The sequence below is a fragment of the Acinetobacter lwoffii genome, from assembly GCF_029024105.1.
GTDB lineage: Bacteria > Pseudomonadota > Gammaproteobacteria > Pseudomonadales > Moraxellaceae > Acinetobacter > Acinetobacter lwoffii.
The window spans coordinates 1780763-1838433 of record NZ_CP118963.1 but is presented as its reverse complement, the minus strand read 5'-3'; the positions used below and the strand labels follow the sequence as shown (position 1 = coordinate 1838433).

Genomic DNA, 57671 nt, shown 5'->3' with positions numbered 1-57671 from the left:
GGCTTGGCCTGTTCATAGGACACGGCTTTGGCAGCTTTGGACTTGACCTGATACTCAATATGCAAGGCTTCTTTACCAAAATAATCACGCAATTTGGCTAAGAGCTCATCCAGTGGGGCAACTTTCCAGTTGAGACCCAGATGCAGTTCAGTCGTGGCATACGGATAGTCCAGATACAGAATCACCGGAATATGTGCTGACATATCGACATTACAATAAGGAGTCAGAATCTGCTGCAGGTCACGGCTCAAGCTCTTGCTGAAATGCTCGGCTGTGAGAGTAATCTTGATGCTATTGGCACGTTTCTGACGAATTTCATTCAGGCTAAATGCTTTGGTGAGGCGTCCCATCGGACGGTCAAAGCCTTCACGCTCATAAATTTCACCTTCAATCACCACCACTTTATCGAGCTGGATAATCTCTTTAAAGCGGTTGAAGCGTTCGTGATTGGCTGAAATCTCAATCCGTGCCGTACCATCATCCAGTGTCATCATCATCCGGTTCGGAAAGTTGGCAATATCCACCACCAATCCTGCAAACACGGTGGTCACGCCACGGCGGGTCGGCGTCAGCTCATTGATCTGACTAGGCACAAAGGCTTTTAGTTCATTGCGATACACATCAATCGGGTGGCCGGTTAAATACAGGCCAAGCGTGTCTTTCTCACCTTTCAGGCGAACTTCATCTGCCCAAGGTTTGACTGGCTTAGATGGCTTGCGCTGAACTTCTTCAACTTCGCCAAACAGGTCCATGATGCCGGTTTCACGATTGGAACGTGCCTGTTCCGCAGCTTGAACCGCTTCAGGCAGTTGCGCCATCAGGTCGGCACGGTCAATTCCCAAGCAATCCAGTGCACCTGAACGAATCAGTGCTTCTAGAGTACGCTTATTGATTTTTTTCAGGTCAATACGATGACAGAAATCAAACAAGTCACGGAATGGACCTTCTTGTGCACGCGAGTCAATCACAGACTGCATCGCCGCTTCACCAACGCCTTTAATCGCCCCCAGACCATAGACAATGGTTTGCTCATCGATAGCATGGAATTGATACAGCGACATATTCACTGACGGCGGCAAAACTTCCAGATTGTTCTTGCGACAGTCATCAATCAGGAATACCACGTTGTCGGTGTTCTGCATCTCCGAGGTCAATACCGCAGACAGGAATTCCGCCGGATAATGTGCTTTCAGCCATGCAGTTTGGTAGGCAACCAAAGCATAGGCAGCAGCATGCGATTTGTTAAAACCATAGCCGGCGAACTTTTCCATATAGTCGAAGATATGGTTGGCCGTGGCTTCATCAATGTCTTTTTTCGATGCACCTTCAATAAAAATCTGGCGCTGTTTGACCATTTCTTCCGGTTTTTTCTTACCCATGGCACGACGTAACAAGTCCGCGCCACCAAGGGTATAGCCGGCACAGTACTGTGCAGCCTGCATTACCTGTTCCTGATACACCATAATCCCGTAGGTGGGTTCTAGCACGCCTTCAAGCAATGGATGCAGATATTCAAAATCGCCACCATGCATCCGGTGGATAAAGTCAGGAATCAGATCCATCGGGCCTGGACGGTACAGCGATACGAAGGCAATAATTTCTTCAAACTTGCTCGGGCGTGCCTCTTTCAGCATCTTCTTCATGCCCACGGATTCAAACTGGAATACCGCGGTGGTGTTGGCATTAGCAAAGACCAGATATGCGTCTTTATCTTCAAGCGGGATATAAGCAATATCTAAAGGTTTATCCGCTTTGATGCGTTTATTGATATTTTTAACCGCATCTTCAATCACCGTCAGGTTACGCAAACCCAAGAAGTCAAACTTCACCAGACCTGCAGATTCGACATCGTCTTTATCGAACTGTGCCACGCGTCCGGTACCATCGGCATCACACATGACCGCAGAGAAATCGGTAATTTTGGTTGGCGAGATCACCACACCACCGGCGTGTTTACCGGTGTTTCGGGTAATACCTTCCAGTTTCAGTGCCATTTCCCAGATTTCGGCTGCATCGTCATGGTCTGGATTGGATGGATTGGTGACGATATCTTTAAGCTGGGGTTCAGCTTCTAGTGACTCAAGCAGGCTTAGACCTAAAGGCTTGGTCGGAATCATTTTCGAGATACGATCCGCCAAGCCATAAGATTTACCCAAAACGCGGGCAACATCACGAATCGCACCTTTGGCCGCCATGGTACCGAATGTTGCAATCTGGGAGACCGCATCACGGCCATAGGTACGTGCTACATAGTCAATCACGCGGTCACGGCCTGCGATACAGAAATCGACGTCGAAGTCGGGCATCGAAACACGTTCCGGGTTCAGGAAACGTTCGAACAGCAGTTCATAACGCAGCGGGTCAAGATCGGTAATTTTTAAGCTATAGGCGACCAGTGAACCTGCACCCGAACCACGGCCCGGACCGACCGGAACGCCGTTACTTTTCGACCACTGAATGAAGTCCATCACGATCAGGAAGTAGCCCGGGAATCCCATCGAGTTAATGATGTTAATCTCGTATTCGATACGCTCATCATAAGGCTTGCGGATTTCTGGCCAGTCTTCATCACGTTGTTCAGGCGGATACAGGAAATTCAGGCGTTCTTCCAGACCTTCTTTGGACAAGTGTGCAAAGAAGGTATCAATGGTATGACCTTCAGGAATCGGATAATCAGGCAGGAAGTATTTGCCCAGTTGCAGCGTCACATTACAGCGTTTGGCAATGTGATAGGTGTTCTCAATCGCAGATGGAATATCCGAGAACAGCGCCGTCATTTCTTCAGCAGATTTGAAATATTGTTCAGGTGAATAGGTTTTAGGGCGGCGGTTGTCACCAAGCACATAACCATCTGCAATACATACCCGTGCTTCATGCGCTTCATAATCTTCACGGGTCATGAAATGCACATCATTATGTGCGACCACACCGATATTGTATTTTTTTGCCAGCTTAACGGCTTCCAGAATAAAGTTATCTTCATCCGGACGATTGGTACGGGTCAGGGCAAGATAAACACGATTACCAAATTTTTCGACCCATTCTTCTAGCAGCGGTTCCGCTTTTTGCGGATTTGAACTCATCAGCATTTTGCCGACATCGGAATGCATGCCGAGCAGGGCAATCATGTCCTCAGGCTGATTTAAAATCCATTGTTTTTGAACGCAGGGAATATCCAGTTGCTGGCCACTGATAAAGCCTTCAGATACCAGTTCCGTCAGGTTACGCCAGCCGGTATTGGTCATGGCCAATAAGGTCATGCGATGTTCGGCATCATTCAGGCGAATTTCGGAACCCAGAATCGGCTTGATGCCTTTGCCCAGGCATTTGCCATAGAACTTGACGGCAGCATGCAGGTTAGAAAGATCCGTGAGCGCAAGGGCAGGCATCTGTTCTTCTTCGGCAGCTTTGACCAAGTCAGGTATCCGTACGATGGATTCAGTAATCGAAAATTCTGTATGAATACCAAGATGAACAAAGTGCATAGATGAGTCCCTGCTAAAACCATTGAATAGTTTAACATGGGATTTATTGTTTCAGTTTGAAATTGAGGGGAAATGGCTAACTTTTAGGTCAAGTTTGAATTTGATTTTTTAAGCTGATTATTTAGTTAGTTGTTAGAAGATATTTTCTTTTACTTTTGACGGGACAAAAGTAACAAAACCCCTTTGTTGATCTGATGGCACTTCCATGTGCCACAAATCAACGGGCGACTTCCTGTCGCCGTGGCACGTATCAAATAGTTGCAGGACTTTACTTTGAAATAATGAGAAAGGGATCGTAAGTATTAAAAACAATAAAACCCTCTTTTTAGAGGGCTTTATTCATACATAAAAACTAGCTTAACGAAGTCGGGATAACCAGTCACCGAGGCTTTGTACAATCTGCACTAGAATCAGTAATACAATCACCGTCATGATGACTACAGAGGTATCAAAACGCTGATAACCATAAGAAATCGCTAAGTCACCAATACCACCCGCACCGACAGCACCGGCCATTGCCGTTGCACCAATCAAACTGATGGTAGCAGTAGTCAAGTTTAGAATCAGTGAGCTACGCGCTTCCGGCAGAATAAACTTAAAGATAATTTGCATTGGCGTCGCGCCCATCGCTTGGGCAGATTCGATAATACCTTCATTCACTTCAAGCAAAGATGTTTCAATCAGGCGACCAATGTATGGGCCGACATAAATGGTCAATGGAACAATCGCTGCCCAGGTCCCAATCGATGTGCCGACAATTAACTTGGTCAGTGGAATCACCGCAATCAGCAAGATAATAAATGGCAATGAACGTAGCGCATTCACAATCGGATTGAGACCGTGATAAATCACACGATTCGGCAGAATCCCATTCTGACGGGTCACCAGTAGAGTAATCGCCTGAATAAAGCCCCAGATACAGCCAAACAGCATCGCGAAGAACACCATATGAAAGGTTTCTTGTAGCGCTGTCACGAACTGATCTATCGACAGGGAGCTTTTCCAGAACGGTGCAGTGATCGTCGTCAGCCACTGTACAATCAAATCTCTCATGCCTGTACTCCCGCCTGATCGACTTGTACGCCGTGTTGTTCAAGGAATTTTATTGCTGCTTGAATTTCTTGTGCATCACCCAGTAGCTGAATAAACATCTGGCCAATCACCGTGCCATTAATTTCGGTCATATTGGCAAACAGAATATTTAAACTGATATCAAACTGTTTAATCACCGCTTGAATCACGGTTTCCTGTGCCGAGCTACCAAGGAATTTCAGGCAATAAATACTGTTGTGATTCTGGTTTTCCAGATTATTCAGAATATTGACTGGTAAATGCTGCTGTAATACGGTCTGAATAAAACTCTTGGTCGTCGGGTGCTGGGGCTGACTGAATATTTGTAAGGTACTGCCGGTTTCAATCACATCACCTTTTTCCATCACGGCGACATAATCACACACGGTTTCAATTACATCCATTTCATGGGTAACCATAACAATGGTGATGCCTTGTTCTTCATTAATTTTTTTAAGTAGCTGTAGAACAGATTTGGTGGTTTGTGGATCAAGTGCAGAAGTCGCTTCATCACAGAGTAAAATTTTTGGATGATTGGCAAGGGCACGGGCAATACCAACACGCTGCTTTTGACCGCCAGACAATTCATCTGGAAAAGCATGACGTTTATGTTTCAGGTCAATAAAGTCTAATAATTCTTCGAGGCGCTTTTCCCGTTCTGCCTTGCTCCAGCCTAGGAGTTTCATGGGCATTTCGATATTGGCTGCCACGGTTTTGGTTTGCATTAAATTGAAATGCTGGAAAATCATGCCGATGCTGGCACGTTCTTGACGCAATGCTTTGGCATCCAGTGCGGTAAAATCTGTTCCGTTAATGATAATCCGGCCTGAGCTTGGGCGCTCAAGCAGGTTGATCAGACGGATGAGGGTGCTTTTACCGGCACCACTATAACCGATGATGCCAAAAATACTGCCGGTTGGAATCTGAAGATTAATCTGATTCAAGGCATGCAAGGTTTGACCCTTAAGCTCATACTGTTTTGAAATATCTTTAAATTCAATCATAGTGTCAAAAACTGCATCACGGATAAAAAAACAGGCAAGAAATCGTCCTTGCCTGTTCTAAAAGTCTATTATAGTACTATTTTGATTCAGTTAAATACGTCACAGGTTTGTTTACCGCAACTTTCGTACCACCAAAATGTTCATCAACATATGCTTTTACTGCTGGCGTATGATACAACGCACCCACTTTTTGCAGGACTGGATCGTTTTGACGGTCTGCTGCAACAGCTAATACGTTGACATTCATTTTTGTGCTTTGATCGATTGGCTCATAGTAAATCGCATCTTTCAATACGTTTAAACCACCTTCCATTGCCAGGGTATTGCCCAGCACAATCGCATCAACTTCATCTTTTACACGTACTGCAGTCGCCATTTGAATTGGCTTAATCACGATTTGTTTTGCATTTTCGGTCACATCAGAAGTTGTACCTTTGACATTGTCAAAACCAGCTTTTAATTTAACTAGGCCTGCTGATTGTAAAAGTAATAATGCACGTGATTCGTTTGCGCCGTCGTTAGGAATAGCAATGGTTGCACCAGTTTTAAACTCGTTTAAAGATTTCACTTTGCTTGAGTAAATACCCATTGGCTCTAAATAAGTGGTAGATAGAGGTACAATTTTGGCTGTGTTGGCATCGTTGTAAGCCACCATATAGGCATAAGACTGGAATGCATTCACATCAATTTCTTTGTTGGCTACTGCCGTGTTCATTGACACATAGTCAGTAAAATTTTTCACATCAAGTTTGATACCGGCTGCTTTGGTTTCAGGCAGGGTCGCGATATAACGCCATACGTCTACATCTGAACCGGTCGAAGCCATAGTTACAGTTTGAAGACCATTAGCATCTTTGCTTTGCGCTGCATCAGTGGCAGGCGCTTCTTGTTTACCACACCCAGTTAAAGTCAATACAGAGGCACTTAAGATAACGCCAAGTAACTTTTTCATGAAATTGTCCTAATTCTATTCTTGCCTAAAGTATAAGCATTTTTAAATCGTGTTAAATAAGAGTTTTATTACGATCTAAGTAGGTGGATTGATCATTGCTGAGGAGGGCTTGAGATCGGAAGATGCAAGCGTGCAGCAACAGTTCTGGTGAACTTGATCAAGTCAGAGGCAGCCCAAATCTGATGTACTTAATCTATTTTGGAGAGAGAAAATAGATATTTCATAAGTACATGCCAAGGTTTATGTGCTCTGAAGTTGCGGATATCATAGCAATAAATCTATATTCAATATACTGGATAAAAAAGCTTTACTTATCTCTTTAGGCGAATATAAAAAAAGATCTTTTAAAGAAAATATTAATTAAAACAATATATTATTTATATTGAAAATATAGTTTTAATGGATGTGTTTAAATAGTGATCTTTATAAGATTTTGTAAGATAGAAATATAAAAAATGCATATAGATAAATAGGGTGTGTTGACACTTTTAGCTTAAAAAAATAGCGAAGTAGTAAAATCAAATCGCCAAACCCAATTTTACTATTCGCTATGCCTCGTACCATGCTGACAGATCAACACTGGCAAAAGTTGAAAGTTATTCTGCGTAATTTATCCATTCACCACAACTCAAATTTACGCAATTTTATTGAAGCTATTCTCTATAGAATTAGAACAGGCTGTCCGTGGCGAGATATTCCTTGTTGTTTTGGTCATTCAAACTCTATTTTCAAACGTTTTAATCGTTGGTCAAGCAGCGGTAAGTTACTTAGATTATTCAAATTACTAGCCTCATGCCCCGATATGGAGTGGATTTTTATTGATGGCTCTCATGTACTTGCTCATCAACATTCTGCCGGCATAGCGAATCAATCTATTTCTAAAAGTGTAGGAGGAAACTCCTCAAAAATACATTTGATTGTTGATGCACATGGCAATCCTATTGATTTCATGATTACCGATGGAACCACACATGATGTTAAAGTTGCACCTGATTTAATATCAACATTAGATTTAAAAGAGACAAAAGTGGTATGTGCAGATAAAGGCTATGATTCAGAACCACTGCGTGAACAGATCAGGAAAACAGGGACTAAAGCGAATATACCAAAGAAAACAAATAGCCAATCGAACAATGATCATATGGACTGGTATTTATATAAAATCAGGCATTTAGTTGAAAATATGTTTTGTAGATTAAAGCAATTTAGAGGAATAGCTACTCGATATGACAAGCTCAAAAGAAATTATCAAAGTTCTGTTGCTTTAGCCTGTATATTTTTATGGCTACCTTTATAGGGTTAATTATGAACAGTAAATGTCAACAGACCCTATATAGAATATCTGATTTTTTGGAAAATGAAGAAAATTCGAGTATTAACGAGATAAATCTTTCCTTTCTATTAACTAAGCGAGTCAGTATCTGATCTTGGTTTTCTTAGGTCATGATACTGCAAGCTTGTTTTAACAGAAGGGAATATGCAGATAATCTGAACGCTGTTTTTCATAGAGTACGTGTCTACACAAGATATGATCGGCAGGTACAAGCGGATGGTCAAACTCTCCTACTTTTTCTAAGCTAATGTTTTGCATGACACGTTCTGAGGGCGTGTTGACGCATGCAGTAAAAGAAATGACTTTCTCGAGTCGTAGAGTTCTAAAGGCATATTTCAGTACCGCTTTGGCCCCTTCAGTGGCATAGCCTTGATTCCAGTATTGTGGTAGCAAGCGCCAGCCAATTTCAGGGGCATCAGCAATTTTAAGCTCAGGTGGATGCACGTGTAAGCCAATAGATCCGATAAATTCGCCTGTGGTTTTCAATTCTACGGCAAAGGCTCCCCAACCGCGTTTTTCGATATCTGTGCGGATACGTTCAAGAAAAGCAGTTGCCTCAGTCGCATCGAGATTTTTAGGGAAGTAGCGCATGACCTCTTTATCTGCACACATTTGGATAAATGGAGCTATGTCAGAGTCTTGACATTGGCGCAGGATCAGGCGAGGGGTTTGGATATAGCTAATCATAGATTTCACAAATAAAAACCCGCTATAGCGGGTTATAATAAATTAATTTGCAAGTAATAAGTCTTCAGCTCTTAGATATTGAAAGAATGCATCTAAAATTAGATTATTACGACTAATAATGTCTTCTTCATCAAATTTATTTTTTTGAATCAGTAGAGATATTTCATCAATTTGGCTCGGTTTTGAGTAACTGCCTCTACGTACTTCACCACTATAAATTTTTTGTTTATCTTCAAAACGATAATCAGAAGCCCTAATGTTTATACTTTCCTCAAGTAATATTTTATTCCCTAGCAATTCAAGATGTTCAACTTTCTCAAGTCCTTGTTCCATTTGATAACGTTTTTTAGCAAAGATATGTTCTATATGGAAGCTTTCATTAAGGTTAAGCAATGGTTGGTTTTTCAATGTGAAGGCATACCACGTGAGTATGGAACGAGTAATACTGCGTTGATTTGTGAATTTATAAGTTTCAAATAAGGTTCTAGTATGAGTTTCATCAAATCTATATTTTGAAAATGAGACATCATTGTTGTTGACTAGATTAACCATTTCATCAAAAGCAGGAGTTCTGAGTGCATTAACTCCAGGATTTGTAATAGCATATGTATATATAAATGCAGTAATTTTATTTAGAAATTGGAGAAATAACTCATTATCTAGTAAATTTTTGTGATCCTTAAAATGTAAAAAATAGGTGGAAACCAAATTTTGCCACATACCATTGGGAGCATAATTTAGTATGTAGAGTTTTTTTAGAACTTCATTAGAAAATTTTGAATTATCTTGAATTTTGATACTCTGCCAGAAAGCTGCTAGTTTTTTTAAGTCCAGCATTGTGTTTTCTGAATTAAGATATTGATATTTGTTACGCTCATAAAACTTTCTCAAAGCTTCGGTCGATGTGCTTTTATTACCTTCAAGTGCTCGTAAGTAATACATATAGCGCGTGAATAATTCATCCATTGGTGTAGTTGTGCTATGTGTAAAAATATCATTACAAACTTTTTCAAGGTTTTTCCATTCCTCAATGAAATCATCCTTTTTGCCTAATTTCGTATAGAATTTATAAAATTGAGCTTTAAAAATATCTGCATCGGATAAAGGTAGACCACGATCGTTTAGGGTTGAGAAAATACGTAAAGCAGTATCTTGTGAATCCGCTTCGATAGGTAATAGGATGCAATTTCCTAAAATACGAGCGGGTAAGTAAGCGAAATAGCTTGGAAAGTTTTGTAAAAAACTATCGATTCTCTTTTGAAAAAATTGATAATTTTTTACATATTTATTTTCACTATTTACTTGAATAGAGCCTGTTCTTAGTAGTTTTAAAAATTCTTCTTTATCATCATCGGTAGCTACTTCAGAATCAATTTTTAACTCTGTCTTGATGGCTTCACCAAAAGTATCCGTTTTCCAAATGCATTTCTCAATGCGTTGCCGTGTTGACTTAGAGCTTTGATCTTGCATATTGGTAAATTTGTCAAAAAAAGCTCTTAGAAGTAACATCAAAGTTGTGAGTCGTTGTTGTCCATCAATTACTTCGGATTGATCGTTATCATTTTTATATGTGACAATGGAGCCTAAAAAATATTCATCTTTTCTATCATCAAATTGGTCTGCATTATTGTCTGGAAAAGCAAAATTAAAAATATCATCCCATAAGGTTTGGCATTGCTCTTCATCCCATGCATAAGGTCGCTGATAATCAGGTATTAAAAAATCTGCACGTTTATCTGAAAAAAGTTCGTAAACTGTTTTTTGGTCAACATTAAGTTTAGACATAAGCCCCCCAACCCCTCAATTTTATTGGTGCATAATTTTATGTAATCTATTCATTATCATGCATATTATAGAAAAACCCCGAACGAATCGGGGGTTTTTTAATTAATCTAAATTCAGATTAAGCATTTTCACGCGCAATCGCACGGTAACCAATATCTTTACGATATTGAACGCCGTCGAATGTCACTTTTTCGCAAAGCTCTAACGCTTTTTCTTGTGCTTCACCAATCGTGTTACCAAGCGCAGTTACGCAAAGCACACGACCACCAGCAGTAACGATGTCACCATTTTCATTGGCTTTAGTACCTGCATGGAACACTTTCGCATCAGTCATTTCAGTGTCTAAACCTGAAATTACATCACCATTGCTTGAAGTTTCTGGGTAACCTTTCGACGCTAAAACGATACCAACAGTCTTGCGCTCATCCCATTCAGCTTCAGCAGGTAAGTTACCTGCAATACCAGCTTCAACGAGATCTACCAAAGATGATTTTAAACGCATCATGATCGGTTGAGTTTCAGGGTCACCAAAACGGCAGTTAAACTCGATCACTTTAGGTTGACCTTGTTCATCAATCATCAAGCCTGCGTATAAGAAACCTGTGTAAACATGACCATCTGCTTTCATGCCGTCAACAGTCGGACGCATCACTTCTTTCATGGTTTTTTCAAATACGTCAGCCGTCACAACAGGAGCAGGAGAGTAAGCACCCATACCGCCAGTGTTCGGACCTTGGTCGCCTTCAAAAATACGTTTATGGTCTTGAGAAGTTGCCATCGGCAAGATGTTGTCGCCATCAATCATACAAATGAAAGATGCTTCTTCACCCGCAAGGAATTCTTCGATCACAACACGAGAACCTGCATCACCAAATTTGTTGCCTGCAAGCATGTCGTCAATCGCATCGAATGCTTCTTGATTGGTCATTGCAACGATTACGCCTTTACCTGCAGCAAGACCGTCAGCCTTAATCACGATTGGCGCACCATTTTTCTCAACAAATGCTTTCGCAGCATCTACTTCAGTGAACACATCATAGAATGCTGTTGGAATGTTGTGGCGTTTTAAGAAGTGCTTGGCAAAAGCCTTAGAGCCTTCAAGCTGTGCAGCAAATTGAGTTGGACCCCAAATTTTAACGCCAGCTTCACGGCATGCATTTACAACACCATTTACAAGTGGTGCTTCAGGACCAACAACCACTAAATCAACCGCATTGTTTTTTGCAAAGTCGATAATTGCAGCGTTGTCTAAAATATTTAAGGCAACATTTTCGCATTTATTTTCTGTTGCAGTACCTGCATTACCTGGTGCTACAAATACTTTTGCGACTTTGTCATCTTGCGCGATTTTCCATGCCAATGCATGTTCACGACCGCCATTACCCAAAACTAAAACGTTCATCTTTTATAATCCTGTTTAAAAGAAATCCCCACATCTCCAAAAGGAGAATCCCATTTTTGCAGTACTTGACGTACAAAACCCTCCTTAGAAAAGGAGGGCTAGGGAGGATTTAAAAAATTAAATGAATCTTCATGTGTCTATTAATGACGGAAGTGACGCATACCAGTGAAGACCATTGCAATACCAGCTTCGTCAGCTGCTGCAATTGTTTCTTCATCACGCATAGAACCACCCGGTTGAATAATGCATTTGATACCTGCTTTGGCAGCGTTATCAATACCATCACGGAATGGGAAGAATGCGTCAGATGCCATTACCGCACCTTCAACCACTAAACCAGCATGTTCAGCTTTGATTGCAGCAATACGGGCAGAGTTTACACGGCTCATTTGGCCAGCGCCGACACCAATGGTTTGACGGTTTTTAGCATACACAATCGCGTTAGATTTTACGTATTTCGCCACTTTCCAAGCGAAGATCATGTCATCAATTTCTTGTTCAGTCGGCGCACGTTTGGTCACAACTTTAAGGTCATCTTTAGTGATCATGCCCAAGTCTTGATCTTGAACTAACAAACCGCCGTTTACGCGTTTGTAGTCAAGTTGCGATTGACGCGCATCGATTGCTGGGAGTTCGCCACATACAAGTACACGTACATTTTTCTTCGCACCTGTTACTTCAAGAACGCCTTCAGCAACACTCGGTGCAATGATCACTTCAACGAATTGACGATCAACAATGGCTTGTGCAGTTGCAACGTCTAATTCACGGTTGAATGCAATGATGCCACCGAATGCAGATTCAGGATCTGTTGCATACGCAAGATCATAAGCTGCTTGAATACCGTCTAGAGAAACTGCAACGCCACATGGGTTCGCGTGTTTAACGATCACACAAGCAGGCTTCGCAAATGATTTCACACATTCAAGTGCTGCATCAGTATCTGCGATGTTGTTATAAGAGAGTTCTTTACCTTGAAGCTGTTTCGCTGTTGAAACAGAAGCTTCAGTCGCTGTGTCTTCTACATAGAATGCAGCAGCTTGATGCGGGTTCTCACCGTAACGAAGGTCTTGAACTTTGTTCAATTGAGTATTGAAAGTACGTGCAAATTTGTCTGCCTGACCTTCTTCTTTACCTACGCGAGCGCCTAAGTAAGATGCGATCATGCCGTCATATTGAGCAGTATGTTCAAATGCTTTTACTGCTAGGTCAAAACGAGTTGCATGAGATAAAGCACCCTCAGCTTTAAGCTCGGCAACGACAGTTGCATAGTCAGAAGCATTTACGATGATACCTACAGATGCATGGTTTTTTGCTGCAGCACGAACCATGGTAGGACCACCGATGTCGATGTTTTCGATAGCATCAGCAAGTGAACAGTTTGGTTTGGCTACCGTTGCAGCAAATGGATAAAGGTTTACAACGACTAAATCAATAGCATCAATGTTGTGTTCAGCCATCACAGCTTCGTCTAGACCACGACGAGCCAGGATACCCCCATGAATTTTTGGATGTAGTGTTTTTACACGGCCGTCCATCATCTCTGGAAAACCTGTATGCTCCGAAACTTCAACTACAGCCACATTATTGTCTTTCAACAATTTGTAGGTACCACCTGTAGATAAAATTTCTACCCCTAGAGCAGCAAGTTCTTGTGCAAATTCAACAATACCAGTCTTGTCAGACACAGAGATTAAAGCGCGTTTAATAGTCATGATCTTCGTCACAGTTTTCAAGGAACAGAATAAAACAAAATCAGCAATTTACAGGTTAAAAAAAATGCCTGCGGAAGCCGCAAGCATTTTATCATTTATTCACTCATTAAACCGTGAGCTTTTAACTTTTTACGTAAAGTACCACGGTTGAGTCCGAGGATCTCGGCAGCACGTGTTTGGTTACCACGTGTATATTCTAGAACTACAGATAGAAGAGGTTTCTCCATTTCTGCTAGCACCATGTCGTATACCTGAGATGGTTGCTCGCCCTGCAGTTGTGCAAAATAGTGGCGAACTGCGCGATCTACGTGGATACGTAAAGCAACATCAGATTGTGCAGTAAAAATAGGAGATTTGCTATTCATGCGAATTAATCCGAAAAACAAATATCACTTGGGTAAAGTGATATATAAAAGTGGTCTAGAAATTGAAATGAACTCCATTTTAGATCCTAAAACGGAAGTTCTAAAACTTAGTCATTACATTGAGCCTGTAGCTTGACACATCTCTGCGATTTGGTCGAAAAATAAGCGTAACAATAGTTAAAGTTTTGTTACTGACCAAAATCAAAACAAAAAAATCTGCACGATACGCAATAAATTTTATAGCGCATTAGGCAAGACTGTATTTGTTGTGAAAAAGTCGCGAGGAGTTGCAGCACATAGCTTTCGTGGCGCGTATCATACCATTGTCTAAGCAAAAGTGAGCAAGAAAACTGCATTTTTTTTAACTTTTTTTAATTTTTTAATGCTTTCTCAGCAGATTAGGGGCGAATTATTTCCAAAGTATAGCGATCAAAGCTTTTACGATCGACTGGAAGCTTAAATTTGAATTTAAACGGGCTGTTTTTTGGGATGCGCTGAATATTGACCAGACTTTCAATCAGGTACTCTTCGGAGGACAGGTTATAAGTTGCAATCACTTCACCGCGATGTTCCAGATTGATTCTTAAAATTGGTAAAGCCAGACTACGGTCATGAAAATTAATCAGCTCACCGCTAAACTCAGCTTCATTATTACCGGTTGCCTTGATTTTGACTTTATTAACCTGAATTAGTGTGTAGTATTTTTCCAGATTGGAACAATTAAACACTTCACAAGCACTGTTAAAGGCCAGACTCATGACGTGACTGTTTTTGATGTATTGCGGATTGAACCAGAAAAATTGAAACAGCAGCAGGCTGAACAGCGACAGATTAAGTAAACTCCAGCCTATATAGTACATTGGCCCACGTTTGGTTTGTTTTTCTGCCTGATCTTCCCAATTCATGCTCGGCAGGACTGAAATCGGCTCGGTACTGAAATAATTCAGGTTATTTAAATAGGTTTCCAGGTCAATATTGGAATGTTCAACTTTTTGATCAAAAATCTGTAGCAGGCTATGACGATGGTGCTGCTGATCCGTGTGATAAACACCTGAGTTATTTTGAGCATTAGTTTTGCTGAATTCGCTGGAGTTTGATTGAGCGTGAGACATTGAGGCAGTGACCGAATTCCGGGTTTCGGTCACCAAATGCGATAAGGCATTAAATGAGGTGGTACATTTAGGACAGCAAACCATTCCCTGCGCAACGGTGAGTTGAGCAACTGTGACCTTATAGGTGGTGGAACAGGTAGGGCAATGGGTTCTTTTGTCACTCATGGATTATTTATAGGCTCATTCGTTCTTATGGCGTTTACCCGAGATACGGCACCAGTGCTCATCTCGTTTTTCTACCTCTAATATATCAAAATAATTTGAGTAAATGCTAGTAACATCAGCAACTTGCTCTTCAATAACACCCGCAAGTGCGAACTGTCCCTCAGATTTGATTAAAGTTGCGAACTCGGGAGCCAGCATCATCAGTGGTGCTGCCAGAATATTGGCAACAAATACGTCAGCTTTGGTATTGCCGAGCTCATCTCTAAATTCTTCTGGCAGTCCGACATAAAGTTTGTCCAGTACGCCATTCAGTTCAGCGTTTTGCTGAGTCGCCAGTACAGCTTGTGGGTCGATATCAGTAGCATATGCTTTTTTCGCACCTAATAGCAGTGCAGCTACCGCGAGAATACCTGAGCCACAGCCATAATCGATGACAATTTTATCTTTCACATCAATCTTGCCGAGCCATTGTAAGCACAGGAAAGTTGAAGCGTGGTTGCCTGTTCCGAAAGCCAGACCTGGATCAAGCTTGATGTTTACCGCATCGGCATCAGGTGCTTCCATCCATTCGGGTACGATCCAGTATTTATCAGCAATCTGAATTGGCTCATAGGCATCCATCCAGGTGCGTTCCCAAGCCTGATCTTCAATCAGTTCATGACGGATCGGAGCATCTGGCATTTGTGCACGAATAAAGGTTTCTAGTGCGGTAACATCAATTTCTTCGCCTTCTTCCTGCGCATAAATACCGGTCACAATCACTTTATTCCAGAGTGGTGTTTCACCTGGAAGTGGTTCCAGCAAATCCTGGTTTTCAGCATCATCCAAAGTCACACTCACTGCGCCTAGCGAGCTGAGTAATGTCTCAGTAAAATCAACCTGAGCCTGTTCAACCGTAATATGAATTTGTAACCACTTCACAGAAATAACCTTTATACATTTTTCAAAAAGCTATTGTAACGGAAGTTCAGACTCAACGCTGCTATCTTCTTGATCCATTCCCAAAATAAAAAGGATGCCTGAGGCATCCTTTGAACAGTTCCAGAGCTTATCTAATCCAGATTCGTTAAAGGTGTTTGCGCCGGGAGTGGTGCAAGCCGGTTCAACAGACTGCCAAAAATTGCAGCAAAGATATACATAAAGATAGAATAAACCGCGGCTGGCATCGCCACAGCAGCACTGCCAATCACGGTCAGGGCAATGGTCATGGCGAGGGTGCTGTTATGAATGCCAATTTCAAATGCACTGGCACGGGCTTGAGCGCTATTAATATTCAGTAGTCGCGGAATCAGATAACCAATACTCAGGCTCAGGATGCAGAACAAGGCAGTCGCCAGACCCACCTGGGTCAAGTATTCACCGATATTGCTGCGCTCTTTGATGAGTGTGGCAATAATAATCAGCACCAAAAAGCCAATCGAAAAAATCCGCAGCGGCCGATTCAGTTTTGCGGTCACGCCTGGTGCATAGCGCCGAATCAACATGCCAATTCCCACCGGAATCAGGATGATCGCAAAGACTTGCAGAATCTTGCCGAATTGCAGGCCAACTTGCTGGCTATCCTGCATAAAATGCATGATCGAAAAATTAATAATTAAAGGTAAGGTAATCGCTGCGATGACTGAGTTGATAGCAGTCAAAGTGATATTGAGGGCTAAGTCACCTTTAAACAGATAGCTAAACAGGTTGGCTGTTGCACCCCCGGGCGAAGCCGCCAGGAGCATCAACCCGACTGAGAGTAATGGGGTTAAAGCGAATAGCTTGCAGAGTAAAAAGGCAATGCCAACCAGAATAACCAGTTGGCAGAACAATGCTATAAATACGGCTTTGGGGTGACGAGTGACACGGCTAAAGTCCCGAGGCGTCAGTTCAAGGCCCAGTCCCATCATGATGATTGCAAGTGCCAGCGGCAGTAATATCGTTATAAGGCCAGAATCCATCTGTATGCTCCTTGTCGAAAATTGTTTTAATACTTCTGATTTTCTTTGGAAAAGCATACAGCCTTATAGCAGAATCAGCCAAATAAATTACAAATCTGATAAACGCCCTTTGTTGCTATACACCACTTGCTGGCGGCTAATTAGCACACCGAAAATAGTGGCGAAACTGTACATGAAAATTGTATAAATGCCTGCAGGAATAGCCATCGTGACATTATTTAAGACCGATATCGCAATCGTCAGCGCAATGGCAGTGTTATGAATGCCAATTTCAAAGGTACAGGCGCGTGCCATTTTCTCTGGAATACCCATGAGTAAAGGAATGCAATAGCCAATAAACAGGCTGGAAAAACATAAAATCGCAGTTACTGCACCAATATTGGCAAAGTATTCGACCAAATTCGAACGTTCTCTGAAAATGGCGAATATCAATAGGATGGTTAGAAAACCGATAGAGAGTAAGCGCATGGGCCTGCTGACAGTAATTGACAGGTTTGGAAATTTGGCCCGAAGCAGCATACCCATGATCACGGGAATCAAGGTAATTAAAAACACCTGCACAATCTTTTCAGCTGGAAAAGTCACGTTTGAGTCATGACTCATAAAGTAGTGTAAGGATAGATTGATAATAAAGGGTAGGGTAAAAATAGAAATGATGGTATTAATGGCGGTTAGAGTAATATTCAGTGCCACATCACCTTTATATATGTAGCTAAACAGGTTCGCGGTTGGGCCGCCAGGTGAGGCGGCTAGCAACATCAGACCTACAGCAAGCAAAGCGGGCAAGTCCAAAATCAGACAAATAAAAAAAGCAATGCTGGGTAACAGTACTAACTGCGCAAATAAAGTAATAAAAATGACTTTAGGATAGCGACTTAAGCGCAGGAAATCTTTGATGGTGAGTTCTAGCCCCAGCCCCATCATCATGATTGCCAATGTAATTGGCAAAAAAACGCTAAAAAACCCCGAATCCATGAATTTGCCTTTTTATTATACATTTATAGATATATTTTGAGTTTAGCCTAGATGAATAAATAAGTAATAAAAAACGGGCAAAATGCAGTCACTTTGCCCGTCAAAACTTTTACTTGAAATCTAAACTATTTAGATATATATCGGCTACATACCTGGCTGGCCTTGCATTGGTGAGTCAGGCTGTGCTGGCTGGTTCATCTGATGCTGCATTGGTTGGCTTTGCATCGGTGGCTGCATTGGCTGACTTTGCATCTGAGATTGTCCCTGAGGGCGTGGTGGCATAAAGCCTAATGCACATTTACCTTTGACTTCGGCACCATTAATGGTGGCAGTGGTTGCACCACTGTTGCCGCTACAAGTACTCATGAGTTCGGCTTCATCGCCTTTGATTGAAGCGTTTTTGGATGAAGCGAAAAACTGCGGTTCACAGGTACCATTCCAGATAATGCCGCGATGGGCAAAACTGACTTGTGCACCTTGGGATTTGCCTTTACAAACCTGTTGGTACTTTTGTGTATTATAAATGGTTTCGACCTTATCATTCGCTGATGCAGCAAACGGCGCAAAACATAAACCACATAGAACGGTTGAGAGGAAAATATTCTTATTCATCTTTTATACCTTTGTTTGTAATGTAACCAACATATAGATTAAAAAATGCGCGAGATTAAACAATGCAAATCGAGTAAATTTCTCAGCTTATATGTTTAATTTATATAGTTCCTCTGCAAAGTTAAATTACAGCGCTTTATTGTTATGCGAGTTAAGTGCGATTTATCTCAGGATAAATTCAACTGAATTTGTCTACTTTAGAGTGAAATTTGCTATAATGCTCAGCTATTCTTTTTTATCTCTCAATTACCACTATGCATTATCCTAAAGTATACGATGTCATTGTTATCGGTGGCGGTCACGCCGGTACGGAAGCGGCTCTGGCTGCAGCGCGTATGGGTCGACAGACTTTACTCTTAACTCATAACATTGAGACTTTAGGGCAGATGAGCTGTAACCCGGCCATCGGTGGTATTGGTAAATCGCATTTGGTGCGTGAAATTGATGCCTTGGGCGGTGCGATGGCACTGGCTGCCGATAAAGGCGGTATTCAATTCCGTATTTTGAACTCGCGTAAAGGTGCTGCAGTACGTGCAACACGTGCGCAGGCGGACCGTGTACGTTATAAAGCGGCTATTCGCGAAACATTAGAAAACCAAGCAAACCTTGATATTTTTCAGCAAGCCGCAGATGACCTGATTGTTGAAGGCGATACCGTTAAAGGTGTGGTTACCCAAATGGGTATCCGTTTTGATGCGAAAACTGTGGTGCTGACAGCAGGTACATTCTTAGGTGGTGTCATCCACGTTGGTCTGGAGAAATCTAGCGGTGGTCGTGCGGGTGATCCGCCGTCAATTTCCTTGGCACATCGTTTGCGTGAACTTCAACTTCCAGTGGGTCGTTTAAAAACAGGTACACCACCACGTATTGACGCGCGTTCAGTGGATTTCTCTGTGATGACACCACAGCCGGGTGATTTCCCATCTCCGACCATGTCATTCATGGGGGATGTGTCTATGCATCCTGAGCAGGTAAATTGCTATATCACGCATACCAATGAACGCACGCATGAAATCATTCGTGGCGGTTTAGACCGTTCACCGATGTACACGGGTGTGATCGAAGGTGTTGGACCACGTTATTGCCCATCGATTGAAGATAAGATTCACCGTTTTGCCGATAAAGATTCTCACCAAGTCTTCTTGGAGCCTGAAGGCTTGGATACACATGAGCTTTATCCAAATGGTATTTCGACTTCTTTACCGTTCGACGTTCAGTTTGAACTGGTTCGCTCGATCCGTGGTATGGAAAATGCGCACATTCTTCGTCCGGGCTATGCCATTGAATACGATTACTTCAACCCACAAGCGTTGAAATTTACCCTTGAAACCAAAGCAATTAATAACTTGTATTTCGCCGGTCAAATCAACGGCACAACCGGTTATGAAGAAGCGGGTGCGCAGGGTTTGCTTGCAGGCTTGAACGCTGCACGCCGTGCTTGGGATCAGGAGCAATGGACGCCAAAACGTGATGAAGCATACATGGGTGTTCTGGTCGATGACCTGATCACATTAGGTACCAAAGAACCATACCGTATGTTCACCTCACGTGCCGAATACCGTTTGATGCTGCGTGAAGATAACGCAGATCAGCGTTTAACAGCCATTGGTCGTGAAATGGGTCTGGTGGATGACGCGCGTTGGGCAGTGTACTGTGAGAAAATGGAAGCAGTGGAAAAAGAAACAGGCCGTTTGCAACACTTGTGGGCCGCACCAAATAACCCAATGGGCAAGAAATTCGTTGAGATGACCGGTGCAGACCTGTCTAAAGAATGTTCGGCGATTGATTTGTTGAAACGTCCAAACATTTCATTTGCTCAAATTGCAGAGTTAACCAATTCTGAAGTATCACCATTTGTCGGTGAGCAAATTGAAATTGCAGTGAAATATGCGGGTTATATTAATCGTCAGCATGAAGACGTCGCACAAATGAAACGTCTTGAAGAAACCCGTATTCCTGCGGATTTCGATTATGACATCGTGTCAGGTCTGTCCCGTGAAATTACCCTGAAACTGAAAGATGTTCGTCCTGAAACATTGGCGCAAGCCAGTCGTATTCCAGGTGTAACCCCTGCAGCAGTTCAACTGGTGATGATTACAATTCGTAAGAATGCACAAGCAAAGAAATCTGCTTAAGATTTTGCGCTAAAAAAGCCCGCATTAAGCGGGCTTTTTATCGGCTTGTAGTTTTGTATAAGTTTTGACTATCGTTGAATTAAAAATAACTACTATTAAATTAAGTTATTGATAAATATATATAATAAATATTATCAAGATGTATTAAGTCTATAAATACAATCTTTTAGGTCTAATTTAGATGATATTTACACATGCTGATGTGCTTAAACCCGACTATTGTCGTGCTATTTCTCTATTAAGATTAGGTTAAGAATAATGCAACGGATCGTCAGACTATTAAACGGTTTGTGAATTATTGATGGAGATCAGTCATGGCACAGTCATACAGCGAAAAAGCCCAAAAAATATTAACGATATTCTTATGTTTCTGGGTCGCATTTTTTGAAGGTTTTGACCTTCAAGTTCCCGGGATTGCGGCGAAAGGAATTGCAGCAAGCTTTGGTTTAGATCAAATCCAAATGGGCTATGTATTTAGTCTGGGTGTCTTTGGAATGCTGTTTGGCGCATTCTTTGGCGGACGTATTGCAGATTATCTAGGACAAAAGAAAGTCCTAATGCTTTCTGTGACTATTTTTGGTCTGTTCATGTCGTTGACTGCAATTGCGCCAAGCATCGAAGTTTTATATGCAGCGCGTTTCTTTACTGGTTTGGGTTTAGGTGCGGCAATGCCAACCATGATTTCAGTCGTCGGTGATGAAGCAACGGAAGCCAACCGTGGCAAGCTAAATAGTCTGATGTATTGTGGTTTGCCGGTAGGGGCGATCTTTGTTGCCGGTCTGGCCATGTTGCTTCCGGAGATTCAATGACAAACCTTGTTCCTGATTGGGGGATTAACGCCTTTAGCACTGATTCCATTGATGGCATTTATTCTTAAAGATAAGCCTAAAGTGAATGCGGAAGTACCGGTTTCTGGCGAAGCTGTGCCGGGAATGGCTGAGGTGTTGTTCAAGCAGCGACAGTATAAAAATACAGTGCCTCTTTGGGTTGGCTTCTTTTTTACCTTGATGATCAATTATATTTTGATTAGCTGGTTGCCAAATTTACTTATGGAACAAGGTTTGCAGAAACAGCAGGCATTTTTGGTGATGTTGGTGTTCCAGGTGGGCGCTGTCATTGGAACCCTAAGCCTGGGTTATTTACTGGACCTTTTAAAGCTCTGGCAAATGGCGACTATCATTTATAGTGGCTTGTTTGTTGCCTTGGTATTGCTATTCACCACAACTTCTATTCCGTTATTAATTTTGGCGGGAGTCATGGGGGGTATTTTCTCTACAGGTGGCCAATCTATTCTGTATGGGATCTCACCAATTTTTTATTCAGGCGCAGGTAAAGTCACCGGTGTGGGTAGTGCGATCTCTCTAGGACATTTAGGGGCGATGACTGGACCATTATTAACTGGAAAAATTCTGGCATTAGGTTTGGGAACGACGGGCATTCTTGTGGCAAGTTTGCCAGCAGTGGTCGTATCGGCAGTAGCTGTCACCGCACTATCACGTTATAAGGCTGCTCATAAGTAATTGATCATTGATATCTGTCAATACAAAAAGGGAATCTGAAGATTCCTTTTTTTATCGTCGAGGTTTTTAATTGAATAAAGTCAGTCCATAAAATTTGCTAAAATATACGGATAGTAAACAGATTGATTTTTATATGGCTTATCAACTTATTCCACTCTCGATTCAGGCCACTGATAATATTGCCTGTCCACATTGTCAGCACAACGTGATTGATTGGGCAGAAGAGCAGTATGTGCAACCTTGTGAACATACCCTGTTTATTGCCATGGATATTGGCTTTGAATATATGACGGATGAATTCGAGCACAGCATGCCGCGTTCTGTAGATGATCTGCATGCCAATGATGATCAGGTGAATATGCTGGATGAAATCACCCAAGCGACTTATTCAAATTATCTGATATATAAGTCTGATCTGGGCATAGATGGGTATTTCCGCTATGTGGGTTTTACTGCATAAATCATCATCAATAAAAAAGCGCCAATCGGCGCTTTTTTATATGGAAAGATTAACTTTCTATTTCTTCTTCGATTTCATCATCCGTAGTATCCATGCCCAATTCTTTAAGCTTGCGCGTTAAAGTGTTGCGACCCCAACCTAAAAGTTCTGCGGCATGACGTTTACGGCCACGGGTTTGTTGCAAGGCTGCATTGATCAAGGTGCGTTCAAACATTGGCGTCGCAACATCCAGAAGTTTCATTTCACCATTTTTGAGTTTCTGCATCGCCCATTGACCCAGCAATTCATCCCAGTGATGCGGTGCGATCTGGTTCAGCGTTGGAATTGGCGCACCCGGATCCTGCTGATGAATTGGAATCTGTTTCAGCTCAGGTGGCAAGTCTTCAGGATAGACTTCACGACCTGTGATCATGACAGTCAGCCAGCGACAGGTATTTTCAAGTTGACGCACATTACCTTGCCATGGCAATTTCTGCATATATTCTTGGGTTTCAGGACGTAATATCTTTGGATTGACCCCAAGTTCCTTTCCGGCACGCGCCAGAAAATGCTGCGCCAGCATCGGAATATCTTCACTGCGATGTGCCAGTTTTGGAATATGAATACGAATTACATTCAGTCGATGATACAAGTCTTCACGGAAACGACCATCATGAACCAGTTTTTCCAGATCCTGATGTGTCGCTGCCACGATACGCACATCGACCTTAACCGGAATATGACCGCCAACTCGGTAGAACTCTCCATCGGCTAGGACACGCAATAAACGGGTCTGGGTCTCAAATGGCATATCGCCAATTTCATCTAAAAACAGCGTACCGCCATTTGCCTGTTCAAAACGACCTTGGCGCTGGGTATTAGCACCGGTAAATGCACCTTTCTCATGGCCGAACAGTTCAGTTTCGATCAGGTCTTTTGGAATCGCCGCCATATTGAGGGCAATAAAAGGTTTTGAACTGCGTGGTGAATGACGATGCAGGGCATGAGCTACCAGTTCTTTACCTGTACCAGACTCACCATTAATCAACACGGTAATATGCGATTGTGATAAACGGCCAATGGCACGAAACACTTCCTGCATGGCAGGCGATTCACCAATAATCTCGGTAGATTGAATTGGTGGGGCGGCTTTTGCTGATTCTTGTTGCTGTAGCTTGGTGATATGTAAAATCGCACGATTTACCAGCGCCAGTGCTTCATCAATATCAAAAGGCTTAGGTAAATATTCAAAAGCACCGGTTTGATAACTGGATACAGCCGACTCTAAGTCTGAATGCGCCGTCATAATAATCACAGGCAAGTCAGGATAATTGTGTTTAACCTTGCCCAGGAAGGTAAGACCATCAATTCCTGGCATACGGATATCGGTCAAAATCACATCGGGTGCTTCCAGACTCAGTTGATCCAGTGCAGATTGTGCTTCTTCAAAACTGGTAACGTCCAGACCTTCCTCTTTAAACGTCTTTTCCAGTACCCAGCGCATGGCGCGATCGTCATCAATCACCCATATTTTATTTCGCGACATGATTTGACTCCCAAGGTAAATATAAGCTAAAGACGGTTTTTCCAGCTACCGACTGACACTCGATCATGCCGTTGTGCTGATGAATAATATTTTGAGCAATACTGAGGCCCAGTCCGGTCCCTTTGGCACGGCTGGTGACCAGCGGATAAAACACCGATTCGATAATCTCTTCCGGCACACCTGGGCCATTGTCTTCAATATCAATCCGTACCACAGAGCGGTGAATCACCCCGTTAATAGTAAAAAGACGCTGGATCCGGGTTCTTAAAATCAGTTCCGGTTGATGTTCGACAAAGAATTCCTTGTTTTCGGTCATGGCCTGTACGGCATTGGCGCAAATATTCAAAATGACCTGAATCAATTGGTCACGGTCTGCCAGAACTTCCGGTAAGGACAAGTCGTAATCCCGGATAATCTTGATTTTCTTTTTGGTCTGGTTGGCAATCAGTGAACGTACACGTTCCAAGGGTTCATGGACATTGACCAGTTCATAGCTCGGAAGCTGGCGTGAGCCGAGCATGGTATCGGCCAGATTTCTCAGTCGATCCACTTCGCTAATGATAATGTCGGTAAATTCTTTGTATTGTGGATCATTCAAACTACGTGCCAGTAATTGAGTCGCGCCACGAATGCCACCGAGTGGATTTTTGATTTCATGCGCGACACCGCGAATCAGCTGACGCGCTACCTGATGCTGTTGCAGCAGATTTTCTTCGCGTGAAATTTTTAACATGCGATCGCGAGGATTGAGTTCGATGAGCAGTAGCGGATGATAAGGTTTACCCAGATTTAGCTGAGAAACAGTGTAGTCGACATGAATGTCTTTAAAGTTGACCAGAATAGTGGCTTCGCGGCGTGTATAAGGTTGTCCCGTAGTTAAAGTATTATTCAGGGCTTCTTCGGTATTGAACTCATCTGTCGGGTTTTGCAAAATATTGAGCACAGATGTGCCGCTCGCGCGGAATAAGCTCACATCAAATAAGGCTTCACAGGCAGAATTCAGATAATAAATATTAAGATCGCGGTCTATCAATAAGATACACGTGGTCATATTGTCCACTAAAGCACGATAGTCGATCGGAATAATTTGATCCATTCGCGGGTTTGTTCCTGTATTAAAATGGCGCAATGGCATCTTCATAAAGCAATTTAATCAATTTTAAGTTCTGATTTGATGCAAGATGCACGCCAACTTTTATGACGAGAGATTATTTATTGCGATGAAATGCAGAAATGTGACAGAGCAACACAATTCATCTTAGATATAGCGGATTAAATTGAAGCTGTAAATCTAAAATGATTCATTTTGGTGCATGAGTGGGTATGTTGAATATTTTATGGCAATATTTTAGTGCATGATGCAAAGAGTCAGGTTTTCAACTATTTTTATGATGCGAAAAGACATACAATACGCGCATTCTAGTAGAGCGAAAATTCATGAAGTCCCCCAAAGTCGGTTTTGTATCTTTAGGTTGTCCTAAGGCATTGGTAGATTCTGAACGTATTTTAACCCAGTTAAAGACTGAAGGTTATGACGTCGCTTCGGATTATGACGGTGCTGATTTAGTTGTAGTAAATACCTGTGGTTTCATTGAATCCGCAGTGCAAGAATCGCTAGATGCGATTGGTGAGGCGATGAGCGCGAATGGTCGCGTGATCGTAACAGGTTGTCTAGGTAAAGACGAAGACAAGATTCGCCAAATGCATCCCAATGTCCTGAAAGTGACAGGTGCAGCGGCATATAAAGAAGTTATGGATGCGGTTCATCAATACGTACCTGAGCCGCCAAAACACAATCCATTTATTGATCTGGTTCCAGAGCAAGGCATCCGCCTGACGCCAAAACACTATGCTTATCTGAAAATATCTGAAGGCTGCAACCATCGTTGTACCTTCTGTATTATTCCAAGCATGCGTGGCGATCTGGTTTCACGTCCAGTCGGTTCTGTGCTTGATGAAGCTGCAGCGCTGAAACGTGCCGGTGTAAAAGAAGTACTCGTCATCTCCCAGGATACTTCTGCTTATGGCCTGGACACGAAATACAAGCTGGATTTCTGGAATGGCCAGCCGGTTAAAACCAAATTCTATGACATGTGTGAAGCATTAGGTCAGTTGGGAATCTGGGTGCGTTTGCACTATGTTTACCCGTATCCGCATGTGGATGCTGTGATTGACCTGATGGCACAAGGTAAAATCCTGCCTTATCTGGATATTCCATTCCAGCACGCGAGTCCAAAAATTCTCAAACTGATGAAACGCCCTGCGCACAGTGAAAATACACTGGAGCGTTTGAAAATCTGGCGCGAGAAATGTCCTGATCTGGTGTTGCGTTCAACATTTGTGGTGGGCTTCCCGGGTGAAACTGAAGAAGACTTCCAGATGTTACTGGACTGGCTGAAAGAAGCCCAGCTGGATCGTGTGGGATGTTTTACCTATTCGCCAGTTGAAGGTGCGACAGCAAATGATTTGCCAGATCACGTTCCTGAAGAAATTAAACAAGAGCGTTATGAGCGTTTCATGCAGGTTCAGCAAGAAATCTCGGCAGCCAAACTCCAAAAACGTATCGGTCAGACCATGACTGTGCTGGTAGATGACCTGGAAGATGAATTCCCGGTAGCGGTTGCGCGTTCTTATGCAGATGCACCTGAAATTGATGGTAATGTTTTTGTTGAAGATATCGATAAAAGCGTCATCAAGGCGGGGGATTTACTTGAAGTCGAAATTACTGATGCAGATGAATACGATCTGTATGCAAAACTCATTTCAGTCAAGTCTGCTTAAGATTTTGAATTAAAAAAATTTAAATTGAATACTTTGGAGTTTGATGATGTTGGATTCTAAAAAGCCACGCTTTGGTCGCATCCTGTTAAAGCTTTCTGGTGAGGCGCTGGCAGGCAATAAAGACATGGGGATCGATGCACAAGTGCTCGATCAGATGTCACTTTCTATTGCGCACCTCGTGGGTTTAGGCGTACAAGTAGGTATTGTTGTGGGTGGTGGTAACCTGTATCGCGGTAGCCAGCTACAAAAAGATGGTCTGGTTGGCCGTGTAACTGGCGACCAGATGGGTATGCTGGCAACAGTCATGAACGGTTTGGCACTTCGCGACGCTTTGGTGCGCCGTAATATTAAAACCCGTTTAATGTCTGCATTGCCGATTGGTGCTGTAGTTGAGTCTTACTCAAGCCGTGATGCGATCCGTTACCTGACTCAGGGTGAAGTGTGTGTATTCGTGGCAGGTACAGGTAATCCGTTCTTTACGACAGATACTGCTGCTTGTTTACGTGGTATCGAAATCGAATCAGACTTGATTTTGAAAGCGACCAAAGTTGATGGCGTATATAACAAAGATCCAAGCAAATATGATGATGCGGTTAAATATGACACATTGACTTTTGACCAGGTTCTGGACGAAAAGCTGGGTGTAATGGACTTAACTGCAATCTGTTTATGTCGTGATCACAACGTGCCGCTACAAGTATTCGATATGAATAAATCTGGCGCATTGCTTTCCGTTGTGATGGGTGAAAAAGAAGGGACTCACGTTACCAATTAATGACGTGAGCACCAAAGCACTTTATACTACACGCTAATTTAGTAATAACCTCTTTTCAAGAATTAAGTAAGGAAGATCATATGATTAACGATCTTAAAAAAGACAGCGAAGACCGTATGAACAAAACTCTAGAATCTCTAGAGCATGGTTTTGCAAAAGTTCGTACCGGTCGTGCGCATCCATCAATTTTAAATAACGTGATGGTTTCTTACTATGGTTCAGACGTTCCATTGAACCAGGTGGCAAACGTAGGTGTTGAAGATTCACGTACTTTGTTAATCCAGCCTTTCGAACGTTCAATGGTTTCTGCAATTGATAAAGCGATTCGTGAATCTGACTTGGGTCTGAACCCAATTACAGCAGATGCGATTCGTGTACCGATGGCGGCGTTGACTGAAGAAACGCGTCGTGACATGCAAAAAGTTGCGCGTAATGAAGCAGAAAATGCCAAAGTAGCGATCCGTAACATCCGTCGTGATGTATTGGGCGATATCAAGGCTTTGTTGAAAGAAAAAGAAATTTCTGAAGACGAAGAGCGTCGTGCTGCTGACGAAATCCAGAAAATTACTGACAAATTTGTTGCTGAAGTTGACAAGCGCTTGGCTGCGAAAGAAGCTGAATTGATGAAGGTCTAATTCATCGATGACCGTTGCTGAAGAAAATCCCCGTCTTCCGAAACATGTTGCCATCATCATGGATGGCAACAATCGTTTTGCCAAAAAAAATCAGATGCAGAAAGGTGATGGACACCGTGAAGGAAAAACGGTTCTGGATCCGATTGTTGAACACTGTAAAAAAAGAAATATCCAGGCTTTAACTGTATTTGCCTTTTCCAGTGAAAACTGGAATCGTCCACAGTTTGAAGTTGAATTGCTCATGAAATTGCTGGTTGACACCATTCATGAACAATTACCCCGCATGGAAAAATTCAATATTGCCTTACGCTTTATCGGTGATCGCAGCCGTTTGTCCCCAGAATTACAGGGGCTTATGTTGCATGCCGAAGAAAGGACTGCTAATTTCAATAGTATGACACTCACTATTGCAATCAGTTATGGTGGTATGTGGGATATGGCACAAGCTGCACAGCGAATTGCCAGCGATGTTTTAACAAATAAATTAGATCTTGATGCAATTAATACTGATGTATTTGGTCAATATGTCAGCCTTGGTGATTTACCTGCAGTTGATCTGCTGATTCGTACGGGTGGGGACTTCCGTCTGTCGAATTTCCTGTTGTGGCAGGCAGCCTATGCAGAGCTGTATTTCACTGAGACGCTATGGCCAGAATTTACCGTTGAAGAACTTGATGATGCACTTGCCGTATTTGGCGGGCGTGAACGTCGTTTTGGTAAAACATCAGAACAGATTCATCAGGAAAAACTTGAGAATTAATACATGTTTGAGCGGATTATAACCGCATTGGTGTTGGTAGCAGTTGTACTGAGCTGTATGTTTGCTACTGAATCACATTATCCAATGTTTGTATTGATGGTTCTTGCTGCTGGGGTGGCCGGTTATGAGTGGTTCAAACTCATGCCGCGAAAATTTAAATATGTCATCAAACCTGTTGCTTGGGGATATGGAGTGCTCACTGCAGCACTTTCAGCTTTGGCATTGTATTTTGCCGAAGTTGCCTTATTGTTATGGGTGGCTTCTATAATTACTTGGTTGCTCAGCATTTACTGGGTTAAAACCTATCCTGAATATGATGGCTGGTACAACGCCAGCCTGCACGGAATCGGCGTAGTTCTGATCTCTGCTGCGGTTACTGCAATTTTCTCTGTCTGGCAAAGTTCACCGTGGTGGCTGATGTACCTGTTTTTACTGGTATGGGGCGCAGATAGTGGTGCGTATTTTGTGGGTCGTAAATTTGGCAAGAAAAAGTTGGCGCCGAATGTTAGTCCTAATAAATCTGTGGAAGGGCTGTATGGTGGTATTGTTACTTCAATGCTGATTGTAACGGCAGTTGCCTTACTTTATCTGGATATGACCTGGCCAGAACTGATTTTATTCCTGATTCTCTCTGTGGTTACAGTATTTAGTTCGGTACTGGGTGACCTGTTTGAATCCATGATCAAACGTCGTGCCGGTATTAAGGATTCAGGTCGAATTTTGCCAGGACATGGCGGAGTACTGGATCGTATTGATTCTTTGCTTGCTGCAGCTCCAATCTTTGCAGCAGGTATGGCTGTTTTAAAACTTATTGGTGTAGATTTATAAATGTCACAAGCAGTTTGTATACTGGGTGCTACAGGTTCCATTGGTCAAAGTACTTTAAAAATCTTGCAGCGACATCCTGAAGCATACTCGGTTTTTGCTGTGACCGCGCAAAGTCGTATCGAGGAGCTGGTTGAAATTTGCCGGCAATACCGTCCTAAAGTGGCGGTGGTGCCGGCTGAAAAAGTAGATGAACTCTCAAAACGACTCCAGCAACATCATTTGGCTAATATTGAAATTCTGCAAGATGAAGCCGGTTTAATTGCTGTGGCTGAACACGCTGATGTTGATATTGTGATGGCAGCAATCGTTGGGGCTGCAGGATTATTGCCGACATTGGCTGCTGTGAAAGCGGGTAAACGCGTACTGTTGGCCAATAAAGAAGCTTTGGTGATGTCGGGTGACATCATGATGCAGGCAGCGCGCGATCATGGGGCATTACTGCTTCCCGTTGACTCTGAACATAACGCGATTTTCCAATGTCTGCCACAGCATTATTTTGAGGCAGAGCGTCATGGCAAGCCCAAACTGGGTGTATCCCAGATTCTGCTGACCGCGTCGGGTGGGCCGTTTCTGAACCATAGCATGCAGCAACTTGAAGAGGTCACACCTGCCCAAGCTTGCAAGCATCCTAACTGGTCCATGGGTCAAAAAATTTCAGTCGATTCTGCTACCTTGATGAATAAAGGTTTAGAATTGATCGAAGCCTGCCATTTGTTTGCAGTTCAAGAACAATTTGTTACAGTTGTTGTGCATCCACAGAGTATTATTCACTCCATGGTTCAATACGTTGATGGTTCGACTTTGGCACAAATGGGTAATCCAGATATGGGCACGCCTATTGCACATGCTTTGGCATGGCCTGAGCGTATTAGTACGCATGTGGCGCCACTGGATCTGTTTATGCATTCACAACTTAATTTTCAAGAACCGGATATGCTCCGTTTCCCTGCATTAAAACTGGCCCGTCAGGCCATGCAGAGTGGCGGAATTGCACCTACGATTTTAAATGCGGCCAATGAAATTGCAGTTGCTGCATTTTTAAATCAACAGATCAGATTTACCCAAATTCCTCAGGTAGTTGAGCATGTCCTAAATCAGATGGACAATCAACCTGCACATGATCTGGACGCTATCTTGCAAGCAGATCAAATGGCACGAGGTGTATCACAGCAATACGTTGTGAGTAAAGGAAGTTAAGATATGAATGCCTTGTTTATGATTGCCGCAGCAATTCTCTTACTCGGTCCCTTAATTGCGATTCACGAGTTCGGTCACTATATTGTGGCGCGTAAACTGGGCGTTAAAGTATTGGTCTATTCGATTGGATTTGGGCCAACATTATTAAAATGGACCTCGAAAAAATCCGGAATTCAGTATCAATTGTCTGCCTTGCCTTTGGGTGGCTATGTCAAGATGCTGGATGAACGTGAAGGTAATGTCGCTGAAGAAGACTTACCCAAAGCTTTTAATCGTCAGCATCCGTGGAAAAGAATCGCCATCGTGGCAGCGGGACCATTAATCAACCTGATTTTTGCAGTTCTTCTATTCTGGGTGTTATTTTTACCGGCACAAGAACAGCTCAATACCCGTGTAGGCAAAATTTTACCAAATACGCCTGCTGCAACCGTACAAATGCAGCCGGGCGACAAAATTGTAGCTGTGGATGGTACTCAGGTGGAAACTTGGGAAAAACTCAGTTATGCCTTGGTAGATCGTGTTGGTGAAACTGGCGTAGTTTCTATTCAGGCAGATCGCGCTGGTGAAAACAAACTGTTTCAGTTGCCGATTCAAAACTATTTAAAAGATCAAAGTCAATCGCCGCTAGAAAGCCTGGGGTTCTTGCCTTATCGGCCAGAAATTCCGGCAGTGATCAGCAAGCTGAGTGAAGATGGTGCAGCCATCCGTCAAGGTTTGAAAGAAGGCGACAAGATCCTGGCTATTGACGGCGTTCAGATGAAAGACTGGTTTGATGTGGTGCAGGTGGTACAGGCATCTCCAGAAAAATTACTCAAAATGGATGTTCTACGCGAAAATCAGGTGGTTCAGCTAGAAGTCATGCCGCAAGGCAAACGTGACAATATGGGCAATGTGACCGGTATGCTGGGCGTACAAAGCGATCCGGGTAAACTGAATATTCCTGCAGAATATAAACAGACCATTCATTACTCGCCAGGCGAAGCACTGGTAATGGCGTTTGATAAAACAGCACATTTATCTTCGATGATTCTGAACTCGATTGTCAAAATGGTACGTGGCCTGATTGGCCTGGATAATTTATCAGGTCCAATTACCATCGCCAAAGTGGCAGGACAAAGCGCAGAAATGGGCTGGGAAACTTTTATTTCCTTTATGGCGCTAATGAGTGTAAGTTTAGGAATATTAAATCTACTACCCATTCCAATGCTTGATGGCGGACATCTGGTTTACTATTTTGTTGAATTAATTCGTGGTAAACCTGTTTCCGAACAAATACAATTGGTTGGACTAAAAATTGGTATGGTACTGCTCGGCAGTATGATGCTTCTGGCATTATTTAATGATTTTATGCGTTTATAACAACGTAAATGGAATAAATTAACAGCGGAAAAGACTGGCATGCAGCACACACATTTATTTATGCCTCTGGCACTCGTTAGTGCAATGGCAGTAGCACAACAAGTATATGCAGCAGATGAATTCATTGTACAAGATATAAAATTTGATGGATTAGTACGTTTAACTCCTGACAATGTGTATGGCCTAGTGCCGATTAACAGTGGTGATCGGGTCAATGATCCAGTCATTGCCAATGCAATTCGTAGCATGTATGCATCAGGCCTGTTTGATGACATTAAAGCCGTTCAGCAGGGCAATACCTTGGTTTTCCAAGTTGTTGAACGCCCGGTCATTTCGAAAATCGAATTGAAAGGCAATAAGCTGATTCCTAAGGAAGCACTTGAAGAAGGCCTGAAAAAAATGGGTCTGGCTGAAGGCGAAGTGCTGAAAAAATCAGCACTGCAAACCATTGAAACTGAACTTGAACAGCAATACATGCAGCAAGGTCGTTATGATGCCGATATTACGGTCACCACGACGCCTCGACCAAATAACCGTGTTGAATTGCTGATTGATTTTATTGAAGGTAAAGCGGCTAAAGTTTTCGATATCAATATTATCGGGAATACCGTATTTAAAGAGTCTGATATCAAGCAGGCCTTTGCCGTAAAAGAAAGTGGCTGGAGTTCGGTCATTTCGCGTAATGACCGTTATGCACGTGAAAAGATGGCGGCGAGCCTAGAAGCTTTGCGTGCCATGTATCTGAATCGCGGTTATATCAATTTTAATATTACCAATTCCAGTCTGAACTTGAGTGAAGATAAAAAGAATGTTTTCATCGAAGTTTCTGTGGATGAAGGCGAACAATTTAAATTTGGTCAAACCAAATATTTAGGTGATGCACTTTATAAGACTGAAGAATTACAGGCTTTACAAATTTTCAAAGAAGGCGAAATTTATTCGCAGGAAAAAGTCAACGCGGTTAAGCAGTTATTGCAGCGTAAGTATGGTAATGCAGGTTATTACTATGCAGAAGTCAATATTGTTCCTCAAATTAACAACGAAACCAAACTGGTTGATCTAAATTATTATATTAATCCGGGTCAGCAAGTCACGGTGCGACGTATTAATTTCACTGGTAATACGAAAACTGCAGATGAAGTACTACGTCGTGAAATGCGCCAAATGGAAGGTGCACTTGCTAGTAATGAAAAGATTGACCTGTCTAAGGTCCGTCTGGAGCGTACCGGGTTCTTTAAAACTGTCGATATCAAACCTGCACGTATTCCGGGTGCACCAGATCAGGTGGACTTGAATGTTGCCGTTGAAGAGCAGCATTCAGGGACCAGTACTCTTGCAGTTGGTTTCTCACAAAGCGGTGGTGTAACTTTCCAGGCAGGTTTAAGTCAGACCAACTTCCTGGGTACAGGTAATAGTGTTTCAATCGATTTGTCGCGTTCTGAAACCCAAGATTATTATAACTTGAGCGTGATGGACCCGTACTTCACCATTGATGGTGTGCGTCGCGGCTATAACATGTATTACCGTAAAACCAAGCTGGATGATGATTATAACGTCAATAACTATGTGACAGACAGTTTCGGTGGTGGGATTAACTTTGGTTATCCAATTGATGAAAACCAGAGTGTTAGCCTAGGCCTGAACATTGATCAGACCGATGTGACCACTGGTCCATATGTGTCGACTTATGTTGCTGATTATTTGGAACGTAATGGCGGAAAAGAAACAAAAAGTGGTGAGTATTGTCCTCAAGCATTAGTTCCAATTAAAGATTCTGCTGGGAATGTTACTGGTTACCAGCCTTGCCCTAATCCAGTTCCATATGGTCAAGAATTCCAGGGTGATTTTTTGACTTATAACCTTAATTTAGGTTGGTCTTATAATACCTTAAATAGACCGATGTTCCCGACAACGGGTATGTCACATCGTGTCAATGCTGAAATTGCCTTGCCAGGTAGTGATGTCGAGTATCAAAAAGTCACTTATGACGCTCAGGCATTTTTCCCATTAGGCAAAGATTTTGTCCTGCGCGGTTATGGTAAGTTGGGTTATGGTAATGACTTGCCATTCTACAAGAATTTCTATGCAGGTGGTTTTGGTTCGGTTCGTGGTTATGAAAATAGTACATTAGGTCCTAAATATCCAGGTGTATATTTCTCTGATACAGGTCAAACGGATCCTTCTCCTGAGGAAGTAGGTGGTAATGCACTAATTCAATTTGGTACCGAATTAGTGCTTCCAGTACCATTTAAAGGGGATTGGGCACGTCAGGTTCGTCCAGTCATCTTTGCTGAAGGTGCACAAGTGTTTGATATCCAATGTGATGTATCAAATGAAAATATTTTCGTTAATGGCACTTCAGTAAATGGAAAGCAGTACTGTAAAGATAACTTCGGTTTCGATGCAGATAATATGCGCTATAGCGTGGGTGCAGGTTTCACCTGGATCACTATGATTGGACCATTATCACTTAGCTATGCTTATCCGTTGAATAAAAAAGACGGTGATGATACTAAAAACATCCAGTTCGAAATTGGACGTACTTTCTAAAATCGTTTTGACCTAGAAACTAAATTTTGCTCATAAAGCCTGCAGGTTTTGTGAGCAAATTTTTTTGAATGAGTAATAATATGAAAAAAATGATTATGGCAATGAGCCTGGCTTTGGCAAGTGTTGCTCCTTTGACTCAAGCGGCTAGTATGGGGGTAATTGACTTGGAGCGTGTGGTTGAAGGTAGTACTTATCTGAAACAACAAAACACGATATTCCAGCAAAAAATTCAGCCACAAACCACTAAGATTGAGCAACTCAGCAAAGAGCTGGAAACTTTGCAGCAACGTGCTCAATCCAATACCAAGCTCAGTGAGACTGAAAAACAGAAAATGTCTGTGCAATATCAGGCTAAGTTGCAAGAATTGAATCAGTTACAGCAATCTGTACAGACGAATGTCCAAAGCTCGATTCAGCAGATCCGAATTGTATTTGATGCACGGGTAAAGCAAATTGCTGAACAATTGCGTAGAGAAAACAACCTGGATGTGGTTTTAAATAAAAATTCAGCGCTTGCTTATGATGCTAAATATGATTTAACTGATAAAATGATTCAAAAGGTTAATGCAATTAAATAATCAATGAATCATCAACAGCTTCAGTTAGCTGATCTCGCTCGCCTGGTTCAGGGCGAGTGCATAGGTCAGACAGATTTACGTTTGAGCGCTTTGGCCAGTCTTGAACAGGCAACTTCACACGATCTGGCATTTGTGAATGCCGATAAATATGTAGAGCAGGCCAATCAAAGTCAGGCAGGTGCTTTAATTGTCACGGCTGAACTAAAACAACAGATAACTTCACATCAAAACTTTATTGTTGTGGCAAATCCCTATCTGGCTTTTGCGATTCTGACGCATGTCTTTGAGAAAAAACATCGCCAGCGTGGCATTGAGAGTACTGCTCAAATTCACCCGTCGGCAGTGATTGCGGACGATGCTTATATTGGTCATTACGTGGTGATTGGTGAGCATTGTGTCGTGGGTGCGAATACGATTGTTCAGGCGCATGTGCAGATCGATGATGATGTCGAGATCGGTCAGGACTGTTTTATTGACTCACATGTGACCCTCACCGGCGCAGCAAAAATTGGTAATCGGGTGCACATTCATGCCAATAGCGTGATTGGTAGCGAAGGGTTTGGTTTTGCACCTTATCAGGGTAAATGGCACCGTATTGCGCAATTAGGTTCTGTATGCATTGAGGATGATGTGCGTATTGGGTCAAATTGTAGCGTAGACCGTGGTGCACTGGATGATACGATTTTGCAACAGGGTGTGATCATTGATAATCTTGTGCAAATCGCACATAACGTTAAAATTGGTGCACATACCGCGATTGCTGCAAAAACTGCCGTTGCAGGAAGTGTTTCAATTGGCAAAAACTGTATCATTGGTGGTGCCTCTGCGATTTCTGGACACTTGAATATTGCTGATAATGTGACGTTGACCGGAATGTCAATGGTGACAAATAATATTTCTGAAGCTGGAAAATATTCATCCGGGATTGGTCTGTTTGAAAATCAGAAATGGAAACGTACCGTGGTTCGCCTCAGACAATTAGCAGATGTGCCATTGACCCAGGTGATCAAACGACTAGATCATATGCAATCTCAGATTGAGTCCATTGAATCAACATTTAAGTTGCGTAAATAATTATGATGACAGAGTCGAATTTGCCTACATTCACGAAGCCTGAATTGCCAATGAATATTCAAAAGATTCGTGAATATTTGCCCCATCGCTATCCATTTTTATTGGTTGATCGCGTCGTCGAAATTACCGATAATGGCATTGTTGGTTATAAAAACGTCTCAATTAATGAAGAGTTTTTACAAGGCCATTTTCCGAATTATCCAATTATGCCAGGTGTACTGATTGTTGAGGCACTGGCACAAATCTCTGGAATTCTGGGTTTTGTGATGAATAACGAAGTACCAAGTGAAGGTTCTTTGTTCCTGTTTGCCGGTGCGGAAAAAGTTAGATTTAAAAAACAGGTGGTTGCAGGTGACCAATTGGTTTTAAAATCTGAATTAGTGATGCAAAAGCGGGGCATTTACAAATATAATTGTATTGCCACTGTAGATGGCGTCGTCGCAACAACCGCGGAAATTATGGTTTCGCATCAAAAAGTCGAGCAGGCATGAGCAATAATCCCCTTATTCATCCAACTGCCATTATTGACCCGTCAGCAGTCATTGCTGCTGATGTAGAAATTGGCCCATATTGTATTATCGGGCCAAATGTCACTATTGGTGCGGGTAGCAAACTTCATTCACACGTGGTGGTGGGTGGCTATACGCGTATAGGTGAATATAATGAAATTTTCCAGTTCGCCAGTGTAGGCGAGGTGTGTCAGGATCTTAAGTATGCTGGTGAAGAAACCTGGCTTGAGATTGGCGATCACAACAAGATTCGTGAGCATTGCAGTCTGCATCGTGGTACGGTTCAGGACCAGAGCCTGACCAAGATCGGTAGTCATAACCTGCTCATGGTCAATACTCATATTGCACATGACTGTATGGTTGGAGATTATAATATCTTTGCCAATAACGTCGGTGTGGCTGGACATGTCCATGTCGGGGACTACGTCGTCATTGGCGGAAACTCGGGCATTCATCAGTTCTGTAAGATTGATTCTTATAGCATGATTGGTGGTGCATCACTGATTTTGAAAGATGTGCCGGCTTATGTGATGGTTTCAGGTAATCCTGCGCATGCATTTGCCATGAATATTGAAGGCATGCGTCGTAAAGGCTGGTCGAAGACCGTAATCAGCGGTTTACGTGATGCCTTTAAACTGATTTATAAATCAGGTTTAACGACTCAGGAAGCAATCGAGCAGATCCGTACAGGAATTTTGCCGGAAGTGGCTGAAGTACAACGTCTAATTGACTCTCTTGAACAGTCGAAGCGCGGCATTGTGCGCTAAATGTTTGAGGTAATAAAAAAGACACCTGAAGGTGTCTTTTTTATTTTGGGAATTTCTATTTTACTTAAGAAATTTAATTTCCTCAGCTTTCGGATAATTCTTCAATAGCTTTGTTTTGTATTGCGATGCAAGCGTAGTATTCTTTTCAACATCTTTGCTGATGTTATAAAGCTGATACAGGGCAGTGGAGGCTTTTGCAGAATTTGGGTAACGGTCAACGACAATCAGATAATTACGTTTCGCTTCAGTAAATTTTGGCGGGTCAATCGCCAGATTGAATTCCGCTAACCAGAAATAGGCATTGCTGATATAAACGCTATTCGGATTGTTTTTAATAAAGTTTTGCATCGGTGCAATGGCTTTGGCTGCACCGCCATTTTTATAAGCATCTAAAGCCACGGTATAAGCTGCCTTTTCTAGCTCAGCAGGTTGCTTTCCGCTGCTTGCTGTATTGACCTTATTTGTGTTTAGGCTGGGTGCAGTATCCTGTGGGTTTTCCTCCGTTGGATTGTCTTCAGCAGGTTCAATTTTTTGCTGCAATAGTTCGAGACGCTGATCGAGATCGGCATAACGATTGGTCAGTTCATTTTTGAGCCGTTCAATCTCATTTTCCTGTTCTTCCATTTTACCGCGCAAAATCCGCAAGTCATTTTCGAGCTGCTGGTTCTTTTGCATGATTTGCCAGCTGGTATTGGTTTGAACTGCTGGAGTTGCACCAGCCGCAATTGCCGCTGGGGTATTTACTGCGGTTTGATTCGTAGCTTGGCTCAAGCCGCGCGATTCAATCGGAATATTGGCAAATAGAGGCGTGGTAAAGAGTGCTGTCACTGCACACAATACGGTCTTTTTAAACATCATAAAATTTCCATAATTCTTTGTGAGATGCGGATCCGCTGCTCATCTTTTCAAAGTAGATCATTCATATACATTGCACACATTAAAAACGGCATTTTTAGAAAATGCAACAAGGTTTTACAAAGATCATGTGAATCTGAGTGTTGATGGATTGATTGTGAAGATCCCTTAAAAATCAGCAGAAATATCAATATTGTTTTTAAAATAATCAAATGGATAGCTTAAGGGATTATTTTGCGGAACAAGGCTTGCAACTTGATTAAAAATCTCTATACTCTGTTTTTGTAATGGTAGCCCTGCTGGTTACTTCGCAATTGTACTCTATGAACCCCGCCAGGACCGGAAGGTAGCAACGGTAATAGAACTATGATGTGCCGGAGCTTTGCTGGTAGGGTTGCCACCATATTCTTATTATAATAACAATGCGAATTCGCAGTTTTCTATTCTCAAATATCATTTTTTTTCAATATCGTCAAACAGCATTATCTTATTGTTTTAATGATTAAATCATCATTATCTTTTGCCGTGCTTTATTTTATTTTCCAACTAATATTAGATTAAATATCCAATCCTTTTAATTCATTAAGACTTTCAAAGAATATAAGACTTAGTCTTCTGCTTTACGGTTAATGGCCTTGATAATCGCATCCATTTCAAAACCACGATACATTAAAAAACGGATCTGTTTGGCTTTGAGCTTGGGGTCTTTAGGAACTTCGGTGCCATATTTTTTGACTTTTAGTTCATAGGCTTGTTGAACCCAGTCGGTTTCTTTGAGTTCTTCTGAAATCAGAGCAGTATCAATCTTTTTGCTCTTGAGTTTCATTTTAATTTGATTGGGACCTTTGCCTTTACGCTTTTGACTCGACAACATGGTTTCCGCCACACGCTGATCACTTTGATAGTTCTCACGGGACAGTTCTTCAACCAGGTTAATAACTTCATCACGATGCTCTGCATAGAGGGCTAGTTTCTCTATCAGTTCGGCTTTGGAATATTCCTTGCGCGTCAGTACGGCAAAGGCATAAGAACGTAAGCGTGAGCCTGTCAGTCCCGGTTTCTTCTCATCCTGAGTTGGGGTAGAGGAAAACAAACGTTCTTCAGGATCAAATTCAGGAGCGTCTTGGATCGCACTTTTTGCAGGTTGAGCTTGATCTTCAGTATCACCAAATTGCTGTTTTAAAGTTTCATAATCGAGCAGTTTGCTGAATTTCGCGTCTGACATGATTCTCTCGGATTTTAGATTCCCTATATAATAACAAAACGCCCCGGAGGGCGCTGTGTATTGACGTTTAAAGATGATGCATCTAATAAGATCATGCATCTAAAAAGTCAGGTTCTTCCTTGCTATCGTCTTCTTCAACAACCACTGCTTTAGTCAGAAGCTGGTCACGAATCAGTTTTTCAATCGTCTGAGCCATTTCTTTATGCTCTTCCAGATAACGGATGGTGTTGTTCTTACCCTGGCCAATTTTGTCGCCTTGATAAGAATACCACGCACCAGCTTTCTGCACGATTTCTTGCTGTACAGCAAGGTCGATCAATTCACCTAGATGGTTAACACCTTTGCCATAAAGAATCTGGAATAAAGCTTCTTTAAACGGAGGCGCCATTTTGTTTTTCACGACTTTGACTTTGGTTTCAGAACCAACAATCTCGTCACCTTCTTTCACTTGGCCGATACGACGGATGTCCAAGCGAACAGAGGCATAGAATTTCAGTGCGTTACCACCAGTTGTGGTTTCAGGGCTACCAAACATGACACCAATCTTCATACGAATCTGGTTAATGAAGATCACCATACAGTTGGAACGCTTGGCATTACCAGTAATTTTACGCAGTGCCTGGCTCATTAAACGGGCTTGCAGACCCATATGCGAGTCACCCATTTCGCCTTCAATTTCAGCGCGCGGAGTCAATGCAGCAACAGAGTCGACAACGATCATGTCGATCGCGCCAGAGCGTACCAGCATGTCTGCGATTTCAAGTGCCTGTTCACCGTGATCCGGTTGCGATACCAGCAGGTTGTCAATATCTACGCCCAGTTTGCGCGCATATTGAGGATCAAGTGCATGTTCCGCATCGATGAATGCACACGTACCGCCTGCTTTCTGACACTCTGCAATTGCTTGCAGGGTCATTGTGGTTTTACCTGAAGATTCAGGACCATAGATCTCGACGATACGACCTTTAGGTAAACCACCAATACCGAGTGCAATATCCAGCGTTAAAGAGCCTGTAGACACAGCTTCAACTGCCTGAACGGTATTGTCACCAAGACGCATAACTGTATTTTTACCAAACTGTTTTTCAATCTGGCTTAAGGCAGCGTTGAGCGCCTTGTTTTTATTCTCATCCATCTTACAACCTCAATACGATGTCACTAAGTTAGTACTCAAGTGGATGTCTTAAATTAGAGCTTTGTTCCACAGGTGTATAGTGACAGAATTTTCCCTAGTGTTCTATAAAAGTCAGCGCATGTACGACATATTCTGACGCTTAAATTTAATCGTCATTATAGGACCATGACTGATCGAAATTCTGACTATTTTCATTTTTAAATCTACTGATATCACGACGATCCTTCTTGCTTGGACGATGGTCGGGACGAGCTAGATTATGCAACTTTCTTTGTGATGTAATCAATTCCCGGCGTGCAATACTGACTTCGGTTTCTTCATACAGTTTTTGTGCCACGGGTGCAGGTCCACGAACATCAGAAAGTTCCTTAACCAGCACGGTTTTTTTGTCGATGCCTTGCTGAATCGTCAGTTCCATACCAACACGGACTTCGCGCGATACCTTGACACGTTCACCATTGTGATGGACTTTGCCACCTTCAATCGCATGTTTGGCAATCGAGCGGGTTTTAAAAAACCGTGCTGCCCACAGCCATTTGTCTATACGCATGCCTACCGCATCTTCGGGTAAAGACGATTTACGCATATTTTTTTTCTACCTCAGCCTGATTTAAATGAGTGATTAAATCTGTTAATTGGTGCAGCATCGGGTAATTACAAGTCTGACGTGCTACTTTGGCTGAAGAGGGCTGCTGGATGCTGAACAGGTTCTGAATGCCATAGGCTTGAGCCCCATTCAGGACTTTTTCAGTATCATCAATAAAATAAGCATGTGCAGGGTCAAATGGATGCAACGCATTCAGGCCTTGCCAGAACTCGATAAATTCTTTGGCATGTCCGATCGTTTCTGAACTGACAATCACATCGAAATAATCTCTTAAATTCAAATGATCCAGTTTAAATGCTAGACCCGCACAGTCAGCATTGGTGGCCAGCCAGATGGGATAGCCATTATTTTTAAGATAATCGAGCAATTCGAGACAATGCGGGCGTAAGGCCACTTTATCTTTATGTTCAATTTGCATCGCCAGAACATCGACTTCGACTTTAGCCGTCCAGAAGCGTGAAGAGTACCAGTTTAAGGTATGATTATGTTCCTGATAGAATGCATAGAGTGTCGCCTGGCTGTGTTCCAGGCTACAGCCATGTGTGGCAGCATAACGCACAGGCAATAACTCGTTCCAGATGAAATCATCGTAGGCAAGATCAAGTAAAGTGCCATCCATATCGAAAATTATGGTAGGTTTTTCAGAGCATTTTGACATATTTAGGTTTTCTATGTTTAAAGCAACAGCAGCACCACAAGATCCAATGATTTTGCAGTTTGTGCCCATTTTGACACAAGCCTGTGAAATTTTGCGAGAAGAATATCAGCGTTATTGTTCTGGTGCAGCTTTTGATGTCATCAAAAAAAATGATAATTCTCCGGTGACTCAGGCAGATTTTCGGGTTAATACTTATCTGACCCAAGCTTTGGCAGAGATTTCCAGCTTGCCTTTACTGTCTGAAGAAGGACAGGAACATGAACGCCGCTCATGGTCAGAATTCTGGTTACTGGATCCGTTAGATGGCACTAAAGAGTTTTTGCACCAGCGCCCCGAATTTACCATTAATTTGAGTCTGGTCAGAGGCAGTTTGACCACTTTTGCCATATTGGCGGTTCCAGAGCAGCAACTGATTTATTTCTGTCCTGAGCAGGGCTTGCCTTATAAATATGATATTCAAACTAGAACATGGTTTGCTTATGCAATGTCTTCGACATCTAAAATGATTGCTGTAGGGTTGAGCCAAAGTAGCCAGCAGAAACCGAAATATCTCGAATATTTACAAAGTTTGGCCAAGCTCACGGACTACACTGAATTTAAAGCGGGCAGCGCTTATAAATTTTGCATGATGCTGGAAGATCAGGTGGATATCTATCCACGTTTTCATCCGACCTCGGAATGGGATACCAGCGCTGGTCAATGTATGCTCGAACGGATTGGGGGTGGCTTGGTCGATTTAGAAGGTCGCCCATTTATTTATAATCATCGGGATACTTTGCTGAATGGCGGATTCATTGCTTATAAGAATAATGATATGAAAATTATTGCATTGCAGGCGGTTTCTGACATGCAGGCCGAGCATTGAGCAAAATTCTGAGCGTGTTATAGTGGTGCTTAACCTATTACCAAATCCAGAGTTGGCTGTAACGTGTCCCTGAAACTGCTTCCACCGAGTATGTTGAGTGCAATTGATTTATTGCCCGATGTACAGACGCCTGTCACCTTATTTACACGGCATTCGATTCGTGAAGAGGTTCCGGGTCAAGGTTTGGCAGGCTATGATCTGCAACTGACCAATCAGGGGCGGGATCTGGCGCAGGAATGGGGTGCTTATCTGGCTGATCAAACTGATCGTGTGATTCATCACTGTATTTCAAGTCCGATCCAGCGGTGTATTGATACCGCTGCATTGATGATTGAAGGGGCAGATGCGGTTACCCCTGAGCAGAATACCCATCGTATTGAAATTATTGAACAGGGACTTCTGATGGAGCCTGGCAGCTTTGTGCTGGATATTCAAAAAGCTGGGCCTTATTTTGCCAAGCAGGGTGCACTCGGTTTTATTAACAGTTTTGTCAATAATGCCTTGCCTGGGATGAAACAGCCGATTCATGGCGTGGTGGATGTACTGGAACTGATTTACAACACCCATCCACAAAATAAATATGGGCTGAGTTTGGCTGTCAGCCACGATACTATTCTCGCAGCGATGATTGCAGTGATGTCAGGGCGTCAAGACGTCAGTCGGGAAGACTGGCCAAAAATGATGGAAGGTCTGTTTGTCTGGTTTGAAGGTGATGTGTTTTTGGAGTCCAAACTGAAATGGATCTGGCGCGGTCAGGTACATGAACTGGATATTGCTGATTTTAAACGTTCCCAACTTTCTTAAATTAAATTGATCTATTCAAAACTCAATTGTTCACAGCAATTGAGTTTTTTATTGGGGAGTTAGAAATTATAAAGATGGTGGGGCGTTTCATATTGATCATTCAATAAAGTTCAGGCTAAAACGATAAAAATAAATTTTAAACTGCACCTTTTACATTTATAGGGTGAAAATTCAATAATGTAAGTATAAAAATTATCTATGCTTAATAAATATAGAAATATTCATCTTGAGGAAAATTATGAAAGTTATCACAATTTTTAGCCTGATCGCGATTTTGGGTTTAACCGCATGTCAAAAGCGGGACACTGACAATACGAAACAGGATAAAACCACTTCGCCATCCTCTATGGATAAAGATCAATAATCTAAAAGAGAGGGAGATTCAGGTTTTTATCTCACAGTATCGCATTGACTGGATGAGTGCTGTCTAAACAAATTATTTTTCTGAATGAGTCATTATATTTTTTAGTTTCTTCAAATTCCAGACACAAAAAAAGCCCTAAAAAGGGCTTTTTTCATTTGCGATTAGTTAGAAGCTAGTGCTTTAACTTGCGCGTTCAAGCGGCTCTTATGACGAGCTGCTTTGTTTTTATGGATGATGCCTTTGTCAGCCATACGGTCGATTACTGGAACAAGCGATTTGTACGCTTCAGTAGCAACTGCATAGTCATTAGTGCTGATAGCAGCTAATGTACGTTTAAGATAGGTACGAACCATAGAACGCAAGCTTGCGTTGTGTTTGCGTGCTTTAACGTTTTGACGAGCACGTTTTTTAGCTTGAGCAGAGTTTGCCACTCGTGCACTCCTTGAAATAGATTGGTCTGGGCGGGCTGAAACTCAACTGAAAACCAACATCAGAGGAATTATCACCAGCCCGTAAACAAGTGCCATATTTTGATTAAACTAAGCACCGAAGTCAAGTCTTGACATGCTTTGACAACATTTTAGATGCAGAAAAATTCTAAAGAAAACGTTAGATTAGTATTCCACCCAGGAGATCGTATAAAAAATGACTAAATCACTGACTCATCCCATCGTGATAGGTGCCACTGGCTTGGTGGGAAAACAACTGATAAAACGTTTGCAAGATGAGCCGACTTGCCAGCAGATTACTGCAGTGGTCAGAAAACATCAAAATGATCTGGATGCTTTGGATAAAGTTCAACAACTGGTACTGGAAGATTTCCTGATGTTGAATGATCAGGATGTCAGCAAGCATAGCCATGGTTTTAGCTGCCTGGGCAGCACCATGAAAAAAGCCGGATCCAAACAGGCATTTTATAGTATTGACTATACCATAAATGCTCACTTTGCAGAGCTGTTACAGCAAACCTCAGCCCATTATCTTTTGCTAAGCGCAATGGGTGCCGATTCCCAATCGCATTTTTACTATAATCGGGTCAAAGGTGAACTGGAAGAATATATACAAACATTGTCCTTGGACAGAATCAGTTTGATTCGACCTTCATTGCTCATTGGTGAACGTCCAGAGCAGCGTTTTTTGGAAGATATCGCGCAGCAGGTTTACCACAAAGTATCGCGTTTTATTCCGGATAGTTTTGCGTATAAGCCAGTGACAGCCGAGCAGGTGGCTCATACTATGGTCGAGGCCGCGCTAACTCAGACGGTAAAATTTGAAATTTATGATAATTTACGCATACAAAAAATGAAATGAGGGGAAAACACCGTGTCTACAGCAGCATTTGTTACCTGTGACTTGTTAGATGATCATCCAGAATTAGAGCTTCAGGTGGTGACACCTTGCCTGGACGGTAAATTTTTTAAGAGTTATGGGGCGCGCAAAACCTTTGGCGGTCAGATTGTGACAGTAAAATGTTTTGAAGATAACTCGCGGGTGAAAGAGTTGTTGGCCACAGATGGAACAGGCAAGGTCCTGGTCGTAGATGGCGGTGCATCCATGCGCTGTGCCTTGATGGGTGACCTGATTGCAGAATCAGCGGTAAAAAATCACTGGAATGGCGTAATTATTTATGGTTGCGTTCGTGATGTCGATGCGATTGCTGAACTTGATCTTGGTGTGCATGCATTGGCGGCTATTCCGCAAAAGAGCAACCGCAAGGGTGTGGGTGAAGTTGATATCTCTCTCTGTTTTGGTGGTGTCACGTTTAATGCAGGCGAGTATGTCTATGCAGACAATAATGGTATTGTGGTGTCTAAAACAGCATTAGTGGCTTAATCGGCCGGAATCTGCATTTCTGCATGAAAGAATAACAACAAAACTTATCTGTACCCTGAAAGACAGGATGCCTAGATTCTGTCTTTCATTCATATAAAACAAAAATAGGAAAATACTATGTTGAGTCATCAAATTAAAGTTGTACAAGCTTTGGCCTCTTCAATCGCTGAAGGTGGACGTGGGATGGTGGGTACACCGTTTCCAAATCAGCCTGAAAAAGCCTTGAAGCTCTATGAATACGAGGGTTCACCATTTTGTCGTCGGGTGCGTGAAGTCATGACCTTGCTAAATCTGGATTATGAAGTTTATCCATGTCCACGAGGGGGTACTCATTTCCGTCCTGAGGTGCAGCAATTGGGTGGAAAACTGCAATTTCCTTTTTTAGTTGATGAAAATACCGGTGATCGACTCTATGAGTCTCAGGATATTATCGATCATCTGTTCAAGCATTATGGCAAAACCGGCAAAACTCCCAAGAAATATGCTCACTATCCTAAAATTCCAGTGGCTGCAATTGCGGGAACCGTCCTCAATGGTTTACGCGGCGGAATGGTGAATCCCAAGATTAAGGATCGGCCAACACCTGAACTGTTATTAGAATTATGGGGCTTTGAGGCCAGTCCTTATACCCGAATTGTACGCGCCGTTTTGAGTGAACTGGAAGTGCCGTTTGTTTTTCATAATGTCGCTAAAGAGCGCTGGCAAGATTATGGACCGGCCAAATTGCGTTTAAAACCGGGAAAATATGAACCACTACCAGGCGGTAAGCGTGAACATTTGTTTGAAATGATGGGAAATAATATTCAGCTTCCCTATCTGGTCGATCCAAATACAGATACCAAAATGTTTGAATCGGCTGAGATTGTGAAATATTTAAAACAGCAATACGGTACTGCTTAAAGTAGACAGCTCGTATAACTTCAAAAGATTTTCTATCTTGAACTGCCATCTGCTAAACAGATGGCATTTTTTATGTCTATGATATGGAAAACGGGCGTAAGCGTTTCTCGCTGCTTAAAACTTCAGATAATAAAAAATAAATAAATCATGATTTTTAGTGTGATTTTGTTTATATTTTAATCTTAAAGGGGATATATAAAAATAAATATAAGGGGCGTGCTTATGACAGCATCGGAGGCAGTCTTGCCAGTACCAGTATTAATCGTTGAAGATGAATATGTCATCCAGCGCCGTTTAAAAATCATATTAAGCAATCTAGGTTATCAGGATGACGTTCTGTTATTTGCCAATACGGTGAAAGAAGCATATGCCGTTTTGCAGCAACAGCCGATTGCACTGGCCTTAGTAGATTTGGGTTTACCAGATGGAAGTGGGATTTCAATTATTGAAAAAATCCGCGAACAGGACGCACAAGCGTTGATTCTGGTGGTGTCTGCCTGGAGTACCCAAGATAGCCTGTTTAGGGCAATTCAGGCCGGTGCGACCGGTTATGTGCTGAAAGAACGGGATGATGTTGAAGTCGCCTTGGCTATTCGCAGTATTTTGCGTGGCGGTGCACCGATTGATCCCTTTGTTGCCCGTGAAATTTTAAAACAGATTTCTATTCCCACCATTTCAGGAACAGTAGAACAGAACAGGCCAGCTGCGGATCAGGAAACGCTCACACAGCGGGAGCAGGAAATCCTGTCCTTGGTTGCGCAAGGTCTGAGTAATCGTGAAATTGCCGAGCAGCTCTGTGTATCACGCTATACCGTCGAAAGTCATATCAAGCATATTTACCGCAAACTCTCGGTCAGTAAACGTACCAAGGCGGTCAGTACCGCACGGCATCTGGGAATTCTGTAATGTCATCTGCCTGTTCCAGAAGCAGCAAACGGCAGCGACTGAAATGGATCGGTGTTTTTGTCCTGTGCAGCTGGCTTTGCTTGTTCTGTAGTATCAGTCAGGCACAAAACCATTTTCAGATTAATGATCTTTGTCAGGTGAAGATCGAATATATTCAGAAGGTTCAGGCTCAGGGTCCTACCGAGATGCCGACATCGGGCTGGCAAAGCGTACGTTTGCCGGATAACTGGCAGAATAACTGGAAGAATTATCATGGGGGTGCCTGGTACAAGATTGTCTGGCGTTGGTCATGTCAGGACAATATTCGTCTTGCAGAACCGGTTGCCTTTTCTATTGATTATATTAATTCGGCAGGTGCCGTGTTCCTGAATGGTGACTTGCTTTGGTCTGACCGGAACTTGCAAGAGCCCTTGTCGAAAAGCTGGAATATGCCGCGTTACTGGGTTTTCCCGATTAGCGGTTTGCGTAAAGACAGTAATGAAATCCTGATTTATGTAAATGGCTACAGTTTCCAAAGCGCGGGCCTGGGCAATATTCAGTTTAATAATGTGTTGGTGAATAGCCAGCAGTATTTGGAAAAAATCTGGGATCGCCGTACCGTATTCCAGATCAATATGATTTTCTCTGCCACGATTGGGCTGATCTGTTTCATTATCTGGTTATTCCGGCGTTCAGAAACCACTTTTGGCTGGCTGGCACTCAGTTCACTGTTGTGGATTCTGTTTATTTCCAATGTCTTGACTACAGAAAATTTTCCATTTCACTCCACGATTTCGGCAGCTAAAGCCAATATGCTTTTTTTTATTGCCTATATCCATTGTTTTTGTCTGTATCTGATCCGCTTTGTAAAACAGAAATTTAAGCAGTTGGAGCGAGGATTTATTCTGGTCAGCGTTCTGTCCAGCTTACTGGTTATGATCAGTTCCTTGGATTATCTGGAGCAGGTACTGGGCGGAGTGTTTATCATCTATGTATTGCTCTTTATTAGTTGTACTGTATATGTCAGCTATCAGGCCATCAAAACCCGAAATGGAGAATATCTTTTCCTGACGCTGTGTCTCTGGGGGATTTTGCTGTGTGTAGTCATCGACCTGATCATGTTGAACCAAACCCAGGTCAATGAATTTTCACCTTTATCCCCCTATACCTCACCGATTATTACCCTGTTTGTCGTGCTGATTATGGGCACACGCTTGAATCGTAATGTCAGGAAAATCGAAAAATTTAATACCCAGTTAGAACGTAAAGTTCAGCAGGTCAGTGCCGACCTGAATAAAAGCCTGAGCGATAAACATCAACTGGAGCTGACGAATGTTCGTCTGCAAGAACGGATTAATCTGTCACATGAACTGCATGACGGGTTGGGAGGGTCTATTGTCCGTTCCATGATTCTGGTGGATCAAAGTAGCGAAACAGTTTCTAAACAGCAGTTTCTTTCCATGCTGAAACTGCTCAGAGATGATCTCAGACAAATCATTGACAGTGGTTCATCTATTGAAAATAAAGTCCCACAAACGCCGGTACTCTGGATCGCACCGGTACGTTATCGTTTTACCCAGCTGATGGAAGAAATGGGGATTGTAGTTGAATGGTCATTTCCAAAAGTCTGGCAGCGTGAACCAACGGCATTACAGTGTTTGACCTTGATCCGAGTAGTCGAAGAAAGTCTGACCAATATCATTAAGCATAGTCAGGCCAGTCAGGTAAAAGTCAGTCTGGAATATTCCCAGCCACATCAGCTTACTTTAAGCATTCAGGATAATGGCATCGGTTTCGATGCTGACATGGTGCAAAAAAATGGCCTGAGTATTGGAATGCGCAGCATGAAAATGCGGGTTGAGCGCATGGGAGGATTGTTCCAGATTGAATCTGAACAAGGAGATACGCTGATTCGTGTTGTATTAGAGCTGTATCAGCCTTAAGTAACTAGAATTTTAGTAGAAAATAAAAAGAGGATCATGTGACATTGCTGTCCCACAATTTTTCACAAGAGGAAGCTCATTTGAGCTTCCTCTTGTTTTATGGGTATTTTATCGGGTGAAAATAAAGCTTTTAAAGTTCTTCTTTCAAACAAATTCACTTGAATTATTCTGAGTAAACGTTGAACTGTCCAACCTGTTTTCCCTAAATGTTGAGCGAAACTCACCAATAAATAGGCGATCATCGCAATCCAGATTTGTGTCTGAATTGCGTTCCTGCTGCGGCCTAGAAACGCTTTTAATTTGAGATTCTGCTTAATCGCCTTAAAGAACAGCTCAACTTTCCAACGATCTTTATAAATCGCCGCAATGGTGGAGGCGGCTAAATGAAAGTTATTGCTGAGAAAGCTAAAGTGCTTGCCACTTTGCTGATCTCTATATTCAATTCTTCTTAACACTGGGGCTTTTCTTTTTAGGGCATGTGCGCTATTCAGCTGAATGGTTTCATCTTTTAGAATACCTTTGGATTCAAGCACTGGATGTTGCTGGATCACCTGATACACAGATTTAGGCCTAAAACGTGTGACAAATCCAATGTTTTGAGCAGTCAGATTTGCATACCATTGGTAATCGACATAGCCTTTATCAAAAACTACAATGCTGCCAGCAGGAAACTGGAATTTGCGGCCTTGTACCATGTCATTTTCTTTGCCATTTTCAACTGCAACAAACTCAGGAATATCATTGCTGTGATTCAATCCTATGCTGAGTTTCATGCTGGCTTTTGAGTCGTGAACTTTGGCCCATTCACATAAGGAAAGCGACAGGTCAATATGACTGGCATCCAAGGAATACAAGGGATTCTTAAAGCGAAATTTATGAGCTACTTTTGAGTGTTCATAGTATTTAAGCAACTTGTGAAATAGCTGTTGATACAAGGCAGCAGGCTGCTGCTCATTGATTCGTGCCAGCGTGCTTCGGGGAATAGACTTTGCTCCGAGATGACTTAGCTTTTCCTGTTGGCACTCCAAATTGGATTGAATATCTCTCAGACTTTGTCTACAAGAGAATTGAGACATCAATATGGCAATAAACTGATCCCACCGGGAAGCCGCTCTAAATTTCTGTCCAACATGGTGTACTTTAGCAAGTTGTTCAAAATCCTGTCGCACAACAGGTTTAATTAGCTCATGAAATACGGTATTCTGATGTGACAAAACCTGAATCCTGGTCGTTAAAGTGTTTGTTTGCACTCATATTTTAACTGTTAGGACTCAGGTTTTTTTATTTAAAGCAAACTATGGGACAGCAGTGATCATGTGATCCTCTTTTTATTATCGCTTAACGAGTCGTTAAACGCTTACTCGTCGTCAGCAGGTGGAACCAACATCAACACGGCTTCATTCAATAATGCTGCAACATCTTCCAGAATTTCTTCATCAGCGAAGTCTTCACTGAATAACAGCGCTTCACCATCTGCAAGCTGTTTGAGTTTTGCGGTAAATGTCTCAGAGATGCACACACCCTCACCATTTGCCCAGAACAGAACGTCGCCGTCCGTTTCAGTATAAAGCAGGCGTGACGCAGGTTCGAGCATCAGGCTATAGCCCTGATCGAGTGCTTCTTCCAGATCACCTGTACCGATTTCTTCTGCTTCAGGCAGGTTTTCAGGATATTTAGGTTCGGACATCAAGCTCATGATGGCATCTTCGAGAACATTGGAATTATGCAGTTGCTGCATGATGTGTTCTTTCAGATATTCCAGCTCATTGCTGCTCACTTCACCGATAGCACCGACTTGATCACGGATGATATCCAGCAATGGGTTACGCAGCGTTTCATTTTCAGAGAATTTATCCCCGACACGATCCATCATGTCACTGATATTTGGCATGCGGAAACCGAATGAATAAGTCAGGCAGTCATCTTCAGCCACGCCGTAATGAGCCAGACCAGGCGGCACATAGAGCAAGTCGCCAGGTGCCAGCACTTCATCAAAGTCCACTTCTATTTCAGGCAATAATTTAAGCGGTTGACCCGGAACAAATGGAGTTTCGGTATCACACATTTGCCCAAGCTGCCAGCGACGATGGCCATAGCCTTGTACCAGAAACACATCATAGAAATCGAAATGCTTGCCGACTGAACCGCCTTGCGGTGCATAAGACACCATGATGTCATCGCGACGCCATTGTGGAATAAATGGGAATTTTTTCCAAAGTGCCGACAGGTCAAATGAATAGTGATCTACAGCCTGAACCAAAAGTGTCCAGAGTTTTGGCATTTTCTGAAAATCTGCTTTGAGCAAAGGTGAAGATTTCACGCTCCATTGATTCGGATCACGATCTTTCTGCTTGATGAGACGGGCAGTGACATGTTCTTCAAGCGCAAGTTCCATCACATCATTGGGTTCAAGCAAACTGGCGATTTCAGGCATCGCATTACGCACCAGTAATGGTTTCTTTTGCCAGTATTCGCTAAGGAATTGTTCAGCGGTGATGCCGCCTAAAACGTCTAAAGGTTGAGACATAGATTACAGCCTGAATTTAAAGAGAGAGATTAAGGAACTAAAATTTTTAATTCACGAAGAATATTGCATAGCTTGATCATCGGCATACCCATCAGTGTGGTCTGGTCTTGCCCGGTCATTTCTTCAAACAGGCTAATTCCTAAGCTTTCACATTTGAAACTGCCAGCACAATGCAGTGGCTGTTCAATCTCGACATAGCGCTCGATTTCGGCCTGAGAAAGTTTACGAAACTTGACTTTATAGTGTTCGACCAGACTTTGTTCAAAACCCGTCGATTGTTGCTGTACACTGAGCGCCGTACTGAAATAGACAATCTTGTCCGAGTTAGCTTGGAGCTGGCGAATGGCTTTTTCAGTCGTTAACGGTTTACCGATAAAAATATCCGGTGCACCTTCACGCCATGCCACCTGATCCGAGCCGATCACAATCGCTTCAGGATTCTGTTCGGCAATATATCTGGCTTTCTCGAAAGCTAGTCGTTGTGCCAGATCATCTGCGTGATTTTCCCCGCGAGGAGATTCATCAATATCCGGTACCATGGAAATATAATCAATATGCAGACGATCCATCAGCGCTTTGCGGGTTTGACTGGATGATGCCAAAATAATCTGTACAGAATTCATTAGACAGCATATTCCTCAAGAATATTTAACGGCACATAAGCCAGAACAGCTTTGTGACAGGCTTGCAGCTTGATTGGAGGTGCTTGACCTGCTTCATAGGCTTCGACCCAGCGCGTTACGCAGATACACCAGAAATCGCCAGGTTGCAGGCCGGGGAAATCCAGTTCAGGCAAAGGCGTAATCAGGTCATTACCGACTTTTTGAGAAAAATTCAGAAATTCTGAAGTCATTTGCGCGCAAACCGTGTGCTGGCCCAGATCAGTGGTCGCAGTATGGCAAAAGCCATTGCGGAAATAACCGGTAATCGGATCGAAGCAACAGCTGGACAAAGGCTCACCTAACACGTTCAAACGGTTAAGATTTGGATCAGGATGTATCGACATAGGGACTGAATCTAAAAGAGGCTTTTTTCTATCATAACAAAACTTTGGCATTCATAATGTTTTCTGCAAAAGATGCTAACCTTTTTCTGCATAATCATTTAAAATCGCCTGGTTTTAATATCTATAAAGTGAGCTCTACATGAACTTTCAGCGTATGACTGACCTCGATTTAGCAGGTAAACGTGTTCTGATCCGTGAAGATTTAAACGTTCCTGTTAAAAATGGTGTGATCACCAGCGATGCGCGTCTTCGTGCAGCATTGCCAACGATTAAAGCAGCATTAGAAAAAGGCGCTGCAGTCATGGTGTATTCTCATCTGGGTCGTCCGGTTGAAGGTGAGCCTAAGGCTGAACAGTCACTTGCTCCTGTAGCGGCTTACTTGACTGAAGCTTTGGGCCAAGAAGTGAAACTGTTCACTGACTATTTAGATGGCGTTGATGTTCAGCCAGGTCAGGTGGTTCTGCTTGAAAACTGCCGTTTTAACGTCGGCGAGAAGAAAAACAATCCTGAACTTGCAGCAAAATATGCAGCACTTTGCGACGTATTTGTAATGGATGCCTTTGGTACAGCGCACCGTGCAGAAGCATCTACTGAAGGCGTAGCGCGTTTAGCGAAAGTTGCAGCAGCAGGTCCTTTACTGGCAGCTGAACTGGATGCACTTGGCCGTGCACTGCAAACGCCAGAAAAGCCAATGGTGGCGATTGTTGCGGGTTCTAAAGTCTCTACCAAGCTGGATGTTTTAACCTCACTTTCTGATATCTGTGATCAATTGATCGTGGGTGGTGGTATTGCCAATACTTTCCTTGCTGCAGCAGGCTATAACGTTGGTAAATCACTGTGTGAAAAAGACCTGATCGATACAGCAAAAGCCATTGCTGCAAAAGTATCAGTGCCACTTCCTACTGACGTTGTGGTTGCAGATGCCTCTGAAATCAACTTTGAGGATTTCCTGGGTTCATTGGCTGCTGCGAAAGCAACGGTGAAAAACGTTGCCGATGTTGCTGACAACGACATGATTCTGGATGTAGGTCCGGAAACTGCGAAAGCATTTGCAGAAATTCTGAAAACCTCTAAAACCATTCTTTGGAATGGCCCGGTTGGCGTATTTGAAGTCGATCAATTCGGTGAAGGGACTAAAACTTTATCTTTAGCAATTGCTGAATCGGAAGGTTTCTCGATCGCGGGTGGTGGGGACACACTTGCTGCGATTGATAAATATGAAGTGGCTGACAAAATTGGTTATATCTCGACGGGTGGCGGTGCATTCCTTGAATTCGTTGAAGGTAAAACTCTTCCTGCAGTTGCGGTACTATTAGAACGTGCTTAATTGCATGTCCTAAGCTAAAAAGCTGGCCCAGTGCCAGCTTTTTTTATGTCATTTTTTTGACAGTGAAAACTTACCCTTCATGGCTTCGTCATTAAAATGCAATAAATCTGTCATAAGATGCAGTAATTAAATCACCAAATGACGAGAATACGTGATGAAGAAACAGTTAACTATCGCAGTATTATTAGCAGCTTCTCTGGCACTGACTGCATGTGCAAAACAGGAAAGCACACCAGAAGCTGAAGCAGAAAGCTCGGCAGCAGTGGCGGATCAGGCGGTGACTCCAGAACAGCAAGCTGCCATTGATGCCATTGATCAGCCAATTCTAGACGAAAAAAATACCGATATCCCGGCTGAAGTTGCCAATGCACCAGCCGATGAAGCAACTGCAGACGAGTCAGTTGCTGCGACTTCAGAGCCTGTAGCACCTTAATCCGGTTGATGTGACACAAAATCCCTGCAAATGCAGGGATTTTTTTTAAATAGTGTTATTTGTTGCTGAATTGAAACCTTTGAACATGTAGAATATGTGGCATTCACTGGGAGGATATTATGGCTCTTATTTCATTGCGCCAGCTCTTGGATCACGCCGGCGAACATGCTTACGGCGTACCAGCATTTAACGTAAACAACTTAGAACAAATGCGTGCAATTATGCTTGCAGCAGATGCAACCAATTCACCTGTTATCGTACAAGCATCTGCGGGTGCGCGTAAATATGCAGGCGCTCCGTTCTTGCGTCACCTAATTTTGGCTGCAATTGAAGAATGGCCACATATTCCAGTGGTAATGCATCAAGACCACGGTACCAGCCCTGACATTTGTCAACGTTCAATCCAGTTAGGCTTTTCATCAGTAATGATGGACGGTTCACTGGGTGAAGACGGTAAAACACCAACTTCATATGAATATAACGTTGATGTGACTCGCCGTACAGTTCAAATGGCACATGCGTGTGGCGTATCTGTTGAAGGTGAAATCGGTTGTTTGGGTAGCCTTGAAACAGGTATGGCGGGTGAAGAAGATGGCGTAGGCGCAGAAGGCGTACTGGATCATTCTCAACTCCTGACTTCAGTTGAAGAAGCGCGTAGCTTCGTTGCTGATACCAATGTTGATGCGCTTGCAATTGCAGTAGGTACTTCACACGGTGCGTACAAGTTCACGCGTCCACCTACAGGTGATATTCTTGCGATTGACCGCATTAAAGAAATTCACGCAGCACTTCCAAACACACATCTTGTCATGCACGGTTCAAGCTCTGTGCCACAAGAATGGTTGGCAGTGATTAACCAGTATGGCGGCGACATCAAGGAAACTTACGGTGTTCCGGTTGAACAGCTGGTTGAAGCGATCAAACACGGCGTGCGCAAGATTAACATCGATACTGACTTGCGTTTAGCATCTACCGGTGCAATGCGTCGTATGATGGCAGAAAAACCAAGCGAATTCGATCCACGTAAATTCTTCAGCGCAACTGTAGATGCAATGAAGCAAATCTGTATCGATCGTTACGAAGCTTTTGGTACTGCAGGCAATGCAGACAAGATTCGCCCAATCTCTTTAGAGAAAATGGTGTCACACTATAAATAATTCCCAGTGAATCATTTATAAAAAAAGCCCACTGCAAATGTGGGCTTTTTTGTAGACTCATAAATATCAAGAATAAGAGCAGCATATGGAACTGATTTTCGCAGCAGCGCTATGCAGCGTTGCGGTCTCAATATTATTAAAAGTCGCCAAAAATAAGGGCTTGAGTCCGATACACATGATTAGCTGGAACTATATGACAGCTAGTCTCTTGTGTTTTTTCTGGTTTAAGCCTGATATTCAGCATATTTCAATGTCTCAGACGCCTTGGTTGCTTATTCTGGCTCTGGGTATTTTGCTTCCGAGCGTATTTCTGTTTTTGGCCAAGGCTTTGCAAACGGCTGGAATTTTAAAAACCGAAATTGCCCAGCGACTTTCTGTAGTTTTGTCACTGGCTGCAGCCTATTTCATTTTTCAGGAACAGTTTAATCAGCTGAAAATACTTGGGATCGCTTTAGGTATTGGAGCAGTGCTGTGCATCCTGTTTTCACATCGACAAAGTACAGGACAGAGCAGTCAGGGAATGTTGTATCTGGGCTTGGTCTGGGTCGGTTATGCACTGATTGATGTATTGTTGAAATATACAACCAGTCTGGGCCTCCAATTCGCGGTGGCGCTGAATCTAATGTTTGTTTGTGCCCTGATCATTTCGATGGGCTATCTGTTAATCAAATATAAAAGCTTGGGCTCGATGCAGAATATCGGCGCTGGTCTGTTATTGGGTTTCCTGAATTTTGCCAATATTGCTTTCTATGTCAAAGCCCATATGCTGCTTAAGGATTCACCTGCGATCGTCTTTGCTGGCATGAATATTCTGGTGGTGGTATTTGGTGTGATAGCAGGTCTGGTATTCTTTAAAGAACGGCTCAAACCTGCAAGTACTTTAGGATTACTGCTAGGCTTGACTAGTGTGATTTGCCTAGCTTATGCAATGTCTGCTTGACATAAGAGGATGCAAATTCAATCGGATGTCGGAGCAGGTCACCTGCTTCGGCCAGTCCAAGCAATAAACCGGACTGTTGGCAGTCTGGACAGTGCGGATAACGATGCTGTTGCTCTTTATAGTGCTGGAGATAAATTTTATCGCAATGATG

Annotated in this window: 53 protein-coding genes, 1 other RNA gene and 2 pseudogenes (2 of these 56 running past the window's edge); 29 read left to right on the top strand and 27 right to left on the bottom strand. The window is 42.7% G+C overall.

The genetic code is table 11. The annotated features are described in order from the left end of the window. The 4 genes from dnaE to PYW33_RS08855 all read right to left on the bottom strand — a co-directional run. On the bottom strand, positions 1-3485 hold the 5' portion of the coding sequence (gene dnaE, locus PYW33_RS08870; protein WP_004646691.1) for a DNA polymerase III subunit alpha. 88 nt of this gene lie to the left of the window's left edge; only the first 3485 of its 3573 coding nucleotides appear in the window; it begins with the start codon at positions 3483-3485; the stop codon falls past the left edge of the window. A gap of 357 nt (positions 3486-3842) precedes the next feature. After that, positions 3843-4538 (bottom strand): methionine ABC transporter permease, encoded by a 696-nt coding sequence (locus tag PYW33_RS08865; RefSeq protein WP_004646692.1) that lies wholly within the window; start codon positions 4536-4538, stop codon positions 3843-3845. After that, positions 4535-5560: a methionine ABC transporter ATP-binding protein gene (locus PYW33_RS08860; RefSeq protein WP_004646694.1), complete on the bottom strand. Its 1026-nt coding sequence runs from the start codon at positions 5558-5560 to the stop codon at positions 4535-4537. Before PYW33_RS08860 ends, PYW33_RS08865 begins: the two co-directional genes overlap by 4 nt. A gap of 76 nt (positions 5561-5636) precedes the next feature. Beyond that, a complete protein-coding gene (locus PYW33_RS08855; protein WP_004646695.1) occupies positions 5637-6512 on the bottom strand; it encodes a MetQ/NlpA family ABC transporter substrate-binding protein in 876 nt (291 codons plus the stop codon). Between the two features lie 550 nt (positions 6513-7062). On the opposite strand from PYW33_RS08855, the pseudogene PYW33_RS08850 reads away from it, so the two are divergent. Beyond that, a pseudogene (locus tag PYW33_RS08850) lies at positions 7063-7828 on the top strand (IS5-like element ISAba31 family transposase). A gap of 146 nt (positions 7829-7974) precedes the next feature. Here PYW33_RS08850 and PYW33_RS08845 read toward each other — a convergent pair. The 10 genes from PYW33_RS08845 to PYW33_RS08800 all read right to left on the bottom strand — a co-directional run bounded on the left by PYW33_RS08845 (position 7975) and on the right by PYW33_RS08800 (position 18603). Further along, on the bottom strand, positions 7975-8532 hold the full coding sequence (locus tag PYW33_RS08845; protein WP_004646697.1) for a GNAT family N-acetyltransferase: 558 nt from the start codon (positions 8530-8532) through the stop codon (positions 7975-7977). Between the two features lie 42 nt (positions 8533-8574). After that, entirely contained in the window at positions 8575-10317 is a 1743-nt protein-coding gene (locus PYW33_RS08840; RefSeq protein ID WP_004646698.1) for a DUF262 domain-containing protein, read from the bottom strand. A gap of 118 nt (positions 10318-10435) precedes the next feature. After that, positions 10436-11719 carry a phosphoribosylamine--glycine ligase gene (purD, locus tag PYW33_RS08835; protein ID WP_004646699.1) on the bottom strand — a complete coding sequence of 428 codons (1284 nt, stop codon included), beginning with the start codon at positions 11717-11719 and terminating at the stop codon, positions 10436-10438. A gap of 140 nt (positions 11720-11859) precedes the next feature. After that, positions 11860-13434 carry a bifunctional phosphoribosylaminoimidazolecarboxamide formyltransferase/IMP cyclohydrolase gene (gene purH, locus PYW33_RS08830; RefSeq protein WP_004646700.1) on the bottom strand — a complete coding sequence of 525 codons (1575 nt, stop codon included), beginning with the start codon at positions 13432-13434 and terminating at the stop codon, positions 11860-11862. Positions 13435-13529: 95 nt separating this feature from the next. Further along, entirely contained in the window at positions 13530-13799 is a 270-nt protein-coding gene (gene fis / locus PYW33_RS08825; protein WP_001086304.1) for a DNA-binding transcriptional regulator Fis, read from the bottom strand. Positions 13800-14197: 398 nt separating this feature from the next. Continuing rightward, complete coding sequence (locus tag PYW33_RS08820; protein ID WP_004646701.1) at positions 14198-15076, bottom strand: DUF3426 domain-containing protein; 879 nt, start codon at positions 15074-15076, stop codon at positions 14198-14200. A gap of 15 nt (positions 15077-15091) precedes the next feature. After that, complete coding sequence (prmA, locus tag PYW33_RS08815; protein ID WP_004646702.1) at positions 15092-15997, bottom strand: 50S ribosomal protein L11 methyltransferase; 906 nt, start codon at positions 15995-15997, stop codon at positions 15092-15094. 131 nt (positions 15998-16128) lie between these two features. After that, a complete protein-coding gene (locus PYW33_RS08810) occupies positions 16129-17016 on the bottom strand; it encodes a bile acid:sodium symporter family protein (RefSeq protein WP_004646703.1) in 888 nt (295 codons plus the stop codon). Positions 17017-17103: 87 nt separating this feature from the next. Continuing rightward, positions 17104-17991: a bile acid:sodium symporter family protein gene (locus tag PYW33_RS08805; protein ID WP_004646704.1), complete on the bottom strand. Its 888-nt coding sequence runs from the start codon at positions 17989-17991 to the stop codon at positions 17104-17106. Positions 17992-18135: 144 nt separating this feature from the next. Continuing rightward, entirely contained in the window at positions 18136-18603 is a 468-nt protein-coding gene (locus tag PYW33_RS08800) for a hypothetical protein (protein ID WP_004646706.1), read from the bottom strand. A gap of 254 nt (positions 18604-18857) precedes the next feature. Here PYW33_RS08800 and mnmG point away from each other — a divergent pair, with 254 nt between their 5' ends. The 3 genes and pseudogenes from mnmG (at position 18858) to PYW33_RS08780 (ending at position 22718) form a co-directional block, all read left to right on the top strand. Then, entirely contained in the window at positions 18858-20738 is a 1881-nt protein-coding gene (mnmG, locus tag PYW33_RS08795; protein ID WP_004646707.1) for a tRNA uridine-5-carboxymethylaminomethyl(34) synthesis enzyme MnmG, read from the top strand. A gap of 314 nt (positions 20739-21052) precedes the next feature. Next, a pseudogene (gene mhpT / locus PYW33_RS16895) lies at positions 21053-22258 on the top strand (3-(3-hydroxy-phenyl)propionate transporter MhpT). 133 nt (positions 22259-22391) lie between these two features. Continuing rightward, positions 22392-22718 (top strand): hypothetical protein, encoded by a 327-nt coding sequence (locus tag PYW33_RS08780; RefSeq protein WP_004279890.1) that lies wholly within the window; start codon positions 22392-22394, stop codon positions 22716-22718. A gap of 49 nt (positions 22719-22767) precedes the next feature. Here PYW33_RS08780 and glnG read toward each other — a convergent pair whose 3' ends face one another. Together glnG and glnL are read right to left on the bottom strand one after the other, a co-directional pair. Further along, positions 22768-24243 (bottom strand): nitrogen regulation protein NR(I), encoded by a 1476-nt coding sequence (gene glnG / locus PYW33_RS08775; protein ID WP_004646710.1) that lies wholly within the window; start codon positions 24241-24243, stop codon positions 22768-22770. Further along, a complete protein-coding gene (gene glnL, locus PYW33_RS08770; protein WP_004646711.1) occupies positions 24230-25339 on the bottom strand; it encodes a nitrogen regulation protein NR(II) in 1110 nt (369 codons plus the stop codon). The genes glnG and glnL overlap by 14 nt, the downstream gene beginning before the upstream one ends. A gap of 341 nt (positions 25340-25680) precedes the next feature. Here glnL and rimO point away from each other — a divergent pair, with 341 nt between their 5' ends. The 12 genes from rimO (at position 25681) to lpxA (ending at position 38056) form a co-directional block, all read left to right on the top strand. Further along, on the top strand, positions 25681-27024 hold the full coding sequence (rimO, locus tag PYW33_RS08765; protein WP_004646712.1) for a 30S ribosomal protein S12 methylthiotransferase RimO: 1344 nt from the start codon (positions 25681-25683) through the stop codon (positions 27022-27024). Positions 27025-27070: 46 nt separating this feature from the next. Continuing rightward, on the top strand, positions 27071-27799 hold the full coding sequence (gene pyrH, locus PYW33_RS08760) for a UMP kinase (protein WP_004646713.1): 729 nt from the start codon (positions 27071-27073) through the stop codon (positions 27797-27799). Between the two features lie 80 nt (positions 27800-27879). Further along, the gene (frr, locus tag PYW33_RS08755) at positions 27880-28434 is read left to right on the top strand and encodes a ribosome recycling factor (RefSeq protein WP_004279885.1); all 555 of its coding nucleotides are present in this window, start codon (positions 27880-27882) and stop codon (positions 28432-28434) included. A 7-nt stretch (positions 28435-28441) separates the two neighbouring features. Continuing rightward, entirely contained in the window at positions 28442-29194 is a 753-nt protein-coding gene (uppS, locus tag PYW33_RS08750; protein ID WP_004646714.1) for a polyprenyl diphosphate synthase, read from the top strand. Between the two features lie 3 nt (positions 29195-29197). Continuing rightward, positions 29198-30022: a phosphatidate cytidylyltransferase gene (locus PYW33_RS08745; RefSeq protein ID WP_004646715.1), complete on the top strand. Its 825-nt coding sequence runs from the start codon at positions 29198-29200 to the stop codon at positions 30020-30022. Further along, positions 30023-31219 carry a 1-deoxy-D-xylulose-5-phosphate reductoisomerase gene (gene ispC / locus PYW33_RS08740; protein ID WP_004646717.1) on the top strand — a complete coding sequence of 399 codons (1197 nt, stop codon included), beginning with the start codon at positions 30023-30025 and terminating at the stop codon, positions 31217-31219. Positions 31220-31222: 3 nt separating this feature from the next. Beyond that, positions 31223-32578, top strand: a complete 1356-nt coding sequence (rseP, locus tag PYW33_RS08735) for an RIP metalloprotease RseP (RefSeq protein WP_004646718.1) — start codon at positions 31223-31225, stop codon at positions 32576-32578. A 39-nt stretch (positions 32579-32617) separates the two neighbouring features. After that, a complete protein-coding gene (gene bamA, locus PYW33_RS08730; protein ID WP_004646719.1) occupies positions 32618-35128 on the top strand; it encodes an outer membrane protein assembly factor BamA in 2511 nt (836 codons plus the stop codon). A gap of 80 nt (positions 35129-35208) precedes the next feature. Then, positions 35209-35706 (top strand): OmpH/Skp family outer membrane protein, encoded by a 498-nt coding sequence (locus tag PYW33_RS08725; RefSeq protein WP_004646720.1) that lies wholly within the window; start codon positions 35209-35211, stop codon positions 35704-35706. A gap of 3 nt (positions 35707-35709) precedes the next feature. Then, positions 35710-36780 carry a UDP-3-O-(3-hydroxymyristoyl)glucosamine N-acyltransferase gene (gene lpxD / locus PYW33_RS08720; protein WP_216980630.1) on the top strand — a complete coding sequence of 357 codons (1071 nt, stop codon included), beginning with the start codon at positions 35710-35712 and terminating at the stop codon, positions 36778-36780. Positions 36781-36785: 5 nt separating this feature from the next. After that, the gene (gene fabZ / locus PYW33_RS08715; protein WP_026055766.1) at positions 36786-37271 is read left to right on the top strand and encodes a 3-hydroxyacyl-ACP dehydratase FabZ; all 486 of its coding nucleotides are present in this window, start codon (positions 36786-36788) and stop codon (positions 37269-37271) included. Next, positions 37268-38056 (top strand): acyl-ACP--UDP-N-acetylglucosamine O-acyltransferase, encoded by a 789-nt coding sequence (gene lpxA / locus PYW33_RS08710; protein ID WP_004279876.1) that lies wholly within the window; start codon positions 37268-37270, stop codon positions 38054-38056. Before fabZ ends, lpxA begins: the two co-directional genes overlap by 4 nt. Positions 38057-38116: 60 nt before the next feature. Here the strand turns inward: lpxA and PYW33_RS08705 are convergent, their stop codons facing one another. Continuing rightward, a complete protein-coding gene (locus tag PYW33_RS08705; RefSeq protein ID WP_004646724.1) occupies positions 38117-38914 on the bottom strand; it encodes a tol-pal system YbgF family protein in 798 nt (265 codons plus the stop codon). Between the two features lie 294 nt (positions 38915-39208). Between PYW33_RS08705 and ffs the strand changes: the two genes are divergently transcribed. Next, an RNA gene (gene ffs / locus PYW33_RS08700) (signal recognition particle sRNA small type) lies at positions 39209-39305 on the top strand. A gap of 213 nt (positions 39306-39518) precedes the next feature. Here the strand turns inward: ffs and PYW33_RS08695 are convergent. The 4 genes from PYW33_RS08695 to PYW33_RS08680 form a co-directional block, all read right to left on the bottom strand. After that, positions 39519-40136 (bottom strand): regulatory protein RecX, encoded by a 618-nt coding sequence (locus PYW33_RS08695; protein ID WP_004646725.1) that lies wholly within the window; start codon positions 40134-40136, stop codon positions 39519-39521. A gap of 91 nt (positions 40137-40227) precedes the next feature. Continuing rightward, positions 40228-41271: a recombinase RecA gene (recA, locus tag PYW33_RS08690; protein ID WP_004279873.1), complete on the bottom strand. Its 1044-nt coding sequence runs from the start codon at positions 41269-41271 to the stop codon at positions 40228-40230. 145 nt (positions 41272-41416) lie between these two features. Further along, positions 41417-41857 carry an RNA-binding S4 domain-containing protein gene (locus PYW33_RS08685; RefSeq protein ID WP_004646726.1) on the bottom strand — a complete coding sequence of 147 codons (441 nt, stop codon included), beginning with the start codon at positions 41855-41857 and terminating at the stop codon, positions 41417-41419. Beyond that, the gene (locus tag PYW33_RS08680) at positions 41850-42536 is read right to left on the bottom strand and encodes an HAD-IA family hydrolase (protein ID WP_016806963.1); all 687 of its coding nucleotides are present in this window, start codon (positions 42534-42536) and stop codon (positions 41850-41852) included. The genes PYW33_RS08685 and PYW33_RS08680 overlap by 8 nt, the downstream gene beginning before the upstream one ends. A 13-nt stretch (positions 42537-42549) precedes the next feature. Here PYW33_RS08680 and PYW33_RS08675 point away from each other — a divergent pair, with 13 nt between their 5' ends. The 3 genes from PYW33_RS08675 to PYW33_RS08665 all read left to right on the top strand — a co-directional run bounded on the left by PYW33_RS08675 (position 42550) and on the right by PYW33_RS08665 (position 44569). Continuing rightward, the gene (locus tag PYW33_RS08675) at positions 42550-43401 is read left to right on the top strand and encodes a 3'(2'),5'-bisphosphate nucleotidase CysQ family protein (RefSeq protein WP_004646729.1); all 852 of its coding nucleotides are present in this window, start codon (positions 42550-42552) and stop codon (positions 43399-43401) included. 63 nt (positions 43402-43464) lie between these two features. Further along, positions 43465-44205 carry a histidine phosphatase family protein gene (locus PYW33_RS08670; protein ID WP_004646730.1) on the top strand — a complete coding sequence of 247 codons (741 nt, stop codon included), beginning with the start codon at positions 43465-43467 and terminating at the stop codon, positions 44203-44205. A 238-nt stretch (positions 44206-44443) separates the two neighbouring features. Next, on the top strand, positions 44444-44569 hold the full coding sequence (locus PYW33_RS08665) for a hypothetical protein (RefSeq protein WP_004646731.1): 126 nt from the start codon (positions 44444-44446) through the stop codon (positions 44567-44569). Between the two features lie 161 nt (positions 44570-44730). On the opposite strand, the gene rpsT is transcribed toward PYW33_RS08665, so the two are convergent. After that, complete coding sequence (rpsT, locus tag PYW33_RS08660; RefSeq protein ID WP_004279868.1) at positions 44731-45000, bottom strand: 30S ribosomal protein S20; 270 nt, start codon at positions 44998-45000, stop codon at positions 44731-44733. A 214-nt stretch (positions 45001-45214) separates the two neighbouring features. Between rpsT and PYW33_RS08655 the strand changes: the two genes are divergently transcribed. The 5 genes from PYW33_RS08655 (at position 45215) to PYW33_RS08635 (ending at position 50130) form a co-directional block, all read left to right on the top strand. Continuing rightward, a complete protein-coding gene (locus PYW33_RS08655) occupies positions 45215-45880 on the top strand; it encodes an NAD(P)H-binding protein (protein WP_004646732.1) in 666 nt (221 codons plus the stop codon). 12 nt (positions 45881-45892) lie between these two features. Next, positions 45893-46402: a ribonuclease E activity regulator RraA gene (gene rraA / locus PYW33_RS08650; protein ID WP_004279866.1), complete on the top strand. Its 510-nt coding sequence runs from the start codon at positions 45893-45895 to the stop codon at positions 46400-46402. A gap of 117 nt (positions 46403-46519) precedes the next feature. After that, positions 46520-47302: a glutathione S-transferase N-terminal domain-containing protein gene (locus PYW33_RS08645; RefSeq protein ID WP_004646733.1), complete on the top strand. Its 783-nt coding sequence runs from the start codon at positions 46520-46522 to the stop codon at positions 47300-47302. Between the two features lie 222 nt (positions 47303-47524). After that, entirely contained in the window at positions 47525-48208 is a 684-nt protein-coding gene (locus PYW33_RS08640) for a response regulator (protein WP_004646734.1), read from the top strand. Next, the gene (locus PYW33_RS08635) at positions 48208-50130 is read left to right on the top strand and encodes a sensor histidine kinase (RefSeq protein ID WP_004646735.1); all 1923 of its coding nucleotides are present in this window, start codon (positions 48208-48210) and stop codon (positions 50128-50130) included. The genes PYW33_RS08640 and PYW33_RS08635 overlap by 1 nt, the downstream gene beginning before the upstream one ends. Before the next feature lie 62 nt (positions 50131-50192). On the opposite strand, the gene PYW33_RS08630 is transcribed toward PYW33_RS08635, so the two are convergent. The 4 genes from PYW33_RS08630 to PYW33_RS08615 all read right to left on the bottom strand — a co-directional run bounded on the left by PYW33_RS08630 (position 50193) and on the right by PYW33_RS08615 (position 53663). Continuing rightward, on the bottom strand, positions 50193-51344 hold the full coding sequence (locus PYW33_RS08630; RefSeq protein WP_004645517.1) for an IS4-like element ISAbe18 family transposase: 1152 nt from the start codon (positions 51342-51344) through the stop codon (positions 50193-50195). Positions 51345-51487: 143 nt separating this feature from the next. Beyond that, the gene (locus PYW33_RS08625; RefSeq protein WP_004646738.1) at positions 51488-52657 is read right to left on the bottom strand and encodes a ribosomal protein uL16 3-hydroxylase; all 1170 of its coding nucleotides are present in this window, start codon (positions 52655-52657) and stop codon (positions 51488-51490) included. A gap of 29 nt (positions 52658-52686) precedes the next feature. After that, the gene (locus tag PYW33_RS08620; RefSeq protein WP_004646739.1) at positions 52687-53280 is read right to left on the bottom strand and encodes a Maf family protein; all 594 of its coding nucleotides are present in this window, start codon (positions 53278-53280) and stop codon (positions 52687-52689) included. After that, a complete protein-coding gene (locus PYW33_RS08615; RefSeq protein WP_004279857.1) occupies positions 53280-53663 on the bottom strand; it encodes a DUF2237 family protein in 384 nt (127 codons plus the stop codon). The genes PYW33_RS08620 and PYW33_RS08615 overlap by 1 nt, the downstream gene beginning before the upstream one ends. A 139-nt stretch (positions 53664-53802) precedes the next feature. On the opposite strand from PYW33_RS08615, the gene PYW33_RS08610 reads away from it, so the two are divergent. The 4 genes from PYW33_RS08610 (at position 53803) to PYW33_RS08595 (ending at position 57520) form a co-directional block, all read left to right on the top strand. After that, positions 53803-54990 carry a phosphoglycerate kinase gene (locus tag PYW33_RS08610; protein WP_004646740.1) on the top strand — a complete coding sequence of 396 codons (1188 nt, stop codon included), beginning with the start codon at positions 53803-53805 and terminating at the stop codon, positions 54988-54990. Between the two features lie 154 nt (positions 54991-55144). Further along, the gene (locus PYW33_RS08605) at positions 55145-55423 is read left to right on the top strand and encodes a hypothetical protein (RefSeq protein ID WP_004646741.1); all 279 of its coding nucleotides are present in this window, start codon (positions 55145-55147) and stop codon (positions 55421-55423) included. A 119-nt stretch (positions 55424-55542) separates the two neighbouring features. Beyond that, complete coding sequence (gene fba, locus PYW33_RS08600; RefSeq protein WP_004279853.1) at positions 55543-56580, top strand: class II fructose-bisphosphate aldolase; 1038 nt, start codon at positions 55543-55545, stop codon at positions 56578-56580. 85 nt (positions 56581-56665) lie between these two features. After that, positions 56666-57520, top strand: coding sequence for an EamA family transporter (locus tag PYW33_RS08595; protein WP_004646742.1), 855 nt, complete (start codon positions 56666-56668; stop codon positions 57518-57520). Here PYW33_RS08595 and PYW33_RS08590 read toward each other — a convergent pair. After that, positions 57483-57671: the 3' portion of a hypothetical protein gene (locus PYW33_RS08590; protein ID WP_004646744.1), read on the bottom strand. It continues 39 nt past the right edge of the window; only the last 189 of its 228 coding nucleotides appear in the window; its start codon lies off the right edge, out of view — the gene reads right to left on this strand; it ends in the stop codon at positions 57483-57485. The two genes, PYW33_RS08595 and PYW33_RS08590, sit on opposite strands and share 38 nt — an antisense overlap.

What these genes read in the sequence shown, in the direction of transcription:
- PYW33_RS08810 (WP_004646703.1), bottom strand. Translation starts at nt 17,016, where the DNA reads ATGGATTCTGGCCTTATAACGATATTACTGCCGCTGGCACTTGCAATC.
- fabZ (WP_026055766.1), top strand. Translation starts at nt 36,786, where the DNA reads ATGACAGAGTCGAATTTGCCTACATTCACGAAGCCTGAATTGCCAATG.
- PYW33_RS08610 (WP_004646740.1), top strand. Translation starts at nt 53,803, where the DNA reads ATGAACTTTCAGCGTATGACTGACCTCGATTTAGCAGGTAAACGTGTT.
- PYW33_RS08645 (WP_004646733.1), top strand. Translation starts at nt 46,520, where the DNA reads ATGTTGAGTCATCAAATTAAAGTTGTACAAGCTTTGGCCTCTTCAATC.
- rseP (WP_004646718.1), top strand. Translation starts at nt 31,223, where the DNA reads ATGAATGCCTTGTTTATGATTGCCGCAGCAATTCTCTTACTCGGTCCC.
- PYW33_RS08615 (WP_004279857.1), bottom strand. Translation starts at nt 53,663, where the DNA reads ATGTCGATACATCCTGATCCAAATCTTAACCGTTTGAACGTGTTAGGT.
- PYW33_RS08635 (WP_004646735.1), top strand. Translation starts at nt 48,208, where the DNA reads ATGTCATCTGCCTGTTCCAGAAGCAGCAAACGGCAGCGACTGAAATGG.
- PYW33_RS08840 (WP_004646698.1), bottom strand. Translation starts at nt 10,317, where the DNA reads ATGTCTAAACTTAATGTTGACCAAAAAACAGTTTACGAACTTTTTTCA.
- purD (WP_004646699.1), bottom strand. Translation starts at nt 11,719, where the DNA reads ATGAACGTTTTAGTTTTGGGTAATGGCGGTCGTGAACATGCATTGGCA.
- PYW33_RS08855 (WP_004646695.1), bottom strand. Translation starts at nt 6,512, where the DNA reads ATGAAAAAGTTACTTGGCGTTATCTTAAGTGCCTCTGTATTGACTTTA.
- rimO (WP_004646712.1), top strand. Translation starts at nt 25,681, where the DNA reads ATGAAGTCCCCCAAAGTCGGTTTTGTATCTTTAGGTTGTCCTAAGGCA.
- PYW33_RS08820 (WP_004646701.1), bottom strand. Translation starts at nt 15,076, where the DNA reads ATGAGTGACAAAAGAACCCATTGCCCTACCTGTTCCACCACCTATAAG.
- bamA (WP_004646719.1), top strand. Translation starts at nt 32,618, where the DNA reads ATGCAGCACACACATTTATTTATGCCTCTGGCACTCGTTAGTGCAATG.
- PYW33_RS08805 (WP_004646704.1), bottom strand. Translation starts at nt 17,991, where the DNA reads ATGGATTCGGGGTTTTTTAGCGTTTTTTTGCCAATTACATTGGCAATC.
- PYW33_RS08680 (WP_016806963.1), bottom strand. Translation starts at nt 42,536, where the DNA reads ATGTCAAAATGCTCTGAAAAACCTACCATAATTTTCGATATGGATGGC.
- PYW33_RS08865 (WP_004646692.1), bottom strand. Translation starts at nt 4,538, where the DNA reads ATGAGAGATTTGATTGTACAGTGGCTGACGACGATCACTGCACCGTTC.
- PYW33_RS08780 (WP_004279890.1), top strand. Translation starts at nt 22,392, where the DNA reads ATGGCTTATCAACTTATTCCACTCTCGATTCAGGCCACTGATAATATT.
- lpxA (WP_004279876.1), top strand. Translation starts at nt 37,268, where the DNA reads ATGAGCAATAATCCCCTTATTCATCCAACTGCCATTATTGACCCGTCA.
- PYW33_RS08625 (WP_004646738.1), bottom strand. Translation starts at nt 52,657, where the DNA reads ATGTCTCAACCTTTAGACGTTTTAGGCGGCATCACCGCTGAACAATTC.
- PYW33_RS08725 (WP_004646720.1), top strand. Translation starts at nt 35,209, where the DNA reads ATGAAAAAAATGATTATGGCAATGAGCCTGGCTTTGGCAAGTGTTGCT.
- uppS (WP_004646714.1), top strand. Translation starts at nt 28,442, where the DNA reads ATGACCGTTGCTGAAGAAAATCCCCGTCTTCCGAAACATGTTGCCATC.
- PYW33_RS08845 (WP_004646697.1), bottom strand. Translation starts at nt 8,532, where the DNA reads ATGATTAGCTATATCCAAACCCCTCGCCTGATCCTGCGCCAATGTCAA.
- PYW33_RS08655 (WP_004646732.1), top strand. Translation starts at nt 45,215, where the DNA reads ATGACTAAATCACTGACTCATCCCATCGTGATAGGTGCCACTGGCTTG.
- frr (WP_004279885.1), top strand. Translation starts at nt 27,880, where the DNA reads ATGATTAACGATCTTAAAAAAGACAGCGAAGACCGTATGAACAAAACT.
- PYW33_RS08675 (WP_004646729.1), top strand. Translation starts at nt 42,550, where the DNA reads ATGTTTAAAGCAACAGCAGCACCACAAGATCCAATGATTTTGCAGTTT.
- PYW33_RS08605 (WP_004646741.1), top strand. Translation starts at nt 55,145, where the DNA reads ATGAAGAAACAGTTAACTATCGCAGTATTATTAGCAGCTTCTCTGGCA.
- mnmG (WP_004646707.1), top strand. Translation starts at nt 18,858, where the DNA reads ATGCATTATCCTAAAGTATACGATGTCATTGTTATCGGTGGCGGTCAC.
- PYW33_RS08620 (WP_004646739.1), bottom strand. Translation starts at nt 53,280, where the DNA reads ATGAATTCTGTACAGATTATTTTGGCATCATCCAGTCAAACCCGCAAA.
- recA (WP_004279873.1), bottom strand. Translation starts at nt 41,271, where the DNA reads ATGGATGAGAATAAAAACAAGGCGCTCAACGCTGCCTTAAGCCAGATT.
- purH (WP_004646700.1), bottom strand. Translation starts at nt 13,434, where the DNA reads ATGACTATTAAACGCGCTTTAATCTCTGTGTCTGACAAGACTGGTATT.
- glnL (WP_004646711.1), bottom strand. Translation starts at nt 25,339, where the DNA reads ATGGATCAAATTATTCCGATCGACTATCGTGCTTTAGTGGACAATATG.
- PYW33_RS08695 (WP_004646725.1), bottom strand. Translation starts at nt 40,136, where the DNA reads ATGTCAGACGCGAAATTCAGCAAACTGCTCGATTATGAAACTTTAAAA.
- PYW33_RS08640 (WP_004646734.1), top strand. Translation starts at nt 47,525, where the DNA reads ATGACAGCATCGGAGGCAGTCTTGCCAGTACCAGTATTAATCGTTGAA.
- fis (WP_001086304.1), bottom strand. Translation starts at nt 13,799, where the DNA reads ATGAATAGCAAATCTCCTATTTTTACTGCACAATCTGATGTTGCTTTA.
- PYW33_RS08745 (WP_004646715.1), top strand. Translation starts at nt 29,198, where the DNA reads ATGTTTGAGCGGATTATAACCGCATTGGTGTTGGTAGCAGTTGTACTG.
- PYW33_RS08685 (WP_004646726.1), bottom strand. Translation starts at nt 41,857, where the DNA reads ATGCGTAAATCGTCTTTACCCGAAGATGCGGTAGGCATGCGTATAGAC.
- ispC (WP_004646717.1), top strand. Translation starts at nt 30,023, where the DNA reads ATGTCACAAGCAGTTTGTATACTGGGTGCTACAGGTTCCATTGGTCAA.
- PYW33_RS08800 (WP_004646706.1), bottom strand. Translation starts at nt 18,603, where the DNA reads ATGAATAAGAATATTTTCCTCTCAACCGTTCTATGTGGTTTATGTTTT.
- PYW33_RS08595 (WP_004646742.1), top strand. Translation starts at nt 56,666, where the DNA reads ATGGAACTGATTTTCGCAGCAGCGCTATGCAGCGTTGCGGTCTCAATA.
- PYW33_RS08860 (WP_004646694.1), bottom strand. Translation starts at nt 5,560, where the DNA reads ATGATTGAATTTAAAGATATTTCAAAACAGTATGAGCTTAAGGGTCAA.
- PYW33_RS08705 (WP_004646724.1), bottom strand. Translation starts at nt 38,914, where the DNA reads ATGATGTTTAAAAAGACCGTATTGTGTGCAGTGACAGCACTCTTTACC.
- glnG (WP_004646710.1), bottom strand. Translation starts at nt 24,243, where the DNA reads ATGTCGCGAAATAAAATATGGGTGATTGATGACGATCGCGCCATGCGC.
- pyrH (WP_004646713.1), top strand. Translation starts at nt 27,071, where the DNA reads ATGTTGGATTCTAAAAAGCCACGCTTTGGTCGCATCCTGTTAAAGCTT.
- PYW33_RS08665 (WP_004646731.1), top strand. Translation starts at nt 44,444, where the DNA reads ATGAAAGTTATCACAATTTTTAGCCTGATCGCGATTTTGGGTTTAACC.
- lpxD (WP_216980630.1), top strand. Translation starts at nt 35,710, where the DNA reads ATGAATCATCAACAGCTTCAGTTAGCTGATCTCGCTCGCCTGGTTCAG.
- fba (WP_004279853.1), top strand. Translation starts at nt 55,543, where the DNA reads ATGGCTCTTATTTCATTGCGCCAGCTCTTGGATCACGCCGGCGAACAT.